Here is a 47,913-nt window from a genome sequence, read left to right as displayed (position 1 = left end):
TGGCGGCTACAATCTTGAGTCAACTCGAGTCAGTCCTCCGTCGACTTTTGGCGCTCATTTTGCTCATGACTTTAGCCTATTGGTTAGCAACTCGTTCGGGTCAGCGTCTCCTTGAATCTCACGTCCAATCCTATTTAGGTCGTTCAGACCCTGACCCCTCAAGGTTTTCCTCATCATTAGTGTTTTTTCCCTCGGATTATCCGGTTATGCTTGGAGTCAATCCCTGCTGCTCTGGAGAGATTGGATGTTGGCGCTCATGGCGTTGAAGCCTCACAAATCTCTCCATTTTCAACGAGGGCTAGAGGCTCTATCCCTTGTGAGGCAGGGGGTCTAGCTATGTTGTCACCCTCTCAGGGTTTCCGTTCACGGTTAGGGTTCCGGCATCGGAGAGTCCCCCTAACTCGATGCGACCCCCAGGAGCGCTCAAAATCGCTCCATCTAAGTTGAGGTGGCCGCCGACTAAGGCCAAAGTTCTGCCCGGTGCCACCGCTAGGATGGGGGCTTGCACTTGCACGGGAGCAGGATCGGCGCCGAGTTGTAGTCCAACCGGAACGTTGACCGCGAGCAACGGCTGCGCTTCGGGAGAGGTGGCGCTGAATTCTAGTCCGTTTTCAAACACGAGACGGTCGGCTGTCGTGCCGAAAAACGAGCCGCCAATGTCTAATCGGGCGTTCGGCCCGAAAATCAAGCCGTTGGGATTGAGCAAAAACAGGTTGGCGGTTCCGTTGGCGCGAATGGGTCTTCGGAGTTTGTGGTTATAAATGTATAGCATGATACAAAAAATTGAAGATTCGAGAGCCAAAACCCTTGAAATCTCGTGAAGTTAGTTTTTCTGTCACCCTAAACTCCGAAGAGCCGCGCGAATTAAGCCGTCGATGCGAGAGAGATTCCCTCCAGTGACTCGCGTCAGAATATTTTCGATGTTTGTCGCGTTGTTAAAAAAAGCTTCGCGTCCCGTGGGAACGGAAAACTCTTCAAACGAATGAAAGAGGTTGCCTCCAGCTGCTGTTCCTCCTTCAATGGTGTAAGTATTTCCTCCTACGTTAACCTGGGAAGGAATGCTGAGAGTATTGTCAGGAGCGATTTGTGAAAATGCTGAGGTAGAACTGATGAGTTCTAATCCTAAAATCTGGCTAATTGCTACGAATGAAGCCGTAGCAAGTCGTTTTGAGATGCTTTGGCGATCGATGTAAATCGCAAGCCATCTATTTTTCTGGGTCGTCATTACGAAATTTCGCACTCAAATAAATAGCCTTTCCTTTTCAAGATGACACAAATAATCTGGAATTGTCGAGCGCCAATCATATTATTGAATTAAATTTAAAAAGTTTTACAAAGTATCTGTGAAACTACGGATACGAACTAAATAAATATACAATCACGTACGAATGATTTACAATAAAATTATTTTGTATTCGAGCGATCGACGATCGACCCCTTGATTGTTAGAAGAATCGCCGTCGCAAAAGCGATCAGTCATGACAAAATAGATAACGTCGTGTTGTTCGATCGCAGCCATAAAATCCTCCTGTGAAGTTTCAGAAAAATACGATTTTGAAGTCAAACAACGCACTAACTTTTAAGAGACATTTGAAATTTTGTCTCTATATTGCCGTGTGAAATAACCCGCTCGAATACTGTTCGCGATCGCGCGTTAACGCCTCAGTACCTGAAACACCTGAAACTCTCAAAACTTGTCACAGTGCGATCGCTCTCTCCTGCTTATAACCACGCTTTTCCAACAGTGGCAATACCCTCCAGCCTAAAAATAAATTGTCACTGCATAAAGCACCGAGAAAGCGATCGCTTAAAATAAAATCTATAAAATCGCGATTTTCTGTCCAAAATGCTCGTTTTAACACAACTGGTACGTCCCGAAGGGGCGATCGCTCCCAACTTTACCCTTTCCCTCACCGCTGAAGAACGCACCCGTAGCCGACACCGCTTCACCACAAATTCCGGTGACACTGTCTTCTTGCGATTAACTCGGGGAACCGTCCTCCACGACGGCGACTGGCTGCAACCCGACACCCGAGACTGCTGGGTGCGCGTCGTCGCCAAACCCGAACCCGTTCTCACCGTCACAGCCGCCACACCACTCGACTTACTTCGCGCCGCCTATCATCTAGGAAACCGCCACGTTTCCCTCGAAATCGCCTCAGATTACCTGCGCCTCTCTCCCGATCCCGTATTGAAAGGAATGTTAGAACACCTCGACGTCAACGTTCGCGAAGAAATCGCCCCGTTTCAGCCAGAATCCGGGGCGTACAAACATCATCATTGACAGTCGTAGGGTACGTGACTTGAAAAATAGGGTGTCGATCGTGAGACCCATAAATTGTCACGCACCGCCCCCACCGACAACATACAAGGGGGGTGCATCTCAAAAATGTAAATTTATACGAGAGAATAAGGATTTCAGCCTCCAATTCTCATATTTTTGCAAAACTGAGATGCACCCTACAAGGGTGCGTGATGCGGCCGAAAAACGTGGCCGAAATCCGGTCAACATTGTGTTACCGCGTCACGCAGCCACTCATCATCACATCATCCGGTCATCCCATCATTAAACGCTGGCTTTCGTCCAAGCGGCTTTGGCTTGCACGTACTCCTCTAACTCCAGCTTGACGGGAGCGACGTTCCAAATGTCGCGACAGTACTCTTGAATCGCGCGATCGCTCGAAAACTTACCCATGCGAGCCGTATTCAAAATCGACATCCGCGTCCAATTTTCGCGATCGCGATACGCTTTGGCCGCACGATCCTGACAGTCGATGTACGATTGATAGTCCGCCAACAGTAAGTATTCATCCTGGTACAGCAACGAATCTACCAGCGGTTTAAACAAGTTCGGATCGCCGTGAGAGAAGTATCCCGACGCAAGCTGTTCGATCGCTTCCCGAAGCGCCGCGTTTCCGTTGACGTAATCCCAAGGATTGTAACCGCGCGATTTGAGATCGGCCACCTCCGGCGCAGTCAACCCGAACAAAAAGAAATTCTCCTCGCCCACTTCCTCTCGGATTTCAATGTTCGCCCCGTCTAACGTCCCGATCGTCAACGCCCCGTTGAGCGAGAATTTCATATTTCCCGTTCCCGAGGCTTCCTTCCCAGCCAGGGAAATTTGCTCCGACAAATCCGCCGCCGGATAAATTCGTTGGCTGTTCGTGACGTTGTAATCGGGCATAAACACCACTTTCAACCGTCCGCCCACATCAGGATCGTTATTCACCACCTCTCCCACAGAAGTAATCAACTTAATCACGAGCTTCGCCATGAAATAAGCTGGAGCCGCTTTTCCGCCGAAAATAAACGTGCGCGGCGTCATCTCGATGTGGGGCGAATGCTTGATGCGGTTGTACAGCGTGATGATGTGTAAGACGTTGAGGTGTTGGCGTTTGTACTCGTGAATTCGCTTGCACTGAATATCGAACAGAGATTCGGGATTGACCAACACGCCACATTCTTTGTGAATGCGAGCCGCCAGATCTCGCTTGACGTCCTGTTTCACCTGTCGCCACGCCCAACGAAACTCGGTGTCGTCCGCACAGGGTTCGAGTTGGCGCAAGTCGTCGAGGTTCGTGACCCAATTTTTCCCGATTTTCAGCGTAATCAAGTTCGCCAAACGGGGATTACTCAACAACAGCCAGCGACGGGGCGTGACGCCGTTAGTTTTGTTGGTGAATTTTTCGGGCCAAAGGTCGTAAAAATCTTTGAGAACGTCCTGTTTGAGGAGTTCCGTGTGCAGTGCAGCCACACCGTTAATGGCGTGAGACCCCACACAAGCCAAATGTGCCATCCGCACGAACTTCTCGCCACTATCGTCAATCAGAGACATCCGCGAGAGGTGCGACGGATCGCCCATGTACTTCATCCGCACCGTGTCGAGGAAGCGCTGGTTAATTTCGTAGATAATTTCGAGGTGACGCGGTAGCAGACTTCCGAACAGTTCCACCGACCATTTTTCCAAGGCTTCAGGAAGTAGCGTGTGGTTGGTAAACGCAAAGGTTTTTTGCGTGATTTCCCAGGCTCGTTCCCAGGGAAGGTGATGTTCGTCCACCAACAGGTGCATCAGTTCGGCGACGCCGATGGCGGGGTGCGTGTCGTTGAGTTGGACGGTGAATTTTTTATCGAAGCTGTCGAGGCTGCGCCCCGTAGCTAGATGTAGTCTCAACATATCTTGCAGGGCGCAAGAGACGAAGAAATACTGCTGTTCGAGCCGTAATTGTTTGCCTTGGAGGGGTTCGTCGTTGGGATAGAGAACTTTGGTGAGGTTTTCCGAGACAATTTTGGTATCGACAGCACCGTAATAGTTACCCAGGTTAAAGGCTTGGAAATCGAAGGATTCGGGGGCTTCGGCTTTCCACAGACGCAGGGTGTTGGCAGTGTTGACGCGATAGCCGAGGATCGGGGTGTCGTAGGGAATGCCTTTGACGACGTGATGAGGAACCCAACGGACGTGGTAGTTTCCGGCGTCGTCGGTGTAGCCTTCAGTATGGCCGCCGAATTTTACGACCACAGAAGATTCAGGACGGGAAATTTCCCAGGGGTTGCCGAATTGCAGCCATTTGTCCGTGATTTCGACTTGCCACCCGTCGCGGATAATTTGGTCGAAGATGCCGAATTCGTAGCGGATACCGTAGCCGATCGCGGGAATTTCTAGGGTGGCTAGGGAATCCATGTAACAGGCCGCCAGACGACCGAGTCCGCCGTTTCCGAGTCCCGGTTCTTCTTCTTGCTCGACGAGGGTTTGTAAGTCGAGGCCGAGTTCTTCGACGGCTTGGTGAACTTGTCGGTAAATGCCCAGGTTGAGGAGGTTGTTCGCTAGGTGGGGACCGAGCAGAAATTCCGCCGAGAGATAACACACGATGCGAACGTCGGCTTTGAGGTAATTCTGAACGGTGTTGAGCCAACGACGCAGGAGGCGATCGCGCACCGTGTAGGACAACGCCATGTAAAAGTCGTTGGTGGTAGCGATTTCGGGAAATTTGCCTTGGATGTAAAACAGGTTGTCAGCAAAGGCTCGTTTGAGGGTTTCGACGTTGAGTCCAGTGCGATCGTCTTCGATTTGAATTTGCGTTTGAAAATTCTCAGTCATGGTGGTTAACCCGAGAAACAACGGCAGGGAAATTGACGAGACGGGTCACAAAAATTCGTTAAAAAAGCCCAAAAAATTAGGGTGGGCATTGCCCACCCTACAGAATTCGGTTAGGTTTCAGAGGGGGCTTCTTCGAGCGAAATGCCTCGGTTGGATAAGACCTCTTGAAGTTGAGCTTCTTTGTCTTTACTCAAGGAGGTTCGGAGTACTTTTCCGCCGTACTGAGCCACGTCGTCGAGAACTTTATCTGGCGTGACTTTTCGCACCAGCAGGAATAAAGCCGAACTTCCAGGGGTCATCGACTCGCCCAGGTCTTTCATGAAGTCGTCATCGACGCCAATGTCGCTGAGAGCGCCCCCAATAGCCCCCCCAGCCGCACCGACAGCCGCACCGAAAATCGGACTGAGGAACAGAGTGCCGATGAGCAGTCCCCAGAATCCCCCGCTGGCAGCTCCGGCTGCGGTGAGGTTGATGGCTTGATTGAGCTTGACTTTACCTTTTTGGTCTTTAATGACGACAGCGGCGTCTTCGAGTTCGATGAGATGCTCTTTTTGTAACTTCATCAGTGCTAGGCGCACTTCTTCAGCTTTATATTCGTCGTCGTAAGCAACTGCAATGAGATCGCTCATATTTTCTCCTGGTTACAACATCAATTCTGGAAAAGTGTAGGGTGGGCAATGCCCACCAACCTCTACATTTAGTGGTTAACGTTGAAGTAAGTCCTACATCAATTCGGGAAAAGGATAAGGAGTCGGTGCGTGACGAGTTGGCCGGTCAGGGCGGATACTTTTCTTGTCTTTAGGTAACACACCCTACGACTGGTGACTAAAACACTCTTCCCTTTTCCTTCTACCCTCTTCACTGATTTAGTACGGCCATTTCCAGTTGGTGATTTCGGGTTTGTCCATCCCGTGTTCGAGGACGTAGTGCAAGTTGCTGATGATTTCGTTCTTCATCCGTTCTTTGACGTAAGCCCCCGCAGACCCCAGTTTAGGCACGCGATCGATGACATCGATAACGAGATTGAAGCGATCGATTTGGTTGCGAATCGCCAACTCCAACGGCGTGTTGATATTCCCCTGTTCTTTATAGCCGCGAACGTGAATCCGTTCTTGATTGCTGCGGCGATAGGTGAGTTTGTGAATCAACCAGGGATAGCCGTGGAAGTTGAACATGACCGGTTTGTCCGGGGTGAACAAACTATCGAAGTCTCGGTTCGAGAGTCCGTGGGGGTGTTCGCCTTCCGATTGCAAGCGGAACAAGTCCACCACGTTGATAAACCGGACTTTAATGTGGGGAAACTCTTCCCGCAGGATGGCCGTCGCCGCTAACGCTTCCATCGTGGGAATGTCGCCGCAGCAGGCCATAATCACGTCCGGTTCGTCGGGTTCTTTGCCGCAGTCGTCGTTGCTGGCCCATTCCCAAATTCCGATACCTTTGGTGCAGTGGGCGATCGCATCCTCCATCGTCAGATACTGGAGGTGCTTTTGCTTGTCGGCAACGATGACGTTGACGTAGTTCTTACTCCGCAAGCAGTGATTGGTGACGGATAACAAACAGTTGGCGTCCGGCGGAAGATAAATCCGCGTCACCTCGGCGCTTTTGTTCGTCACTAAGTCGATAAAACCGGGGTCTTGGTGGCTGAAGCCGTTATGGTCTTGACGCCATACCACCGAGGACAGCAGGATGTTCAACGACGATACCGGCGCGCGCCAAGGCACTTCGTGCTTACAGATATCCAGCCATTTAGCGTGTTGGTTGAACATCGAATCGATGACATGGGCGAAGGCTTCGTAAGTGTGGAACAAGCCGTGTCGTCCGGTGAGCAGATAACCTTCCAACCACCCTTCTAGGGTATGTTCGCTGAGCATTTCCATCACCCGCCCGTCGGGAGATAAAAGGCTTCCGTCGGCGTCTTCGGGCAGAATTTCCCCCATCCAGGCTTTTTGAGTGACTTCGTACAGCGCCCCGAGACGGTTAGAGGCGGTTTCGTCGGGACCGAACACCCGGAAATTGGTCATGTTGTTCCGCATCACGTCCCGCAGAAACTCGCCCATGATGCGGGTGTTTTCCACTTCGACCTGTCCGGGGGTCGTGACTTCGACGGCATAATCGCGAAAGTCGGGTAATTTCAGGTCTTTGCGGACTAAACCCCCGTTGGTGATGGGGTTGGCGCTCATGCGGCGATCGCCGGTCGGGGCGAGTTCCTTCAGTTCGGGGATCAGGGTTCCATTTTCGTCGAAGAGTTCTTCGGGCTTGTAACTCTTCATCCAGGCTTCGAGTTGTTTTAAGTTCTCGGGGTTTTTGTGAACGTCCGCCAGGGGAACTTGGTGCGCTCGCCAAAACCCTTCGACTTTATGACCGTTGACTTCCGCCGGTCCCGTCCAGCCTTTGGGGGTGCGGAAAATTATCATCGGCCAGCGGGGGCGCGTCGCCACGCCGCTTTGACGGGCTTCTTGTTGGACGCGTCGGATTTCACTGATGCACTGTTCGTACGTGGCCGCCATTTTCTGGTGCATCGTCTCGGGATCGCTTCCTTCAACGACGTAAGGGGTGTATCCGTAGCCTCGAAACAATGCTTCGAGTTCTTCGGAGGAAATTCGAGACAAGAGGGTGGGGTTGGCGATTTTATAGCCGTTCAGGTGCAGGATGGGGAGAACGGCGCCGTCGCGGATAGGATTGAGGTATTTATTAGAGTGCCACGCTGTCGCCAGCGGCCCGGTTTCGGCTTCGCCGTCGCCGATAACTGCTGCTACGAGGAGGTCTGGGTTGTCGTAGGCAGCACCGAAGGCGTGAGATAGGCTATAGCCGAGTTCGCCTCCTTCGTGAATGGAACCGGGGGTTTCTGGGGTGACGTGACTGCCGATATGTCCGGGGAAGGAAAACTGTTTGAAGAATTTTCGCATCCCCTCTTCGTCTTCGCTTTTGTCGGGGTAGATTTCTGAGTAGGTGCCTTCGAGGTAAACGGGGCCGAGGACGCCCGGTGCGCCGTGACCGGGACCGGCGATGTAGAGAGCGTTGAGGTCGTATTTTTTGATGAGACGGTTGAGGTGGATGTAGAGGAAGCTCAAGCCAGGACTCGATCCCCAGTGACCGAGAAGCCGTTTTTTGACCTGTTCGGGTTTGAGAGGTTCTTTGAGGAGCGGGTTGGTTTTGAGGTAAATCATGCCGACGGCCAGGTAGTTGGCGGCTCGCCAGTAAGCATGGATTTTTTGGAGTTCTTCGGAACTGAGGGGAGTTCGATCTTCGAGAGGTTTTGTAGGGGCTACAGTCATAATTGCAATGTCAATTCGTCAATTTTTTGTTAGGTTAGTTTCGATCTTTGAGGGGATCGAACGTTTGAAACCTTACTGAGGTCAAATCGTCCAGTGAAGTCTGTTTCAGGAAGAGATTTATTCTCGTCGAGAATTTACGGACGATTGTAGGCGATCGCGACTCGCAATAACTTTATGAAAATGTTAAAAATCCACGATGCTGTTTTCGACACGATCGCCTCTATTTGCTAGATCGAACGGACTCCAAGCTGCCTCACAATCGTCTGCAACTCACGGCTTACCTTCGATCTTTTTCAATTTTTAACGTATAAAACCTGTAAATTTCAAGCCAAAAGCTACCAAAAATTACAATTTCAACCAAATCTTAAATCTTAAAAAATGTTTAACCTGAAATTAATATAAGTCCTAGATTTGCAAGTGTAGACTTTGCTCGTATAATAGCGACATTTCAAGAAAAGAGCAACCTAGAATTCGATCGGACAAGTATAGAGGTCACGGAGGTGACTCGGCGTCCGTAAGATTCAATTTACATCAATGTGTTGAGAGAGGGAGCGATCGCTTCGAGTATGGGATTGAGAACAGTTTTAACCGGAGAGAGTTTTCCTCTCGGTGCCACAGTCAAGTCAAACGGTACGAACTTCGCGCTGTTTTCTAAATATGCTGAAGCCGTGACGTTGTTATTGTTCGATCGCCCCGACGACGCTCGACCGTCGCGGATGATTCCCCTCGACCCCCAACGTCATAAAACCTCCCACTACTGGCACGTGTTCGTCCCCGGTGTCGGGGCGGGACAACTTTACGGCTATCGGGTTCTCGGTCCCAACCATCCCGATCGCGGGTTGTGCTTCGACAGTGCCAAAGTCCTCCTCGACCCTTACGCAAAAGCGGTGGCGACGGATACTTACGATCGCGACGCAGCCATCCGACCCGGCGACAATTGTGCCTACGCTCTCAAAGGGGTCGTTGTCGATACCGAAGGCTACGATTGGGAAGGCGATCGCCACCCCAAAACTCCCTACGCCAGTACGGTGATCTACGAACTCCACGTGGGCGGCTTTACTCGCCATCCCAGTTCCGGCGTCGCCCCAGAAAAACGCGGAACCTTCGCCGGACTCGTCGAAAAAATTCCCTATCTCAAAGAATTGGGCGTGACGGCAGTAGAATTACTCCCGGTGCAGCAGTTCGACGAGGACGATGCCCCCGACGGATTCCCCAACTATTGGGGATACAGCCCCATCGCCTTTTTCGCCCCCCACAACCGTTACTGTTCCCGCAAAGATCCCCTCGGGGCGATCGACGAATTTCGCGACATGGTGAAAGCGTTACACCAAGCGGAAATTGAAGTCATTCTCGATGTGGTGTTCAACCATACCGCCGAGGGCAACGAATACGGTCCGACTCTCGCTTACCGAGGACTGGCCAACGAAACTTACTACATCCTCGACAAAGACCCTGCCCGATACAGCAACTACAGCGGTTGCGGCAATACATTTAGAAGCCATCACGCCGTCGTCGGTCGGTTGATTCTCGACTGTTTGCGATATTGGGTGTCTGAGATGCACGTCGATGGCTTTCGCTTCGACCTGGCGTCGGTACTTTCGCGAGACTACCACGGCAAACCCCAGGAAGACCCGCCGATTTTGTGGGCGATCGAATCCGATCCCGTGTTGGCGGGAACCAAACTCATCGCCGAAGCCTGGGACGCCGCCGGACTGTACCAGGTGGGGTCGTTCATTGGCGATCGCTTTGCAGAATGGAACGGGCCGTTTCGCGACGACGCACGCCGTTTCGTCAAGAGCGATCGCAACACGGTTTCCTGCCTAGCTGCCCGACTCATTGGTAGTCCCGACATTTACAAACAGCCCGATCGCGACCTCAACCGCAGCATTAATTTCATTACCTGTCACGACGGCTTCACCCTCAACGACCTCGTATCCTACAACCACAAACACAACCTCGCCAACGGCGAAGATAACTGCGACGGATCGAACGACAACCACAGTTGGAACTGCGGCGTCGAAGGAGACACCGACGATCCCCACGTCGAAGCCTTACGCCGCCAACAAATCAAAAACCTACTGACAGTGTTGTTGATGTCTCAGGGAACGCCGATGTTATTGATGGGGGACGAAGTGCGGCGATCTCAGCGAGGCAATAACAACGCGTACTGTCAGGATAACGAATTGAGCTGGTTCGATTGGACGCTGTGCGATCGCCACGCCGAAACCTTACGGTTTACACGAAAACTCGTCCACTTCATCCAAACCCACAAAATTTTTCAAGTCGAAGAATTTCTCACCATCGGTAGCCATCCCATCAGCCCGAGTTTGCGCTGGCACGGCGTTTGTCTGGGCGAACCCGATTGGAGTCGCGACTCTCACACCCTCGCTTGCAGCTTGCGCTATCCCCAAGCCGACGAATTTCTCTACATCGCCTTTAACGCCTATTGGGAACCCCTTGACTTCGAGTTACCCCACTTACCCGAATCCCAGCAGTGGCATCGCCTCGTCGATACCGCGTTACCCTCTCCCGAGGATATCTCGTCCCCCGAAACCGCGTCCCCTGTCAACCGTAACATTTACCGCCTGGCCGAGCGATCGAGCATCGTACTTTACAGTCGCCAGTCGTAGGGTGCGTGACCTAAAGACAAGAAAAGTATCCGGTCTTACCGGCCAACTCGTCACGCACCTTTTACAGTCAACAGCCAACAGTGAGCAGTGAACAGTGAAGACAGTCACCAGTCACCAGTCGCCAGTCACCAGTCACCAGTGAAAACAGGGAACAGGGAACAGGGAACAGTTAATTAATAGTTTTTCCCCCTCTCCCCCTCTCCCCCTCTTCCCCTCTCCCCCTCTCCCCCTCTCCCCTTCTCCCCTTTCCCAAAAGGTAATCACCCATGATGCATCGGACAAAAATCGTAGCGACACTCGGTCCGGCCAGTAGTTCTCCTGAAGTCATCAAACAAATGGTGGAAGCGGGAATGAGTGTCGCCCGCTTGAACTTCTCCCACGGGAATTACGACGATCACGCCAAAACCATTACGAATTTGAGGGCCATCTCTGCCGAACTCGACACGCCCATTACCATCTTGCAAGACTTGCAGGGGCCGAAAATCCGTATCGGACAACTCCCCGATGGTGAAATTCCCATCAACGAAGGGGAATCGCTGACGCTGGTTCCGGTGTCGGAATATCGGGAAGAACCCCAAACCGCCGGAATCGATTATCCGTATCTGGCTGAAGAAGCCAAACCGGGGGCGCAGATCCTTCTCGACGATGGCTTGCTGGAACTTGAAATCGAGGCGATCGCAGGAAACGCCGTGTGCTGTCGCGTCGTCGAAGGTGGCTGTCTCAAAAGTCGCAAAGGCGTCAACATCCCCAGTTTAGATTTACGATTGCCCTCGATGACGGAGAAAGACCAGCAGGATCTCCAATTCGGCTTGTCTCAAGGGGTCGATTGGGTGTCGTTGAGTTTCGTTCGTACTGCTGACGACATCCGCGAGTTGAAAGAATTTATCGCCAAACACGGCGAAAACCACGTTCCCGTCATCGCCAAAATCGAAAAACCCCAGGCGATCGCACATCTCGATGAAATTGTCGCCGAATGCGATGGCTTAATGGTCGCCCGAGGAGATCTCGGCGTGGAAGTCAGCCCGGAAAAAGTTCCGATGTTGCAAAAGCGCATCATTCGAGCGTGTAATATGCGGGGAATTCCAGCGATTACCGCCACGCAAATGCTCGACAGCATGATTCGCGAACCCCGTCCGACGCGGGCGGAAGCCAGCGATGTGGCCAACGCTATTCTCGACGGAACCGATGCGGTGATGCTGTCGGGAGAGTCGGCGGTTGGAAAATATCCGCTGAAGGCCGTTAAGATGATGGCCAAAATTGCCCGTCAGATCGAACCAGAGGCGGAATTCGAGAACCACCCGCCCCCGGAAACTGACGAAACCCACGCTCTGACTGAAGCCCTCAACACGATCGATCGCATTCTGGATTTACGCTGTATCGCGGCGTTCACCAGTTCCGGCTACACGGCGCGAATTGCCTCGAAAGAGCGTCCGAAAGCCTTGGTAGTGGCGTTTACCACCTCTCGCCGCGTGTACCACCGTTTGAATTTGATTTGGGGCGTCAAACCCATTCTCATCGACGACGACGGTGACAGCTTTGAGGAGTTGGTTGCCCATGCAGAAACGGATTTACAAGAACGGGAACTGGCGCAACCGGGCGATCGCATTTTAATCGTTGGCGGCATCCCCACGAAAATCTCCCGAGGCACGAATTTCATCAAACTCCACACGATTTCGGAGGCGAGGTGAGGAGTATTCTTTCAGTCACCAGCCTTTTACAGTGAACAGTGAACAGCGAGCAGTGAACAGTGAGAATAGTTAACAGGTAACAGTTTCTCCCCCTCTCCCTTGCTCCCCCTCTCCCTTGCTCCCCCTCTCCCTTGCTCCTCCTCTCCCTTGCTCCTCCTCTCCCCTTCTCCCCCTCTCCCCCTCTCCCCTTCTCCCCCTCTCCCTTGCTCCCCTTCTCCCCCTCTCCCCCTCTCCCCTTCTCCCCCTCTCCCTTCGCTCCCCCTCTCCCCTTCTCCCCCTCTCCCTTGCTCCCCCTCTCCCTTGCTCCCCCTCCTAAGAAACCATGAAACTCTTCTTCATCCGACACGGCGAAACCACTCACAGCAAAATCGGCGGATACTGCGGCGATCTCGACCCAGATTTAACGGAAGATGGGTCGAAAATGGCACACCAGTTCGCCGAGGCTTATGCCGATCTTCCGTGGGAAGCTGCTTATGTCAGTCCTATGAAACGGACGATGGCGACGGCGAAGTTTTTGTGCGATCGCACGGGCTTAACGCCCCAGATTCGCGAGGGAATTAAAGAACTCGCTTATGGAAAATGGGAAGGCAAAACCCCCGATGAGGTCAACCAGGAATTTCACGACGATTACATCCGTTGGTTGACCGATCCCGGTTGGAACGCCCCTACAGGTGGCGAAAAGGGCATCGAAGCGGCCAGGCGAGCGTCGGAAGTGATTCGCGAGATTCAAGAACGCCACGAGACGGGCAACGTGTTAGTCGTATCTCACAAAGCGACGATTCGCATTATGATTTGCAGTCTGTTAGGAATCGACCCAGGGCGGTTCCGCGATCGCATCGCCATGCCCGTCGGCGGTGTGAGTATTGTCGAATTTCGCGAACACGGGCCGTTAATGCACGCCTTAGCCGATCGATCCTATCTCGACGAAAGCCTCCGCACGCGACCGGGGACGTGATTAGGAGTTGAGGAAAAAACTGTTCCCCGTTCCCCGTTCCCTGTTCCCTCTCAACTATCAATTTTCAATTATGAAGATTCTCGTACTGAATGCTGGCTCGAGTTCTCAGAAAAGCTGTTTGTACGACGTTCCCGAGGCGGGGTTTCCCGATACGCCCCAAGAACCGATTTGGGAAGCGACCATCGATTGGGGCGTGGGAACGGAATACGGACTGTTAACTGTCGAAGCCAACGACACGAAGCAAAAAAGCGAACTCTCGATTTACGCTCGGGCCCACGGTTTGGGGGAAATGCTGGATACGCTGGTGCAGGGCGAAACGAAGGTTCTCGAGAAGTTGTCGGAAATCGCCATTGTCGGTCATCGGGTGGTTCACGGGGGAACGGAGTATTCGGACGCCACGCTTATTACGCCAGCGGTGAAACAAGCCATTGAAGATTTGATTCCCTTAGCCCCCAACCACAACCCCGCCCATTTAGAAGAAATCCTCGCTGTGGAGGAAGTGTTGGGAGACGTACCACAAGTGGCGGTGTTCGATACGGCGTTTCACAGTCAAATGCCGAAGTCGGTGTCGGCGTATCCGATTCCCTATCGCTGGTTTGAAAAGGGAGTCCGTCGGTATGGGTTCCACGGTATCAGCCATCGCTATTGTGCCGAACGTGCGGCGGAACTCCTAGAGGAACCGTTAGCGTCGTTGCGGGTTATAACTTGTCATTTGGGACATGGCTGTTCTCTGGCGGCGGTTCGCGACGGAATGAGTGTGAATACGACGATGGGTTTCACGCCGTTGGAAGGGTTGATGATGGGGAGTCGTAGCGGTTCGATCGATCCGGCAATTCCCATGTATTTGATGCGAGAGGAAGGGTTCGATTTTGAGGGCGTGGATAAGATGCTGAATAAGGAATCGGGACTCAAAGGCGTTTCTGGGGAGTCGGGGGATATGCGATCGATCCTCAAGGCGATGGAAAACGGGAGCGATCGCGCAGAGTTGGCTTTTGAGATGTACGTCTCTCGATTGCAGAGTGCGATCGCCTCGATGATTCCCCAGTTAGGGGGGTTAGATGTTTTGGCATTTACGGCAGGTGTGGGGGAAAATTCCGCCGACGTGCGGGCTGCAACTTGTGCGGGGTTAGATTTTTTGGGATTAAAACTCGATTCGCGCAAAAACGCTGCGTCTGTGAAGGATTCGGATATTGCGGCGATGAATTCGACGGTACGAGTGTTGATAATTCGCGCTCAGGAGGATTGGGCGATCGCGGGGGAATGTTGGAAGTTGGCGAAGGTAGGTTAGAAAAGAAAGCGATCGCCACTAGAGAGATTGCCAGTTTCAATCCCGTTTCCAGGATTTGGAAATTGGAAAGCTTATCGATTCGCCAAAACCCTGCGTGAGATGAAATCCGAATCTCAAACACTGGTTTTACCCAGCCGGACAAGCCCCTCTATCCCCCCAACCATCCCCCCAACCCCCTTTCAAGGGGGGCGAAGGGGGGATGTGGTGAAGACTTCTTAAAACCTAGCTTATCGGAAAAGGTGGAGTGTAACTATTCCCACCGAATCGCCTAACGGCTATGAGACGTTTACCTCACATCGTTCAACCTGACCCTTTCAGCTTCCCTAACCACTCCCTCAATTCCCGCCAACAACACCCAACCCAACAGATTAATCCGGGCGTCGAACAGTGTCACATCTAAGCCATGAAATACCGCTGTTGCGCCAAACGCCACCATCATCGCAAACAACATCAAACGCTCCTGAGATTCCAACCCAGAAAACTCCCGAACGCCGCGAAACAATACCCAACCCACCACCGCACATAACATCAACGTCGCCGGAAATCCCACTTCCGCCAACAACATCAATAGCAAATTATGGGGATGTCCCAACCACAGCCCCATCTGAGATTCGTACAACGCCGTAAAATTCCGCAACCCCCAGCCGAAAAACGGCCGATCGCCCGCCAACTCCCACGCAAACCGCCACTGCGTCACCCGCATTAACTCCACCGGGCGATCGGGGTGCAGCTTATCCGACAACCGCAACCAAAAATACGGCGGAACCAGGGTTCTCAGCCACCCTCCCCCGGAACCGTCGGGGAGAAACGCCGCCCCCAAAACCGACGCTGCGATCGCCCCCAACCCCAGCAAAATCCATCGCCATCCCAAATACACCGCATAAGCCACAAAACACAAAAACGCCACACCCCAAGCGTTGCGAGACGAGGTGAGAAGCAACACGAGGGCGTTTCCGAGTAAAATAACACTCCACAACAGCAATCGTTTCGGCTCGATGTTGCGATTTTGAAGTCCCGACGCCTCCACCATCAGCCCCAATCCCAACGCCCAGACGATCGCGGTATAGTTGGCTAAAACGTTGGTATACTCGAACACCGAGGACATTCGCCCCGAAGGTGCGCCGCCGGGTTCCAACGGCCAAGACAACACCAACCCCAGATCGATCGGACCTCGCCATCCCAAAAACATTTGTCCGATTCCGATCGCCACCACTGGAATCGACGAGATGACGATCGCTTCAGCCAGTTGTCGCAGTTGCGAGGGACGGCGAATCAGACAAGTCATCGCCCCAAAAACTACCACAAACGGGAGAAAATTAAACAATCCCAATAACGCCGAATGTCGATCGCCCGCCATCAGCGACGACACCACCGCCAACAATGCAAACGCTCCCAATCCCCACACCAGCGGACGGTTCAACAACGCTCGCCACTGACGCCACCACACCGCCAGCGTGACGCCAACCACTGCTAAACCGCCGAGAAACGGACTTAACGGGAACACCAACAGCCCTGCTTCTATCCAATTCCATTTTGTGAATCGTCGTAACATAAGGTTTGATATTGGAGGGCGATGCACGACTCGGTAATGTCACATTAACCTGAATTTCGATCGCATTTTCCGGCCGTGTCACGCATTCTATCGATTCTCTTCCTCTCTTCATCGGCCGGTTGGGGGCGGTGCGTGACGCAGTGCGTGACGCAGTAATTTAACATTGACTTGATTTCGGCGTAATTTGAAAGCCCGCGTCACGGCACCCTACGTTTATCATTTCGAGATGTCTCAACCCTTCGATCTTCTCATTCTCTCTAACGGCCCCGGCGAGATTGCGACGTGGGTGCGTCCGGTGGTTGAAGAGGTGCGGCGACAGTTCGAGAACGTGCGAATTTCCGTTATTTTATCGCCCTGTCCCCACGCCAGCGGACGGGAAGCCGACATCGTGGCGTCTTATCCCGAGGTCGATCGCGTTCAAGGTGCAGCGGCGTTTTGGGATTTTTTGTTGTGGGGAAAAACCGCCGAACATTGGGAGTGGCGCGATCGCGGTGTCGTGTTATTCCTCGGGGGCGATCGCCTGTTTCCCGTTATCGTTGGAAAACGCCTCGGCTACCGCATTGTAGTTTATGCCGAATGGGAAGCTCAATGGTATCGCTGGGTCGATCGCTTCGGCGTCGCGACGCAAAAGGCGATCGACAACGCCCCCAAACGCTACGCCCACAAACTCAGTATCGTGGGAAATCTCATGGCGGACGCGCAAGGCGACACCGACGCGAATCCAGATACCGCCAACACAACTCTCGGATTTCTTCCCGGTTCCAAACCCCTCAAACTCACCCTCGGCGTTCCCTTGAGTTTGGCGATCGCCGATCGCATCCACCCACTTCGCCCCGACGTACAGTTTATCGTCCCCGTCGCCCCCACCGTCGATCTCGAGACGTTGGCCAAATACGCCGATCCTCAATTCAATCGAGCGATTTCTGCCTTAAATTGGCCCGGAGGCGAACCGATCTTCGACGACGGAATCCCCTATCTCGTCACCTCGTCTGGAGTCAAACTGCGCCTGTGGACGCAAACCCCAGCCACCGAGGTTTTACAACAGTGCGCCCTCTGCATTACCACCGTCGGCGCAAATACCGCCGAACTCGCCGCCCTCGCCGTTCCCATGTTAGTCTTGCTTCCCACGCATCGCCTCGACATCATGCGGGCGTGGGATGGAATTCCGGGGTTGTTAGCCCACTTACCCGGCGTTGGAGACAGCTTTACCAAACTGTTTAGCTGGATAGCCTGGAAATGGCTCGATCGCCAGGCGGGAGGTTCCCGCTTAGCCTGGCCGAACATCTGGGCGAACGAACAAATCGTTCCTGAATTCGTCGGACAGTTTCCCCCCGAAGACATCGCCCGATACGCCGTTAATTTACTGGAGAATTCCGCCGAACTCGCTCGAATTCGCCAAAACCTCGCCTGCGTCCGAGGCGAACCCGGCGCAGCGGAAAAACTCGTGAAACTGTTAACAGGGAACGGGGAATAGGGAACGGGGAACAGTGTTTTCCGGGTCTCCCCCTCTCCCCTTCTCCCTTTCTCCCCCTCTCCCCTTCTCCCTTTTTCCCCCTCTCCCCCTCTCCCCCTCTCCCCCTCTTCTTCGACTGTGGTAAGCTAAGCGATGGCAATCAAAAACATTTTTAAGGAAACGTTATAATGACGGGTTCTCCCCAGATTCCCTATTTGTTGAGAGCCGCACGCGGTGAAGTGCTAGACCGTCCCCCGGTGTGGATGATGCGGCAAGCAGGGCGGTATATGAAAGCTTATCGAGACTTGCGCGAAAAGTATCCAAGCTTCCGCGAACGCTCTGAAATTCCGGAAGTGGCGATCGAGGTGTCGTTGCAGCCTTGGCGAGCGTTCAAACCCGACGGCGTGATTTTGTTTTCTGATATCGTGACGCCGTTACCGGGAATGGGGATCGATATGGACATCGCCGAGGGGAAAGGACCGATTATCGACCCGCCGATTCGATCGAAGGAACAGGTCGATCGCCTGCACCCCCTCGAACCCGAAGAATCGCTTCCGTTTATCAAACCGATTTTGAAGGCGTTGCGGGAAGAAGTCAAAAACGAAGCCGCCGTTCTTGGATTCGTCGGCGCACCTTGGACGTTAGCAGCTTACGCCGTGGAAGGAAAAGGATCGAAAACCTATTCCATTATTAAAGGAATGGCATTTTCCGAGCCGGCCATGCTACACAAACTGCTCGAAAAACTCTCCGATTCGATCGCCACTTACGTTCGCTATCAAATCGATTGTGGCGCCCAAGTGGTGCAAATGTTCGACTCCTGGGCCGGACAACTCAGCCCCCAAGATTACGAAACCTTTGCCCTTCCCTATCAAAAACGGGTTATTCAACAAGTCAAACAAACGCACCCCGACACGCCGTTAATTCTACTCGTCAGCGGAAGTGCGGGACTGTTGGAACGGATGGCGCAAGCCGGCCCCGATATTATTAATGTCGATTGGACGGTGGATATGGCCGACGCCCGCAAACGCCTCGGGCCGGATATGAAAGTTCAAGGAAATCTCGACCCTGGCGTGTTGTACGGTTCCCAAGACTTCATCCGCGATCGCATCCTCGACACCATCCGCAAAGCCGGAAACCGAGGCCACATTCTCAATCTCGGACATGGCGTGCTTCCCAACACCCCGGAAGAAAACGTGGCGTTCTTCTTTGAAACCGCCAAAAACGCCGACAAACTCTTGGCTACTGCCTAGTTCGGGACGATTAGATAGGGAGACGAGGCAAACTAAGGAAGAAACTATTCCCTCTCCCTTTCTCCCCCTCTCCCCCTCTCCCCCTCCGCTTCTCACCTTCGCGAATTGATGAAACGAGTTTTCCTGACGGGTGCGAGTGGGTGTATCGGTCATTACGTCGCCGAAACCCTCATTGCACGAACAGATTGCGAGTTGTATATGCTCGTTCGCGATCCGACCAAACTTCGGATCGACATCGACGCACGGCCGGGAATTCACGTCCTGCACGGGGATTTACGGGATATTCACCAATACGAGGAGTTGTTGTCTACCATACACTGTGCGATTTTGGCCGCGGCGGCGTGGGGCGGACAGCAGGAAACCTTCGATATTAACGTGACGAAAACCTGTATGTTGATGCACCTGCTCGATCGCCAGGTGTGCGAACAGGTGATTTATTTTTCGACTGCGAGTTTGCTCGATCGCGAGGGAAACGTTTTAAAAGCTGCCGCCCACATGGGAACGGACTATATTCGGTCGAAATACGACTGTCTCAGCCAACTGCATCGAATGCCCGTGGCCGATCGCATCACCACGCTGTTTCCCACCATCGTCCTCGGTGGCGACGAGACGAAACCCTATTCTCACGTGTCGGCGGGGCTTCCCGAGGTGAAGAAATGGGTCGAGTTGGCGCGGTTTGTCAGTCTCAGCGGGAGTTTTCACTTCGCCCACGCCCGCGATATCGCTGAAGTGGTCGGTTATTTGGTGGAAAATCCCCCTGGCGGCGATCGTCGCTACGTTCTCGGAACTCAGCCTTATACGGTCGATCGCGCGGTGAGCGAACTGTGTAAATATTTGGGCAAGCGGATTTACTTCCGCATTCCGCTACCTAAATGGGCGGTCGATATTGCGATCGCACTGTTTAACGTACAGATGTCCCCCTGGGATCGCTTTTGTTTGGAATACCGACACTTTACTTATCCCGATGCCGTCACGCCAGCGACGTTCGATCTCCCGGTTTATTGTGAGACGTTTTCAGATGCCCTTAAGGAACGGGGCGTGTTTCCCAATTCCAAAACGGACGATTGACTCGCTCGGTTCTTCTCTTTTCGGTTTTCCCGCGATCGCGCGCTTAAGCAATTTTTAACCGCGTTTTCACCGCCAACTGTCCTCTCCCTCGAGCTAACTGAGAAATATTTGTGTTAGCCTGACGAAAATATGTGAGGAACATTTATTTCATGCGAGTTTTACTTTTATATCCGCGATTTCCCAAAAGTTTTTGGTCTTTCGACAAAGCCATGGAACTGGTCGGTCGTAAAGCCGTCTTACCGCCCCTGGGCTTGATTACCGTTGCCGCCATTTTACCGGACACCTGGGAGCTAAAACTCGTCGATCTCAACGTGCGTCCCGTCGAAGAGTCTGAATGGGACTGGGCCGAACTGGTAATTCTCTCGGGCATGATCGTCCAAAAAGACGACATGATGGCGCAAATTCAGCACGCCCAACGTCGAGGTAAACCCGTGGCCGTGGGCGGTCCCTATCCGACCTCGCTTCCCGAGGAATTGGAAGAGGCTGGGGCGGATTTCCTGGTTCTCGACGAAGGGGAAATTACCCTTCCGATGTTTGTCGAAGCGATCGAACGGGGCGACACTCGCGGCGTCTTTCGCGCCACGGAAAAACCTGCTGTCACGGAAACCCCCATTCCTCGGTACGACTTGCTGGAACTGGACGCTTACGACAATATGTCCGTCCAGTTTTCCCGAGGCTGTCCCTTCCAGTGCGAGTTCTGCGACATCATCGTCCTGTACGGGCGCAAACCCCGCACCAAAAACCCCGAACAACTCCTTGCCGAACTCGATACCCTTTATGAGTTGGGATGGCGCGGGTCGGTGTTCCTAGTGGATGATAACTTCATCGGCAACAAGCGCAACGTCAAGCTACTGTTGCGGGCTATTAAACCCTGGATGAAAGAACACCAGTATCCCTTTCATCTCAGCACCGAAGCATCCGTCGATCTCGCTCAAGATGCAGAGCTAATGGATTTAATGGCGGACTGCAACTTCAACAGTGTTTTCTTGGGCATTGAAACCCCCGACGCTGACAGTCTCGCCCTTACAAAAAAGTTTCAAAATACGCGAGATCCTTTGACGGAGGCAGTGGGAGCCATTAACGCAGCGGGAATGCGCGTCATGGCGGGATTTATCATCGGCTTCGATGGCGAAAAACCAGGGGCGGGCGATCGAATTGTCGAGTTTGTCGAACAAACAGCTATCCCCCAAGCCATGGTGAGTATGCTGCAAGTTCTCCCCAATACGGCCTTGATGGAACGCTTAAAAAAAGAAGGCCGTCTTCTCGAACAAGTGAGTGGCGTGAACCAAACCACGCTGATGAACTTTATTCCAACTCGTCCGATTGAGGACATCGCCAACGAGTACGTCGATGCTTTTTATCAACTCTACGACCCTGTTCGCTACCAGAATCGGGTTTACCGTCACTATATTAGTATGAGCGAACCTCGTCATGCTGTCTCGAAACGCGGAAATGTGGCCTGGAAAGATATTCGGGCTTTGTTGACGATCGCCTGGCGCCAAGGTGTCCTTCGACCCACCCGTTGGACGTTCTGGCGCTATTTGGCGGACGTGTATTTCAAAAAACCCCGGTTGGTCATCAGTTATTTGGCCACCTGCGCCTTGAGCGAACACTTTATTGAATATCGGGAGATGGTTCGCCACAATATCGAAGCGCAGTTAGAAGCTTATTTGAAGGCGAAGTCCAATTTAGATGAGTCTTCTGAGAAACCCGTTCCGGTGAGTGCGGGAGTCAATAGTTAAGTTTTGTTTTAAAAACTTGACTATTTGACTTTTTTATGCGGTCAAACCCGCTTTAAATTGGGTGCATCTCACTTTTGCGATCGAAACCCCACCCATCCTCCCCTTACTAAGGGGAGGTGCCGGAGGCGGAGGGGTCATTCTACGAAATTGAGATGCGCCCTTTGAATTGGCATTGATTCGCCAGATCCCCGGCATCTTCAAGATGCCGGGGATTTCTACAGGGAAGAGGAAAGGTTGTATTGAATTTGGGGCGATCGTGCAACTTCCAAAACGGACGAGTAGGATAGGGGCATAAAAACGAGATTGCCCCGTTCCCGTCAGGAACTCCGTAGAAAACAACCCCATGTCTAAAGCCAGGGGCTTGAAATCTAAACGCCTGACCAGCCTAAGACCTTAGAGGTCTACGTTCGGAAAGCTATCTCACCCTAGGATGCGTCGCTAGTTCTAGGCTCTGAGGTTCAAAGTTAAACGGCTCTATCGGAGTTAAGGCAGTGCTTTAAACGCGACAAACTTTCCGAACCTTGGCGAAGCGAACATTACTGAAAAGTTAAGGACAAACACCATGTCCAATTACGTCCTAGTCATCGATACGAACCGAAAACCGCTAACCCCATGTTCCCCAGGAACCGCACGACGGTTGCTGAAGGCAGGTAAAGCGGCCGTGTTTCGTCGATATCCCTTCACCCTCGTCCTCAAGAAAGCGTTCGAGGGCGACCCCGAACCGTGCGAACTGAAGATTGACCCAGGATCTAAAACGACCGGGCTGGCCTTGCTGAAAGGGAATGCAGTCGTCTGGGCGGGCGAACTTTCCCACAGGGGACAAGCCATCAAGAAAGCTTTAGAGAAACGTCGCGCCGTGCGTCGTTCCCGACGCCACCGGAAAACCCGATACCGAAAGCCCCGCTTTCTCAACCGCACCCGAACCAAGGGTTGGTTGCCGCCGTCTCTGAACCATCGGGTCGAAACCACGATGACGTGGGTGAACCGCTTGCGAAAACTTTGCCCGATCGCGTCTATCTCTCAGGAACTCGTGCGGTTTGATACCCAGAAACTCCAGAACCCCGAAACTAGCGGGGTTGAGTACCAGCAGGGCGAGCTGTTTGGCTACGAAGTGCGCGAGTTCTTGTTGCAAAAGTGGGGTCGAAAGTGCGCCTATTGCGATGCCGAAAACGTGCCGTTAGAGGTCGAATCCCCCCAACCCCCCTTCCCAAGGGGGGCAACGGGGGGATGAAAGGAGGGAGCGACCGAGTTTCCAATCTCACCCTTGCGTGTCGTCCGTGCAACCAAGCTAAGGGCAACCGCGACGTTCGAGAGTTTCTGTCGGGGAAACCGTCCGTTCTCGACCGCATCTTGAGACAAGCAAAAACCCCATTAAAAGATGTGGCGGCGGTCAATGCAACTCGCTGGAAACTGTGCCAACAGTTGAAAGAAACGGGCTTGCCCATTGAAGTGGGAACGGGCGGACAGACGAAGTTTAACCGCACTCGTTTTGGACTTCCTAAAACCCACGGGTTAGATGCCGCTTGCGTGGGCAAGATGGAGTCAATTCAAGTTCGTACCGAGCAACCGTTGTTAATCAAAGCCACAGGACACGGTACGCGACAAATGTGCGGCACCAACAAGTTTGGTTTTCCCACTCGGCATCGTAGCCGAGCGAGGTTTGTCAAAGGTTTCCAAACTGGAGACCTCGTTAAAGCGGTTGTACCTAAAGGAAAGAAAGCTGGAACCCATGTTGGCCGTGTAGCCGTTCGCTCGACCGGTTGGTTCAACATTTCAACGGCTACCAAGATTCGTCGCAGCGCTCCAACCATAGCCAATAGGCTTGGTTGGTGGTGAAGCGGCGGTGAGTTTCGGTGCATCCCCCGAACAAGGCGATAGCGAGAGAAGGGGATAGCGCCGAAACGAACAAACTGGTAAAATTACCTGACCGGAAACGGTCTTTAAGCTCCTAAGGGTATGGTTCGCAACACCCGAAAAACCCGTGGTGGAGGTAAACCACAAAATCGCCAGTTGGTGTTGTCAAGAGAATTTGATTCTCGCTTATGTCTGCGGTGGGGCGCATCGTGGACGTTAAACAAACAGCCTGTGAAGGCGTTCTGACCGGGGGTATTCGGGCTTGCTCGTTTATCTAGGCATGAGCCAGTGAAACAGGAATCTCCGACCATACCCGCTAGGGTTGGGGGGAGAGCGTCAAGGGGTTAGTTCAGGGGATTAATGCCAAATATTGCAGCCATGTTCAGGGGAAGGACGGTTATGCCTACAGCTTCTAAGGAAGCCCTGTCGGGCTGCTGTTTATGTAAGGGGAAAAGCTCACCTCCCCATGTGTGAACGTCAGGGGCTTCCGCCCTTCCCCTTACCAACCCCGATTTTCTGGTGAAAACTCAAATTTTCTGTTGCCTCGGCTTGGGATTTCATCTCAGCCTGACTGTTCCCGCGATGGCGCAAATCGTTCCCGATGGCACGTTACCCAATCCTTCCCAGGTGGAAACGGACGGAAACACCATTCGCCTCGACGGGGGAACGACTCGCGATCGCAACCTCTTTCACAGCTTTGATTCCTTCTCCGTTCCCACGGGATTTCGCGCCGTCTTCGAGAACACTCCCGAGGTTCGTAACATCTTCAGTCGCGTCACGGGAACGCTGCCCTCGACGATCGACGGAACCCTGGCCGCCAACGGAACGGCGAACCTGTTTCTCCTCAATCCCAACGGTATCGTCTTCGGGGAAAACGCCCAACTCGATCTCGGCGGGTCGTTTTTCGCCAGTACCGCCAACCGCATCGAATTCGCCGACGGAACCGCCTTTAACACCACCACCGCTTCTAACGCCATTCTTTCTGTGAGCGTTCCCGTGGGCTTGGGTTTGGGGTCGCAACCGGGAGCGATCGTCAACCGTTCTCAGAGTCGCGACAGTCAGGGAAATTTCGTCGGATTGAGTGTCGATACTGGAGAAACCCTCGCTTTTGTCGGTGGCGCGATCGCGATCGATAACGGTATCGTACGCGCTCCTCAAGGAGAAGTCGATCTGATCTCCCTCGAAAACGGTACTTGGAACCTCGACACGAGAGATATCGAGGCGACAGAATTCGGCGCGATCGCCCTGAGTAACGGGTCTCGCGTCGAAGTCAGCGGGAACGGGGGCGGTTCTATTTTCGTTCGCGGCAACCTCCAATTGAGCGGTACGTCCTACCTGTTCGCCGACACCCTCGGCGACGGGGACGGACAGCGCATCGACATCGTCGGCGATACCCTACAGGTTTTCGACAATTCTCTAATTTCTGCGTCCACGTTCGGCAGCGGGCGATCGGGAAATTTGCGGGTCGCAGCCACGACGATTACCCTCGACGGGGCGGGAAAACTTCAAGACATTCTCGAACGACTGTTCGCCCTCGATGAGATCGACAATCCCGCCCAGGTGGGAAACGGACTGTACGCCACTACCTTTAGCGACGGCGATGCAGGCACGATCGACATTGACGCCGAAACGCTGACCCTGCGCCAAGGTGCGTTTGTCTCGACAGCAACGCGAGGTAACGGACGCGGTGGAACGCTCGACGTGCAGTTGAGTGGAACCCTATATCTGAGCGGCTCGCAAATCGTGGCCGAAACGGTAGGCAACGGCGACGCAGGAGAAGTCAACGTCTACGCCCGTAATATCGTCCTCGATGAAGGAGGCGGCTTGTTTGCCTCCACCTTTCGCGGCGGAGACGGTGGAATGGTAAACCTGGTCGCTTCCGATACGATTGAAATGTCAGGAACGACGCCCAACGGGGTATTTAACACGGGCATCGGGGCGAACGCCTTCCAAAATGCGAATACTCAAGCGGGAGTTCTCAACATTCGAGCCAGACATCTAATTCTACGAGACGGTGCGGGGGTTGGAGCGGTCACGTTCGGGGCGGCGCAAGGGGGAACGGTGGTGGTCAGAGCCTCCGAATCCGTTCTAATTTCGGGAACTCGTACCGATTCGGGGGTTGCCACGAATATCGCCACCCGTAGCGAAGGCAGCGGAGCAGCGGGGGATATTGAAATTACAACGGCGCGATTGGTGCTACGAGATGGGGGGGAAATCGTTACCTCGACGTCCAATCGGGGAGCGGCGGGGCGGTTGACCGTGCGGGCTTCTGAGTCGGTGGACATTGCGGGGACGGGTTCTGACGGTCAGTTGCGTAGTGGGTTGCGATCGAACGCGACGCTCGTGGCGATTCCGTCTCCCGTACCGCCGTCGGAAACGGCCGATGTCATCGGGGCGGCGGGAGATATTACCCTCATGACGGAAGAGCTGACGGTGCGCGAGGGGGGACAAATCGTTGTCAGTAGTATTGGGGAAGGAGAACGGGCGGGAAATTTAGCCATCGACGCACCTCGAGTCAATTTGGAAAGTGGGGCGAGGTTGGTGGCAGAAACGGCAACCGCCCGCGAAGGAAATATTGAGATTCGATCGCGGGATTTGTGGCTGTCTGGGGAAAGTTCGATTTCCACTAACGCTCGAGATACGGCCACGGGGGGCAATATCGAGATCGATACTGAAACGTTGGTGGCACTCGATAACAGCGATATTACCGCCAACGCTCAGACGGGATTCGGCGGCCGGGTGTTCGTCAACGCGCGAGGGATCTTTGGAACTCAGTTTCGCGATCGCACGACTCCCGAAAGCGATATTACTGCCAGTTCCGATCTCGGGGCGGAGTTTGGCGGTTTAGTCGAAATTGTCAATCCCGACGTTCGCCTCGATACGTCGTTAGTCGAACTGGCCAGCGATTTTATTCGAGTCGATCGCTTGGTCGCCGACAGTTGTTTGACTCGGCGTCACAGCGGCGGACAGTTTACGGTGACGGGAACGGGCGGTTTGCCGGAAAATCCTTACGATTTGTCGGTAGGACGGTACGGTACGGCTGAGGCGACGGGGATTCGGGACGGTAGCGCGTCGGAAGGGGCGATCGCGCCACAAATTGCGTTACCTATGCCTGAAGAATCCACCTGGAAACTCGGCGACGCGATCGTGGAAGCCCAGGGAACGACGCGAGCAAACGGTCGCCTCCTCCTTTCCCGTCGAGGGGCAGAGATTCCGCTGCGCTTTGAGACAAACTGTCGATAGTTGATGTTTACAGTCGCCAGTCGTAGGGTGCGTGACTTGAAAAATCGGGTGTCGATCCTGAGAGCGATCGCTCTGTCACGCACCGCCAATGTACACCGCCAACATACAAGGATGCGTGACCTAAAGACAAGAAAAGTATCCGGTCTTACCGGCCAACTCGTCACGCACCTTTTACAGTCAACAGCGAACAGTGAGCAGTGAAGACAGTCACCAGTCGCCAGTCACCAGTCGCCAGTCACCCGTGAAGACAGCAAACAGATAACTGTTTCTCCCCCTCTCCCCCTCTCCCTCTCCTGACAAGGCTATGATTGTAAGAGAGAGAGAAAGAGCCGACAAAGAGAAAGCCGTAGACTCGTTTAGGAGAAGCCATGAAATACAACTCAGCTTACCTCAAACAGTGGTCGCAAGAAGTCAGTCGTCATTTTCCGAATCTTTCCTTGCCACAAGTATCAGGGCTAGCCACCTGGAGCTTTGGCATGATGATGAGTCGCTCTTCAAGTCTGACTCAAGTGTCAGAGTGTATTGCCCAAGTCAACGGGGAAAAATTCACCAACGTACGTCAAAGACTACAACAGTGGTACAAAGAAAAACGCCAAGCTTACGGTCGTAAATATGCTGAGCTAGATGTAGCCAGTTGTTTCGCGCCGCTGCTGAAGTGGGTCTTAGAGCTATTAGGAGAGAGCGACGACCTGTTCCTGGCCTTAGATGCGACCCATATCGGTCAAAAATTTATCGTCTTGTCACTCAACGTACTCTATCGCGGCAGTGGCATTCCCGTGGCCTGGAAAATCGTGAAAGCTTCCCAGAAACACCCCTGGAAGCCCCTGTGGCAAGACTTGCTCCGTCGCTTGAGCGGAGTGGTTCCCGAGTCGGTCAGGGTTTGGGTTTTGGCCGATCGAGGACTCTATGCTTGTTGGCTGTATGAGGAAATTGTGGCTCTGGGATGGCATCCTTTGTTACGTATTAACTCACAAGGCTATTACCAAGTGCGCTCGGGGGAAACTCTCGCCGACTGGCAACCTCTCGAGCAAGTGGTTCGAGTTGGTGAGAGTTTTAGTCAACCGGTACGCTGCTTTCGCCAAAATCCTCTCGATTGTACCCTGTTAGCCCGATGGGACGAGGATTACAAAGACCCTTGGCTGTTGCTGAGTGACGCCTCACCTCAATCGGCTTCGGCTGCCTTTTATGGCTTTCGCTCTTGGACTGAAGCGGCTTATCGCGATCTCAAGAGCGATGGCTTTAATTGGCAACGCACCCGTTTGACTCATCCTCACCGGGCTGAGTGTCTTTGGCTGGCCATGTCTGTGGCTTTACTTTGGCTCATCACCGAAGGGGCTTGTCGGGAAGACTCCCAAAAGCCTTCGACTTCCCCTCGGACTGACTCTGACTCGACCGGTCTGGCCGCCGCGACCCTCAGACCGAGAACTCTTTCTTGTTGGCGCCTTGGCTGTATCTCTTTTGTCGTCCGCCTCTTTCAAGGACTTCCCTTGAGTTGGGGACGCCACCGTACTTCTCCCTATCCTGGGGCTTCTTTGGCTTTCGATACCTCCTAAGTAAAAGTCATAGCCTTATCAGCTCTCCCTCTCTCCCCCTCTCCCTCTCTCCCCCTCTCCCTTGCTCCTAATGCATTGCTCGTAACGCATAATTTCTTCTGTGCAAACTTAAATCTGGAGGCGCGACGGTGTTCTCTTTGGGGAGATTGCTGAATTTGCGATCGCAGGGGGAACTGTTGCGAAGAACGACTGTGAAATTGAGTGAGATTGTCGAACGACTCGGTGAGGATGCGATCGCCTCCTACATTCCGGAGGAAAAGTTAGATATCGTGAAGGCGGCGTCGATCGAAGAGGCCACGGCGGGAACGATCGCCTTTGTCGAAGGAGACAAGTTCGTCAAGTACATCGCGGAAACGAGCGCCAGTGCGTTGGTTTTGCCCGACGATGAAACCTTACAGGAACAGGTGAGGCAACGGGGGATCGCCTGGGTGAGTACCCGCCATCCTCGGGAAGTTTTCGCACGGACGATCGCGCTATTGTATCGGCCGTTTCGCCCCGAACCGGGAATTCACGATACAGCAGCGATCGCGCCGTCGGCGACCCTGGGAAAAAACGTCCATATCGGCGCAAACGTCGTCGTTCACGAGGGCGTCGTTCTCGGGGACGAGGTCTGCGTTCACGCCAACGTGGTGGTGTATCCCCAGGTGACGATCGGCGATCGCACGGTGTTACACGCCAACTGTACCGTTCACGAGCGCACGCAAATCGGTGCCGACTGTACGATTCAAAGCGGTGCCGTTCTCGGGGCGGAGGGGTTCGGTTTCGTTCCCACGCCTTCGGGTTTAATGCGGATGGAACAATCGGGTTGTGTGGTCTTAGAAGATGGGGTCGAAATTGGCTGTAATTCCACGGTCGATCGCCCGTCGGTGGGAGAAACTCGGATCGGTAAAAATACCAAACTCGACAACCTCGTGCAAATCGGTCACGGTTGCCGCATTGGAGCCAATTGTGCCATTTGCGCTCAAGTCGGCCTTGCCGGAGGTGTAACCTTGGGTAACAATATTACCCTTGCCGGACAGGTCGGTGTTGCCAACCGCGCCAAAATCGGAGATGGGGCGGTAGCTTCGGCGAAAACGGGGATTCATCAGGACGTAGAAGCCGGGGCTGTGGTGTCGGGATTTCCGGCGATCGCCAATCCGTTATGGCTTCGCAGTGCGGCTTTATACAAACGACTGCCGGAAATTTATCAAAGCCTACGACAAATTCAACGCCGTCTCAACAATCGCTCTTAACGGAAACTGTCTAATTTTTTCAGTGAGGAAGCCTCGCCGGGATCTCGAGGTAAGAGGGGACAGCCGACCAGCGAACAATTGATGCTAGGGCTGTCCTCGTCTTCACCGATCGCACGATAGGCGATCGGACGGGATATAGGTATGGTCTTTTACCTCTCGGTCTATTCTCTAGCTCGAGGAATTTTAACGGCTCGATCGCAGAAAGTTTTGTTTAAGAGCGACCAAACTGTGAGATTTGAGGCTATATTTTTATAGAGCCAGCAAATTCTTAGGGGATTTCGATCTAATATATCTAGAGTCTAGATGGAGAATTGAACAGACAATGAGCGAAACGTTACCCGAAAACCCAACGCCGCTGACGGGAAAGGCGCTACTTACAAAAGTTAAAGAACTCTCCCACTTACCGCGTCGAGAAACAGCGAAGCGCTGCGGATACTACACGGTCACAAAAAACAACCAAACCCGCGTCAACTTGACAGATTTTTACGATGCGGTGCTGGCAGCTAAAGGCGTTCCTCTCGATCCCGAAGGTGCTAAAGACGGACGCGGTCGCGAACCGACCTATCGCGTCAGCGTTCACAAAAACGGTCAGATCGTCATCGGATCTACCTACACGGGAGCGATGGGCTTGAAACCCGGCGATGAGTTTGAAATTAAACTGGGCTACAAGCACATTCACCTGATTCAGATCGATCGCGCAGACTCCGACAGAAACGGGTCTGCCAGCGACGAGGAATAGGCTTAATCCCCGTCGCGACGGGGGTTGACCCAAACGAGCGTCGGTAAAATTGTTACCGATCGAAGCAGTGGGAATTCCCCCGATTCGTCCGAGAAACAGACCGCGATCGTAAAAGTTTCAGTCGTCGGCGATCGCGGAGTCAGATGATTAGGAAGCGTTAATGCTGCATGGGTTCCTCGATCGCGGTTCGGAGGTCGGAGTCTGGGTTAAAATTAGCTGTTTTTTTGGAGTCTGGTTGGGGCTGTGGTTGCCGATCGCGATTCCCCTAGCTCGACGCTGGAATTGGTATCCAGGAAACTTCCTCGCTCCCCAAAAAAAGCTAATCTTGGTAGGATCGCTCTACCTTTTGTTTCCCGTAACGATCTCCGGAACGGCCGCGATCGAGAACTTACCATTTTCATATTATGGTTGGACGGGGCCGTTCGAGGGACTGAAATCACTGGCGATCGGATGGGGATTGGGGATATTTGGCATCGCGATTCTCGCGGCCGTCCAAAAAATCTTCGGCTGGATTCGCTGGGAATTTAAAATGCGATCGGGCGACGTCCTCGAAACTGTAATGTTCCCTCTCTTCCTCGCTGGGATTTTAGCGCTGTGGATAGCAGGGACAGAAGAATTTCTCTTTCGTGGATTCGTCCAAACTCAGTTGCAATCTCACCTGTCTGTCTGGACGGCCGCCGCGATAACCAGCACGATTTTTGCAGCTTCGCATTTGGTTTGGGGGTGGCGAGAAACCCTTCCAGAAATTCCCGGTTTGTGGTTGATGGGAATGGTTTTAACCCTCGCTCGCGTTGTCGATGGCGGAACTCTGAGTTTAGCATGGGGATTGCACGCCGGATGGGTTGGGACAGCAATTTTTCTCGACAGTACGGGGGCGATCGTCCCGACGGAAACCGCCCCGGCTTGGCTCTCCGGCATCGACGGACGCCCTTTAACGGGAATGTTGGGCTTGAGTCTCTTGGTGGCAACGGCCGGTTTTCTTCAATTGATAATTGAAAATTGAGAGGGAACAGGGAACAGGGAATAGGGAACAGGGAACAGGGAACAGGGAACAGGGAACAGGGAACAGGGAACAGAATCGTAGGGTGTTTGACGCGGCCGGCAAATGCTGGCGAAGTCAGGTGAATGGGGTATTACCGCGTCACGCACCGCTTTTACAGTGAACAGTCAACAGTGAACAGTCAACAGTGGAGACAGTTTAGAGTTGACAGTTTCTCCCCCTCTCCCTCTCTCCCCCTCTCCCTCTCTCCCCCTCTCCCTCTCTCCCCCTCTCCCTCTCTCCCCCTCTCCCTCTCTCCCCCCTCTCCCTCTCTCCCCCTCTCCCCCTCTCCCTTGCTCTTCACAAAAACAACAATGAACAGCGATCGAACTCCTCGCCGTCGCGTGGGTATTATTGGCGGCGGCCAACTGGCTTGGATGATGGCACGGGAAGCCCCGTCTCTGGGACTCGAGGTCGTCGTTCAAACCCCCAAACTCGACGATCCGGCGGTGGAATTGGCGGCGGAGACGGTGTTGGCGGAGGTGGCTGACGCTCGAGCGACGTTCCAATTGGCAGAACGCTGCGATGTCATCACCTTTGAAAACGAATTTGTCGAACTTGAGGAACTGGCGAAACTGGCCGAGAAGGGCGTTTGTTTCCGACCCCGGTTAGAGGCGTTAGAACCGCTACTCGATAAGTACCACCAACGTTGTTGCTTGCGAGAGTGGGGACTTCCCGTCCCGCGATTTGTCAATCTCGCTCCACAGGAAACGATTCCGATCGATCTCGGGTTTCCGCTCGTCATGAAAGCCAGACGCCACGGCTACGACGGTCAGGGAACGGTTATCGTCGAAACGGGAGACGCGTTAAACGCCGTGTGGCAGCGCTGGGGATATCCTTCGGTACTGCTCGAGGAGTTCGTTCGTTTCGATCGCGAACTGGCGGTCATTGCAGCCCGCAGTGCGACGGGGGATATCGCGATTTATCCGGTGGTGGAAACGCAACAGGAAAACCAAGTCTGTCGGCGCGTTTTGGCTCCGGCGATGGTGAGTCCGGCCGTTGTTTTTCAATGTGAGGCGATCGCTCGCCGGATTTTGGAAAAACTCGACGTGGTGGGATTGTTCGGCATCGAGCTGTTTCTGACGCCGGACGAGAAAGTGTTAGTCAATGAAATTGCGCCGAGAACTCACAATTCCGGCCATTTTTCTTTGGACGCCTGCGATACGTCTCAGTTTGCCCAGCTCCTTCGTGCTGTTTGCGATTTACCGCTGGGATCTACGGTGATGAAGTCCCCCGCAGCGGTGATGGTGAACTTGTTGGGCTACGAAACGGCTCGCCGCGATTATCGCGATAAACGGGAGGCGATCGCTGCCCTTCCTAATGCTTTCGTGTATTGGTATGGGAAAACGGAATCTCGACCGGGGCGAAAGCTCGGACACGCCACGGCCTTGGTCTCTGACCCCTCGCAGGGAAGGGCGATCGCTCGGGATATTGAAGCGATTTGGTACGGTCGTTAACTGAGCGATGTACGGCAAACGACTCGGTGAAGATTCGAGGCTGGGTTCGTTCAATAACTTTTGTAGTTGAATAAAAAATCAGGTATAAATACGAACAAACCCTTATAACCTATATTTTCATTATCTCCTCTGTTTTCCGAACTGTCAAGGGGGCGATCGCGCAAAAAAAGTTGTTTAAAAAAACAATTTCTCTAGATATCTCGGCGGCCGCTCAGCGATCGACCGCTAACTTCGCACTGAGGGGGTCGCGGAGGCTTTGTCGAGCGTGGCGGGTCAGGAATTGGAAGTACTGACGCCAGCGGTGGCGTTGTTCGGCGTTAGAGCGATACGTGCGATCGCCTTCACGGACGAAGGCGGGAATTTGGCGAAGTTTGGCGTATTGGGGAAAGTCTCGGGACTCGGCGGTCAACCAACGATCGCGGGGTGGGGTGGGAACGAGACCCGAGGGAAGTTCTCCCTCGAGAAACCGAGCGATGCGATCGCGGGTTTTGCGGGTATGAATCCCGCGTCGTTCGAGGTGACTCAACACCTCTTGCAACGAAAACGATCCCTCGGGACAGGCTTGGATCAGCTCGTGGAAGAGAAACAAATCGCCGTACTGATGGCGTTCTAAAAACTCTCCAGAGGCGTCGGCGGAGTCGAAGGTTTCCCCGTAGCGAGGAAACAGAGCCAAACCGGAGGCGATTTCGCTCACACCGGGGTGAACCGTTGGAGCATCGAGAAAAACGGCGTTGGGTAACTTGTAACGCAGCCAATCCGAGAGACTCGATCGCAGGAGCGGACGACCGGTGCAGAGGACGCGATCGATCCCTTCGACAGAGACGCCAGCCACGCTTGACAGACGGTTGAATTCCCGATTCAGCCGTTCGAGCCAAGGTCGGAGAATTTGGCGATCGAGGGTTTGGCGTTCGACGCGATGGCGACGACCGTTAAACTCGAATTCGACATAATCGCTTTCGGCCAGAGCTGTGTTGATGTCCGCTGCGAGGTCGAGGAGTTGGCGGCCGAACGGCGAACGGTTGAGGAACTGTCGAAACGCGATGCGGTTTTCGAGGTCGGGATCGCCGGGTTCGGGGACGCAATCGCCGTCAGCGACCCCGAATTGCTGTTGTAAGTCCGGGTCGTTTTCGAGAACCGACTGCACGACGAGATCTTCGTCGATGGCGCGATCGCCGTAGGGAAAACACCCAGAAACTAAGAGTTGGGAAACCGAACGCTCGGTTCCGTCGGTGAGGTTGGCTAAGGTCAGCGACAGTCCGTCCGTTCCCGTTACCGCGACGAATAGGGTTCCGCGACTGGGGGACGGGGATTCTCGAGCATCTGGGGACGCTTCAGAACCGTGTAAGTTAAAAAATAGAGCGGCGATCGCGCGATCGACGAAAAAGACGCGATCGGGACGAGGGGTGAGTCCGGCTTTCAACACCGCTTCTCGCAGGTTAAAGCGATACGCCTCCGAGGAGGTTGCGTTTTCCGAGAGGACGACGCCGCCGAGTTTGGGAAAGAGGGACGTGAGGTCGGGGACGTTTGCGGGGACGCGGTGAGAGGCGTCGTAAGGTCGAGCCGTCGCCACGCATTCTAAGAGCGATCGCCACGCGTCGCAGATTTCCGAAAGGGGAAGTTCGACGGTCTCAGACCACTGTACCGCTGGGCGATCGGTTCCGGTGTCGTCAGTCCAGGGTAAACCGACCTCGAGACAGGGATGAAACTGTTCTAAGCGAAGTTCGCCGTCCTCGCAGGGAGTTTCGATCGCCTCGAACCCGACCGTCCAACCCTCGCCACGGCGAACCGCCACTACCGGAAGCCGAAAGACTGGGGGTTGGTGGCTGTCGCGTTCCCACCCCAGCGGATAGAGGGACTGGGTTTGACGATCGAACAAAACCGCCGACAATCCCGTTTCGTCCCAATCGAGACCCAAATACCACGTTTGATGGTTGGCGTTTTCCAGCCAAATCGGTGGGGGAACGCTAACGCGGCGACGGGGAGGTGGGGGAAGTGGCGGACGCGGCGGAGAAACGGCGGCTTCCTCTAAGGATTCGTCCTGTAGAACGAAGGGATTGACGAACTCGTCGTCTTCATCGCCGTCGAAAAACGCCTCAGCCAGTTCGTCGAACACCTGTTCTAATTCCTCGATCGCCTTCTCGGACGTTCGTTGAGATGAAGGGGATTTTGAATCGAGGGCCCAGGCGATCGCGTCTTCGGAACGTTCGAGATCTTGAAGGTCGGCTTCGAGTTGATTTCGCGTCGTTTCGTCGAGATCGAATTGGCGGCGATCGCCCCCTGTGGCGAATTCCGAACCGGCGTCTTCAGGAAGTAAAATATCTTCGTCGGGGGCTAACGTTCGGGGGGAAACGTCTTCGTCGTCGAGGTTGTCTTCAGTTGCAACGAGGGGTTCGCCGATGAGATCGGTTAACGCTGAAATCGTATCGGAACCCTCGACGACCGTTGCGGGTTCTGCGTCGTTGGCGTCCTCGTCTTCAGACCAAAGGAAAGGAGCGATCGCCGCCTCAGCTACGTCGCGATCGGTTTCGGTGTCGGGTTCTGCGTCGTTGGCGTCCTCGTCTTCGATCGCTTCGAGGTTTGATGAGGATTCGGGTGAGAACTCAGAGGCGGTATCCGGTACGACGTCGGTTGAGTTTTCTTCGACATCGTCGGCGAAATCTTCTTCAAAAACATCTTCTCCAAAGGCCGCGAGAATTTCCTCTTCTTCGTCTTCTACGTCTTTGTTTTCTGTATCTTCGTCTTCTACAGACGCGGACGGTTCGAGGGGGTTTTCTTCTAATTCTTCTGCTAAAATCTCTCGTTCGAGCTGTTCTTCGTATGGAGTTTCGTCGTCGCTGAGGAGAGATGCAAACACCGCAAATTCGCGATCGCTTTCTGCTTCGGACGATTCGGATTCTGTCGTGGCTTCGACCTCGGAAACGGCTTCAGGTTCGGACAGCTCGCCTCGAGTGGTTTCGGTATCAAAGAGGTCGGACTCGTCTAAAACCTCTCGTTCGAGCTGTTCTTCGTATTGAGTTTCGTCGTCACTGAGGAGAGATTCAAATACCGCAAATTCGCGATCGAGTCGAGTTTCCCCCTCACTTGCTTCAACGGTGAGAGAGTCGGAGACCGTCTCGTCGAATTCTTCAGTATCCGAGAGGTCGGACTCGTCTAAAATCTCCCGTTCGGCTTGTTCTTCGGATTCCGTTTCCTCTTCTTCTACGGACGCGGACGGTTCGTCAGGGGAGGACGACTCGAGGGGGTTTTCTTCTAATTCTTCTTCTAAAATCTCTCGTTCGACTTGTTCTTCGTATTGAGTTTCGTCGTCGCTGAGGAGAGATTCAAACACCGCAAATTCGCGATCGAGTCGAGTTTCCCCCTCACTTGCTTCAACGGTGGGAGAGTCGGGGACCGTCTCGTCGAATTCTTCAGTATCAAAGAGGTCGGACTCGTCTAAAATCTCTCGTTCGACTTGTTCTTCGGATTCAGTGTCTTCAACGGTGGGAGAGTCGGAGACCGTCTCGTCGAATTCTTCAGTATCACAGAGGTCGGACTCGTCTAAAATCTCTCGTTCGACTTGTTCTTCATCGTCCGTTTCGTCGTCGCTGAAGAGAGCTTCAAATACATCGAACTCGCGATCGAGCCGGGTTTCCTCCGTCGAATCGGATTCAACCTCAGTTTCGATCGCTTCTGTTGGCGACGACGCCTCCGTTTCCTCTAAAGACGCCGCGAACGCAGCTAACTCGGCTTCAATTTCCTCGTCCGTTTTCGCCAGCTCTGACTGTATCGCCTCAGAAACCTCTCCCGCGTCTAACCGTGGAGTCGGGGACGAATCGAGTTGACGCCGTTGCGAGGGTGGGGTGGGAGTTGGATGGCCGCGACTCGAAATCTGGGGACTCGAATCTTCGTCGTCGTCCTCCGCTTCGCCATCCTCAGAAATCGAAGGAGCGGTTTCGGGGTTCGACTCGAACAAACTGTCATAGAAGCGATCGAGCTGGCGATCGAGCGTTTGCGACCTTAGCTGTGACTGTTCCATGGACTGCTGAGCCGATCGGCTCAATTCCCGTTCGAGTTCGGCGGCGGCGTCTTCCTCAGACCAACGTAGCGGTGTCTCCTCGAGGCTCAACCAATCATCGTTTTCCGAAGATGGCGACGGCGTCTCCGACTCCAGATCCTCTTCAAAACTTTGCAGCAAACTGTCCTCGGCGGATTCGGCCGATTGCGGTTCGGGAATTAACGATTCGGGATCGGGAACGGACGGCGAAGACATGGGAGTCACACTTTCGCTTAACGCTGCGGATAAATCGTCGTTAACTTCCTCGCTTTCTTCTAGAAGCGGCGATGGAGAAAACTCCTCTTCTAACAACTCTAGTGCCTTTTCATCCGATTGTACGATCTCTGGCGGGTGGATGTCCGCTGGGGAGACTTCATCCGATGGAAGTGAGGTTATTTCTTCCTCGGCTTCGATGTCGAGAGGAGTTGTTGGGGTCGTGGGTTCTTCCGATCCCTCCGTCGTGACGACCTCGAGAACAGACTTAAGCGGAGATTCGGGAGGCGATTCGGGAAAAGATTCGACGTCAGAGGAGATTTCGTTCTCGTCGTCCGGTTCGTCCCAAGGATCGCGGATTTCCACGGTTGACGTTTCGTTATCCCTGGTGGGAGAAGCTGCGGCGGCTGGGGGATGGGTGGCTAAAAAGCGATCGACTTCTGACTCGATGTCGGCTTCGCGATCGGTGGTTTCTTCGATGTCGTCCGTATCGAGAGACTCGAAGGTTTCGGGATCGACGTGAACGCTCGGACGATCTTCAGACTCGATCGCCGTTGAATATAATTCTTCTTGTTCTGTTTCTGGTGCGCGATCGTGTAGGAAGCGATCGACGTCCGACTCGAGATCGGTGTCGCCGTCCTCGTTCCAGGGTTCTAACTCAGCGATGTTTTCAGCGTCCGAACGCTCGGAGGCGTCTGCGTCAGATTCCCAGAAGGGTTCCAAGGTTTCGGAGTCCTCCTCCGGGTTTAAATCGTCGTCCAAATTTTCCCACTCTTTCTCTTCGTCGGAGGGGGCGATCGTAGAAGACTCAGCATCGGTCGTTCCGCGAAGTCCCGGCCAGTCGAAATCGCTGTCGCTGTCGTCGAGAACTTCGAGGTCTTCGGGAACCTTCGGTTCGACAATTTCCGGTTGTCGAGCGATCGCGTCCTCTTCTTCCTCAAATTCGAGGTCGTCGAGGGTTTCGTATTCGATGGATGCTTCGGCTGCGTCTTCAACTTCAACAGGCGATGTCGTCAGCGACGGGTCTTCAGAACTCTCGTCTTCCCACAGATCGCGAGTTAAGTCGTCGTCGGAATCGGAGGCCGAGGGTTCGGCGTAGTCTCGGATAAATTGCGGAACGGAGGAGGCGAAACTACTGTCGTCGTCAGAATCGGCCCAAACGTCGGGAAGTTCGGAGAACGCTGGCGACGGTTCGACTGACGGACGTTGAGGTTCGAGGTTCGGTTCGGGGGAAGGTTCAGGTGACATCGATGCGATCGGAGGGGGTTCGTCAGGGGATTCGGTGTTTTCAGCGGTCGCGAACGAGGAATCTGTCGGGATTTGGCGGGAATCTCCAACGATGTCGCTCTCGAGATCGTCTTCCTCGAGGGGAATTGTGACCGCTGTTGGAATATCGTCCTCGGGTTCTGAGGGTTCGGAACTGTCGGTTTGGCTGGGTTCGTTGGCGAGGCTCGACGGAAGAACGGGGGGTTCGGCGGCGGCGTGGAGTTCGGCGGCGGGATGCGATCCTTCCGGTAAACGGTGACTGAGTTCTTCCTCGAGGCGTTGGGTGAGGTGTCGAACTAAGGTCGCGACGATCGCTTCTCCCTGCTGGCTGATGTCGTAAATTTTCTCAACGCTGCGGGAGAGGGAATCTTGATAGCTTTGGAGGTTAGACAGAAGGCGATCGAACACCACTCGCATGGTCGAATCGAGGGTCAGTAACATTCGATCGGAGTCTGCTTGAATTCGTTGGAGGCGATCGAGCCGCTGTTGGGGGTGGAGTAGGGGAGCGACGGTGTCTGAAGGTTCGGGAGGAAGCGATGCGGCTTCAGCTCGAGAAAAAAATTGAGCTTCGGCCTGGGTTAGAGCGCGTGTCATCTGTCGTTCTAACGCTGCTTGGAGCTGTCTTTGGAACTCCGTCAAAACCTCTTGTACGGCCTGTTCTCGCTGAAGGCGTTCTTGTTGGAGAGATAACTGGCTGGTTTGCTGGCGTTCGAGCCGTTCGACGTTTTCAGCCAGGAGATCGCGCCGTTGTCGCAGGCGATCGAGTTCGAGTTGCAGTGGTTTGAGGAGAACGGCGTGCAGTCCCGACACTTGATTCGAGAGGTTGGACTCGACGGAGGCCGCCAACGATTGCGTTTGTTCCTGGGAGGTTGCGGCTTCGAGCAACTCGTCGCGGGTTCGTTCTAACGTTTGTCGCAGGCGATCGGTTATGTCTGAGGTGTTCTCCTGCGGTAGCGTTTCGAGTTCGAACAATCGTCGCTCGATTTCTGAAAGCAGTGTGTGGGGATCGAAACTCACGGTGAAACCTCTTTTACAGTGAACAGCGAGCAGTCAACAGTGAAGACAGTCACCTTTTACAGTGAGCAGTCAATAGTGAGCAGTGAGCAGTGAGAATAGTTAACAGGTAACAGTTTCTCCCCATCTCCCTCTCTCCCTCTCTCCCCCTCTCCCCCTCTCCCCCTCTCCCTCTCTGAGAGAGACTCTCTATAAAAGTAAGAGTGCCATAGCTCGAGGCGACTCAAGTGTTAAGATTTCCGCAGTCCCAGAAACAGAGTAGAATTAAATTTACTGACTGGCGCGTTCTTACGCGACGGAGTTGGTAGGCTAAGGCAATCGAGGTGCGAAAACGCACGATAACCGCCAGTTTAAGGGAGCAACGATCGATACGCCGACCCGAGCTGCCCTAGAAGACACGATCTCAGATACAAAGATACATGACGACCTCATGGAAGACCGGTATCATCCTCGCGACGCGCATCAAAATCCCGAACTCGAACAAAAGCTCCGCTCGGCGCCGTTCTTCGCTGGTCTGCCCGAACGAGTCTTAGACGAGGCACTCGCCCACGTCGTCACCCGAACGCACCCGCCCAACCAAGTGATCCTGCTCGAAAACGATTGGGGGAGTTCGGTATATTTCATTCTCGAAGGATGGGCGAAAATTCGGACGTACAATTTAGACGGAAAAGAGGTCACGCTCAATATTTTGGGGACTGGGGAACTGTTCGGGGAAATGGCGGCGTTAGACGAAGTTCCTCGCTCGACGGACGTGATTACGCTCGCCCCGACCACCATTGGAAATATGCCCGCTCAAGATTTCGTTCATTTGGTCAAGACAGAACCGTTGGCGGGAATTCGTTTGGCGCAACTGATGGGTCGCCGTTTGCGCCAGGTCAATCGACGGTTGCGCCTGCGAGAGTCCGATAGTACCTCGCGCGTGGCCGATATTTTGTTGTTTTTGGCTGAAGGTCAAGGAACCCCCGACGAAACGGGCGGAATGGAAATTCCCAACCTCCCCCACCGAGAGTTAAGCAGTTTGAGCGGTTTGGCTCGGGAAACGGTGACGCGGGTGTTGAGTAAATTGGAGAAAAAGGGATTGATCGAGCGCGATCGCGAAACGATCGGCATTCCCGACGTGTACGCTTTAGAGCGGATGCTGACCTGACGGTTTTTGGTTGATGAGTAAGCCCGCACGTTCGCCGCTGGTGATGGTCGAAACGGCATTTCTCGCCAGTACGGCCAGTTTAATTTGGTTGATTAACTACTATTTTCCCCTCGGACCGCTGCTGCGGATCTTTTTTCCGGTGCCGATGGCGTTGGTATATTTGCGGTGGGGCGCTCGTGCGTCGTGGATGTCGGCGACGGTATCGGGACTGTTGCTTACGGTGTTGATGGGGCCGACGCGCAGTATTTTGTTTGTGGTTCCTTACGCTCTGCAAGGGGTGTTGTTGGGGGTCTTGTGGCGGCGTCGCGCCAGTTGGGGATTGGCAATTTTTCTCGGAATGCTGATCGGAACGTTTGGCGTATTTTTTAAGGTGTGGTTGCTTTCGATTTTATTGGGAGAAGACCTCTGGGTTTATTTTACGGTTCAGGTTACGGAATTTCTCAATTGGGTTTTCGATAAACTCGGCTGGTTAGTGCAGCCAGACTTATCGGTCGTTCAAGCGATCGCCGTGGTGATGATTCTTATCAACAGTGCGGTTTATATGCTCGTGGTTCATTTGGGGGCGTTGCTGCTCCTCGATCGCCTGGGGAACCCCATTCCTCGCCCACCGCACTGGATTCAGGTGATTTTAGATGTTGAAGATTGATAGGCGATCGCGTAAAATCTAGATAGAATGTCGAGCGATTGCTCGTCCCGAAACTCGCACGATAAATTGTTTTTAACACGAAAAAATCAAGCGATCGACATGACAATCAAATGAGGTTTAAAGTTATCAAAATTAGATTGCGATCGCTGATTTAGTAGATCGAACTATCGTCAAAAAACAGATAAAAATATATATAAAATTCAAAAATGAGTTATAGTAAATCGAAGCAAAAATTTTTTTGAACCCTTTGTTTCTATTCCCTGTTCCCTGTTCCCTATTCCCTATTCCCTATTCCCTATTCCCTTAAAATTGCTATCAATTATCAATTATTAACGTGGTTCGAGTTTATACCCAACAGGAACGAGGACGAAGGTGGTTGGAGTGTTATCGCGGTGCGAAACCGGCTTTCGCTTGCGTGTTTGGCTTTACGGAAACAGGACTGCTACCGGATATTTCGGCGGCCGGAAAAACCCCCGCAGACCGGCGTAAAACAGCTCTAGCAGACGCGGAATACCTCCTCGATGGCGGCGAAAAAATCGATCCTCGCTTTCCACTGCCTCCCTTGGCGGCGGGAGCCTCTCCTGCGGTGATTTCTCGGGCGGTGGTGCGGGGATTGCAGATGCCAACGTACCTGTTCGATGCGGGATTGCCCGAACCGCTACCCGTTTCGACGAACCCCTCACAGAACGGGCGATCGCTCGATTTGGGGGGACGCGTCGCACGATGTCTGACGACGGGAAACGCCCTCGATCGCTCGGCGATCGAACATCTGTTCGAGGAAGGATTGAAATGGGGCGATCGCCTTTCAAACGTGGCGGACTATCTCGTTATCGGCGAGTGCGTGGTGGGGGGAACGACCACGGCGTTGTCAGTGTTGTTGGGGTTGGGACTCGACGCCGACGGCCTCGTCAACAGCAGTTATCCTCACTGTAACCACACTCTCAAACGAGCGGTGGTGCGAGAGGGGTTGCGACGCTGGCGAGAACGAACGGCGGGAGATGAAAGGCGCGACTCAGCATTTTCGGCGGTGGCGGCGGTGGGCGATCCCATGCAAATCGTCGTGGCGGGAATGGCGATCGCCGCGAGTCGTAGCTGTGGCGTGTTACTGGCCGGGGGAACGCAGATGTTAGCAGTTTACGCCCTAGCGAGGGGATTGGTTCGGGAGACGGGGATGGCGTGGAACGGCGATCGCGTGGTGGTGGGGACGACGCGGTGGGTGGCCGAAGATCCGACGGGTTCGACGGTGGAGTTAGCGCAACTCGTCGGGGACGTACCGCTTCTGGCGACGCCGCTGAATTTGTCTGCGTCGGCGTATCCGCAGTTGCAAGCTTACGAACGGGGATTTGTCAAAGAAGGGGTTGGGGCGGGCGGTTGTGCGATCGCCGCGTCTTTGGCAGGATGGCCGCACGATCGCTTAGTCAGAGACATCGACGCCACGTTTGCGCGACTCGAGCGATCGCAACAGTTGGCGAAAACACAATTGTCGTGAAATTCAGAAAGCTCAAAGGACTCCACCGACGTTAAAAACCCCAGTGTGTGAGGCACACTGGGATCGTGAAAATTTGAGGTACTCGAGAAACACATCGCACGATTCGCACTTTAACGTTACGACAGTTCATCTAGTCGCGCGATCGCACTCGCTCGATTTGTGCGTTGTGATATGTCGCTTCCTGACGCGATAAAAGTTGTTCTTCCAAAGCTGCAATGCGATTGTAGGCAGCAGTCAGTTGAGCGGTCAGACGTTGAATTTGCACTTCTGGCGTCAACAGCGTTTCGGAACTGGAATTTCCGATTTCCAAATGGGAGCCATCTACAAGGACATCTTTATGTTCCATTAAGATTTCTAAGCCATCGGAATGACGATGGGTGAAATCCGAATCCGGCACGATCGCATGATGGTTTTCTTCACTTTTGGCCGTTTTCAAGGAATTTTCCGAGATAACTGAGGAGAGCGTGTGACTGAGGTGGTCGATAATCTCGTAGAGTCCGTCTATTTTGCGATCGAGCGTCAGGATATGGGTGTGTAGGGCGTCCATAAAATAATTCCTTGTTGTCTTTCTTCCATGTCGTTTTCGATTTTAAAGACAAATATACGAAAAAGTAATTTATCTCTAGATTATTTAACTTTTGCTAAAAAACTCTATGTAAAGACACTTTCAGCGTTTCTTCGTTATTTTTGTAAACTTTACTTAACACTTCTTTCGATCGGTGCAAGTATCTGCACTCAAGCACTTCTGGCCGGGAATCGCAGAAGGCGCTAAGCTAAAAAATGCTGTGAAGTGGTTGGGATGTTCGACCTTGTCCTGTTCTCGTCGTTCGGTTCTCGCGGGGGCGATCGCCCTGAGCCTCAGTCAACTCGTCGCCGGATGTCAAAGTTCAAACGGCGGCAAATTGACGGTTAAATTCCTCAAAGATGCCGTTCCCGCTCCCATGTTGGGAGAATTTCGCCGCCGTCTCGAAGCGGGAGTGAGGATCGAGCTGTCTTCGGTTTCTCGACTGTCAGAACTGTTCGAGTTACTCGTTCGTGCCAAGGCTGTTTCACAAGAAGAGACTGCCGAAGAACCGTCGCGATCGCTGCCGTTTTTCCAAAGACGAACGACGCCCGATGTTCCCGATCTCGCCCTAATCGGCGATTACTGGCTTCCTAAAGCCATTTCCTCGGAATTAATTCGTCCGTTAACCCCTCAAGCGTGGACGCACTGGGACGAACTTCCTCAATCTCCCATTGCTTGGCAATCCCTCGTGACTCGCAGCGAAACGACAGGCGATCGCGTTTGGGCTGCCCCTTATCGTTGGGGCAGTACAGTTATCGCTTACAACGTCGAAAAATTCGACGCCTTGGGATGGACGCCTACCGATTGGAGTGACTTGTGGCGTTCCGAACTCCAAGGACGGATCGCCCTTCTCGACAGTCCTCGCCAAACCATCGGTTTGGTCTTAAAAAAACTCGGTCGATCCTACAATCTCGTCGATTTAGCCAGCGTCACCGATCTCGAACCCGAACTGCGATCGCTTCACGCCCAAACCCGATTGTATTCCTCGACGGCATACCAACAACCGCTACAAATGGGGGATGTTTGGGCGGCGGTGGGATCGTCGCGAGACATTTTAGCCATGCCCCAGTACGGCAAACAGATCGCGGCAGTGGTACCGAAGTCGGGAACCTCTCTCTGGGCAGATTTATGGGTACGTCCAGCGAACGCCGAAACGTCAAACGCGCAAATTACCAAAGCGGTCGATCGCTGGATTGATTTTTGCTGGGACGTTCGTATTGCCCGTCAACTCTCGCTGTTAACCTTTGCCGCCTCACCCGCATTATTTGCCGAAAAGCGCACCGACTTACCGCAATCCCTGCAAGACAACGACGTTCTCTTCCCCGATACCGAGATTTTACAGCGCAGCGAATTCATCGAACCCTTCACCGACGAGGGAGCGATCGAACAATACCGAACTTTATGGGTACGACTGCGATCGGGGGGATGATGACAGTCACCAGTCACCAGTGAAGAGAGGGAACAGGGAACAGGGAACAGGGAACAGGGAACAGGGAACAGTCACCAGTGAAGACAGCAAACAGATGACTGTTTCTCCCCCTCTCCCCCTCTCCCCCTCTCCCCCTCTCCCCTTCTCCCCCTCTCCCCTTCTCCCCCTCTTTTGCTCGACTCTACAGGGTTTCGAGGTATTCCAACAAATCCGCCATCGTCTCGGGGCTGGGTTGGAACTGGGGCATCGGGGGGGTTTGACCGCCAATGACTTGACGAATGAGACTGGCGCGGGTTTTATGAGCGGAAATGCTGTGGAGACTGGGGCCGACTAAACCGTCGCCGCTATCGCCGTGACAGCCAGCACAGTTCATCTGAAAAATGGCGCGACCGTGGGACACATCGCCCTCGATCTCGAGAACGGCGCGCACGTAGGGATCGGACATCTGCCAGTGGTGGAAGCCCAACACGGACAGTCCGATCGTCAGCAACCCTGCCAGGGCGAACAGGGCAATGCGCTGGATCAGGCGATCGACATCGAGGTGGATTACGGGCGTCTTCAAAAGTCGTCGGTCGAGCAACGTCGGACGGGATTATATAAACTTCTTATTCATCTTTAATATAAATTGACACTCCTTAGTTTGAAAACCTGTGACGCATATCACTCTAGAGACAGTTGCATAACGGCCACAAGCGATCGCTGTTTCTCGACAGTTTTACCGCTTGCGTTAAAGTAGCGATCGCTGTAGCGTTTGCGATCGTCCCGATCGAGAGAGCGATCGCCTGAAAGAAAACGTCACACCAGCCTAACCGAAGATTCGAGCGGAGAACTCTGTATGCGATCCTTGCGACAAAGCCTGAGCCTATTTTCCTTCAGGATATCAACAGACGCGAATGGAAGCCTTGGTTCCCCGTCCGGCGACGGTAGTACGGGACGATCGCGATCGCATCACCGCCATCGACTACGGCGACGGCTACCGTCTCGAAACCGAATACGACGATGAAGTTGGGGCGATTCCCGTTCCCGGCGAACCGGAGATGCAAATTTATCAATTTAGCGCTGTGCGGTTGGTGAGTCCCGAGAACACTGTCGAAGTGCGCGATCGCGGTTGGACGTTCGTGGGAACTCCCACCACTGGAAACGCCCGATTTTCTGAATTGTCTTACGTTGAAACCGCTTCGACCAAGAACGACTTGGCGCAACGCAACCGCATCGACGTACAGGAAGCCAACCAACGCTATCAAGACGCCAAAGCCAAAGCCGAGAAAGTCGAAACCACCCTCGAACGTCTTGACGAACCGACGCGAGAAGAAGGCGAACAAATCCTCGATCGCGATCGCTACCAAGACGGTGTCGAAGCCGTGGCCGAAAACGACCCAGAAGCCAAAGGGGAATGGTTGGGAGAACATTTCCAACGCGCCCAACAAGCCTGGGCTTACGCCATCTGCAAAATTTCCAACCTCGGCACCTCTCGCTCTTGCGGCGAACCGGAACCCGAAGATCCCGATCCCAATCCTCCCGGCGAACCCGTCGAACCCGGTGGAGACGGCGCAATCCCTGGAAATACCAGCCGCCAGCGTCTCGGCATTTCCGGCCGGTTGTTTTAAAGGTGATGAGTTGAGGAGATGATGATGAGATGAGGTGTATCTTCTCTTGTCTCCTCGTCTCACCTCCCATCAACCGCTGCTAGGATAGTGTATTAGCGAATTAAGATTTCAAATTTAAGGAGCGCAATCATGGTAGAACCTCTGCTGTCTGGCATCGTGTTGGGACTGATCCCCATAACGTTGGCGGGTCTGTTCGTGGCGGCTTATATGCAATACCGTCGCGGCAACCAACTCGGCGGCTAGTCGTGAGGGCTGGTGGTGGAAGGTTCGGGGACGTTTCCCCATCACCCTTCCGCCGATGCCCAGCGGTAAAAGCGAACGGCTGTGTTTCCGTAAACTTTCTCGCGAATTAGTTCCAGTTCGGGTGGTTCTGCCACCATCTCGCGTTTCGGATCGCGTTCGACGGCGAACTCTCCATCCGGTGCCAGAAGGCGATCGCGCGCGACAATTTGTAAAACCGGTTCGTATAAATCGCTGGCATAGGGAGGATCGAAATAGATGCGATCGAACTGCTGCCCTTTCAACGCCAACAACCGCTTCACCACGTCGCCCCGCAACACCTGAAACTGCTGTTCCGGCTTTGCCACCTGTTGCCAGTTTTGCCGAACCGTCGCACAAGCTTTTCCCAACTGTTCGATTCCCACGACCACCGACGCGCCGCGACACAACGCTTCAGCCCCCATCGCGCCGCTACCGGAACATAAATCCAGCCACCGACAGCCGCGAATATCTCCCTGCCAAATATTAAACACCGCCTCGCGCACTCGTGCGGGTGTCGGGCGCGTATTTTGTCCCGGCAAAGTTTTGAGTTGGCGATTTCCGTAAATTCGTAAAGACAATTTTTTTACAGTCGTAGGGTGCGTGACTTGAAAAATAGGGTGTAAATCCTGAGACCGATAAATCGTCACGCACCTTTGACAATTGGGGGGCGGTGCTACCGATTCAACTCCTCTCTTCATCTTTCGGTTGGGGGCGGTGCGTGACGCGGCAATACCATATTGACCTGCTGAGAGGGTGACAAGGTAGACGGAAGCCAGACGGGACAATTGTTTGAGAGAATAGAGGAGTCCCAAAAAAGAGGGTGGCGTTTGCGGCCACCCCAACAAAAAAATGCTACCGACATTCTACCGGTACTTAAACAAATTTCAAGCCCAAACCAAGCCAAAACGCGCTTTGTGAGCGGCAAACAGGTCTCGATTCTCGTTCAGCCATGCCACAAAACGAAAAGACATGGCTGTCCGAAAAGCCTCTAAAGCATCTACAAAAGTTTCCAAAGGTTGGTTCGCCCACTTCCTTCGTAAACCGCCCGTCAACTTATGCCAAAGGATAAAAGTGTAGGCACAAAATACCAAAATTAAATGCCGACTGTAAACTCTTCAAACCTCTCGCCT

Annotated in this window: 31 protein-coding genes and 4 pseudogenes; 23 read left to right on the top strand and 12 right to left on the bottom strand. The window is 53.6% G+C overall.

Annotated features, from left to right (window positions below):
- A pseudogene (locus tag GEI7105_RS40050) lies at window positions 1–334 on the top strand (IS4 family transposase); the annotation flags it as partial.
- Between the two features lie 30 nt (window positions 335–364).
- Here the strand turns inward: GEI7105_RS40050 and GEI7105_RS40045 are convergent.
- Window positions 365–1,225 (bottom strand): annotated as a pseudogene (locus GEI7105_RS40045) (filamentous hemagglutinin N-terminal domain-containing protein); the annotation flags it as partial.
- A gap of 168 nt (window positions 1,226–1,393) precedes the next feature.
- Entirely contained in the window at window positions 1,394–1,519 is a 126-nt protein-coding gene (locus GEI7105_RS40565) for a hypothetical protein (protein ID WP_017662321.1), read from the bottom strand.
- A gap of 327 nt (window positions 1,520–1,846) precedes the next feature.
- On the opposite strand from GEI7105_RS40565, the gene ureE reads away from it, so the two are divergent.
- Window positions 1,847–2,284 (top strand): urease accessory protein UreE, encoded by a 438-nt coding sequence (gene ureE / locus GEI7105_RS0120655; protein ID WP_017662320.1) that lies wholly within the window; start codon window positions 1,847–1,849, stop codon window positions 2,282–2,284.
- Window positions 2,285–2,566: 282 nt separating this feature from the next.
- Here ureE and GEI7105_RS31665 read toward each other — a convergent pair whose 3' ends face one another.
- The 3 genes from GEI7105_RS31665 to GEI7105_RS0120640 all read right to left on the bottom strand — a co-directional run bounded on the left by GEI7105_RS31665 (window position 2,567) and on the right by GEI7105_RS0120640 (window position 8,370).
- Window positions 2,567–5,095: a glycogen/starch/alpha-glucan phosphorylase gene (locus tag GEI7105_RS31665; protein WP_035493648.1), complete on the bottom strand. Its 2,529-nt coding sequence runs from the start codon at window positions 5,093–5,095 to the stop codon at window positions 2,567–2,569.
- A gap of 110 nt (window positions 5,096–5,205) precedes the next feature.
- Complete coding sequence (locus tag GEI7105_RS0120645; RefSeq protein WP_017662318.1) at window positions 5,206–5,724, bottom strand: DUF1269 domain-containing protein; 519 nt, start codon at window positions 5,722–5,724, stop codon at window positions 5,206–5,208.
- Window positions 5,725–5,961: 237 nt separating this feature from the next.
- Window positions 5,962–8,370 carry a phosphoketolase family protein gene (locus tag GEI7105_RS0120640; protein WP_017662317.1) on the bottom strand — a complete coding sequence of 803 codons (2,409 nt, stop codon included), beginning with the start codon at window positions 8,368–8,370 and terminating at the stop codon, window positions 5,962–5,964.
- Between the two features lie 536 nt (window positions 8,371–8,906).
- Between GEI7105_RS0120640 and glgX the strand changes: the two genes are divergently transcribed.
- On the top strand, window positions 8,907–11,000 hold the full coding sequence (gene glgX, locus GEI7105_RS0120635) for a glycogen debranching protein GlgX (protein WP_245555471.1): 2,094 nt from the start codon (window positions 8,907–8,909) through the stop codon (window positions 10,998–11,000).
- Between the two features lie 266 nt (window positions 11,001–11,266).
- A complete protein-coding gene (gene pyk / locus GEI7105_RS0120625; protein ID WP_017662314.1) occupies window positions 11,267–12,688 on the top strand; it encodes a pyruvate kinase in 1,422 nt (473 codons plus the stop codon).
- On the opposite strand, the gene GEI7105_RS37665 is transcribed toward pyk, so the two are convergent.
- Entirely contained in the window at window positions 12,657–13,034 is a 378-nt protein-coding gene (locus tag GEI7105_RS37665; protein ID WP_144053967.1) for a hypothetical protein, read from the bottom strand. The genes pyk and GEI7105_RS37665 overlap by 32 nt on opposite strands.
- Between GEI7105_RS37665 and GEI7105_RS0120615 the strand changes: the two genes are divergently transcribed.
- Both GEI7105_RS0120615 and GEI7105_RS0120610 read left to right on the top strand, forming a co-directional pair.
- The gene (locus tag GEI7105_RS0120615; RefSeq protein WP_026097827.1) at window positions 13,011–13,643 is read left to right on the top strand and encodes a histidine phosphatase family protein; all 633 of its coding nucleotides are present in this window, start codon (window positions 13,011–13,013) and stop codon (window positions 13,641–13,643) included. The genes GEI7105_RS37665 and GEI7105_RS0120615 overlap by 24 nt on opposite strands.
- Window positions 13,644–13,713: 70 nt before the next feature.
- Window positions 13,714–14,931 (top strand): acetate kinase, encoded by a 1,218-nt coding sequence (locus GEI7105_RS0120610; RefSeq protein ID WP_017662311.1) that lies wholly within the window; start codon window positions 13,714–13,716, stop codon window positions 14,929–14,931.
- 286 nt (window positions 14,932–15,217) lie between these two features.
- Here the strand turns inward: GEI7105_RS0120610 and GEI7105_RS31655 are convergent, their stop codons facing one another.
- Entirely contained in the window at window positions 15,218–16,483 is a 1,266-nt protein-coding gene (locus GEI7105_RS31655; RefSeq protein WP_035493646.1) for an O-antigen ligase family protein, read from the bottom strand.
- Between the two features lie 184 nt (window positions 16,484–16,667).
- Between GEI7105_RS31655 and GEI7105_RS0120600 the strand changes: the two genes are divergently transcribed.
- From GEI7105_RS0120600 to GEI7105_RS0120545, 11 genes and pseudogenes are all read left to right on the top strand, one after another.
- The gene (locus GEI7105_RS0120600) at window positions 16,668–17,957 is read left to right on the top strand and encodes a glycosyltransferase family protein (protein ID WP_017662309.1); all 1,290 of its coding nucleotides are present in this window, start codon (window positions 16,668–16,670) and stop codon (window positions 17,955–17,957) included.
- A 167-nt stretch (window positions 17,958–18,124) separates the two neighbouring features.
- Window positions 18,125–19,186 (top strand): uroporphyrinogen decarboxylase, encoded by a 1,062-nt coding sequence (hemE, locus tag GEI7105_RS0120595; RefSeq protein ID WP_017662308.1) that lies wholly within the window; start codon window positions 18,125–18,127, stop codon window positions 19,184–19,186.
- Window positions 19,187–19,294: 108 nt separating this feature from the next.
- Entirely contained in the window at window positions 19,295–20,254 is a 960-nt protein-coding gene (locus GEI7105_RS0120590; protein WP_017662307.1) for an NAD-dependent epimerase/dehydratase family protein, read from the top strand.
- A 149-nt stretch (window positions 20,255–20,403) separates the two neighbouring features.
- Complete coding sequence (locus GEI7105_RS0120585; protein ID WP_017662306.1) at window positions 20,404–21,996, top strand: B12-binding domain-containing radical SAM protein; 1,593 nt, start codon at window positions 20,404–20,406, stop codon at window positions 21,994–21,996.
- A gap of 562 nt (window positions 21,997–22,558) precedes the next feature.
- Window positions 22,559–23,781: pseudogene (gene iscB, locus GEI7105_RS36240) on the top strand (RNA-guided endonuclease IscB); the annotation flags it as partial.
- 588 nt (window positions 23,782–24,369) lie between these two features.
- Window positions 24,370–27,093 carry a two-partner secretion domain-containing protein gene (locus GEI7105_RS31645; protein ID WP_017662305.1) on the top strand — a complete coding sequence of 908 codons (2,724 nt, stop codon included), beginning with the start codon at window positions 24,370–24,372 and terminating at the stop codon, window positions 27,091–27,093.
- Window positions 27,094–27,461: 368 nt separating this feature from the next.
- Complete coding sequence (locus GEI7105_RS0120570) at window positions 27,462–28,646, top strand: transposase (protein WP_071591958.1); 1,185 nt, start codon at window positions 27,462–27,464, stop codon at window positions 28,644–28,646.
- A 191-nt stretch (window positions 28,647–28,837) separates the two neighbouring features.
- Window positions 28,838–29,878 carry a UDP-3-O-(3-hydroxymyristoyl)glucosamine N-acyltransferase gene (gene lpxD / locus GEI7105_RS0120565; RefSeq protein ID WP_017662304.1) on the top strand — a complete coding sequence of 347 codons (1,041 nt, stop codon included), beginning with the start codon at window positions 28,838–28,840 and terminating at the stop codon, window positions 29,876–29,878.
- A gap of 322 nt (window positions 29,879–30,200) precedes the next feature.
- The gene (locus GEI7105_RS0120560) at window positions 30,201–30,617 is read left to right on the top strand and encodes an AbrB/MazE/SpoVT family DNA-binding domain-containing protein (RefSeq protein ID WP_017662303.1); all 417 of its coding nucleotides are present in this window, start codon (window positions 30,201–30,203) and stop codon (window positions 30,615–30,617) included.
- Window positions 30,618–30,777: 160 nt separating this feature from the next.
- Window positions 30,778–31,620 carry a CPBP family intramembrane glutamic endopeptidase gene (locus GEI7105_RS31640; RefSeq protein WP_017662302.1) on the top strand — a complete coding sequence of 281 codons (843 nt, stop codon included), beginning with the start codon at window positions 30,778–30,780 and terminating at the stop codon, window positions 31,618–31,620.
- 350 nt (window positions 31,621–31,970) lie between these two features.
- Window positions 31,971–33,113, top strand: coding sequence for a 5-(carboxyamino)imidazole ribonucleotide synthase (locus GEI7105_RS0120545; protein WP_026097825.1), 1,143 nt, complete (start codon window positions 31,971–31,973; stop codon window positions 33,111–33,113).
- A 211-nt stretch (window positions 33,114–33,324) separates the two neighbouring features.
- Here the strand turns inward: GEI7105_RS0120545 and GEI7105_RS0120540 are convergent, their stop codons facing one another.
- On the bottom strand, window positions 33,325–39,642 hold the full coding sequence (locus tag GEI7105_RS0120540) for a hypothetical protein (protein WP_144053966.1): 6,318 nt from the start codon (window positions 39,640–39,642) through the stop codon (window positions 33,325–33,327).
- Between the two features lie 427 nt (window positions 39,643–40,069).
- Between GEI7105_RS0120540 and GEI7105_RS0120535 the strand changes: the two genes are divergently transcribed.
- From GEI7105_RS0120535 to cobT, 3 genes are all read left to right on the top strand, one after another.
- Complete coding sequence (locus GEI7105_RS0120535; RefSeq protein WP_017662298.1) at window positions 40,070–40,786, top strand: Crp/Fnr family transcriptional regulator; 717 nt, start codon at window positions 40,070–40,072, stop codon at window positions 40,784–40,786.
- Window positions 40,787–40,799: 13 nt separating this feature from the next.
- Entirely contained in the window at window positions 40,800–41,432 is a 633-nt protein-coding gene (locus tag GEI7105_RS31635) for a DUF2232 domain-containing protein (RefSeq protein WP_051044215.1), read from the top strand.
- 334 nt (window positions 41,433–41,766) lie between these two features.
- On the top strand, window positions 41,767–42,921 hold the full coding sequence (gene cobT / locus GEI7105_RS0120520) for a nicotinate mononucleotide-dependent phosphoribosyltransferase CobT (RefSeq protein ID WP_017662296.1): 1,155 nt from the start codon (window positions 41,767–41,769) through the stop codon (window positions 42,919–42,921).
- Window positions 42,922–43,051: 130 nt separating this feature from the next.
- Here cobT and GEI7105_RS31630 read toward each other — a convergent pair whose 3' ends face one another.
- Window positions 43,052–43,468 (bottom strand): hypothetical protein, encoded by a 417-nt coding sequence (locus tag GEI7105_RS31630; protein ID WP_017662295.1) that lies wholly within the window; start codon window positions 43,466–43,468, stop codon window positions 43,052–43,054.
- 172 nt (window positions 43,469–43,640) lie between these two features.
- Here GEI7105_RS31630 and GEI7105_RS0120510 point away from each other — a divergent pair, with 172 nt between their 5' ends.
- Complete coding sequence (locus GEI7105_RS0120510) at window positions 43,641–44,915, top strand: extracellular solute-binding protein (protein ID WP_245555470.1); 1,275 nt, start codon at window positions 43,641–43,643, stop codon at window positions 44,913–44,915.
- Window positions 44,916–45,096: 181 nt separating this feature from the next.
- Here GEI7105_RS0120510 and GEI7105_RS0120505 read toward each other — a convergent pair whose 3' ends face one another.
- Window positions 45,097–45,477: a c-type cytochrome gene (locus GEI7105_RS0120505; RefSeq protein WP_051044214.1), complete on the bottom strand. Its 381-nt coding sequence runs from the start codon at window positions 45,475–45,477 to the stop codon at window positions 45,097–45,099.
- 331 nt (window positions 45,478–45,808) lie between these two features.
- On the opposite strand from GEI7105_RS0120505, the gene GEI7105_RS0120500 reads away from it, so the two are divergent.
- Both GEI7105_RS0120500 and petG read left to right on the top strand, forming a co-directional pair.
- Window positions 45,809–46,522: a hypothetical protein gene (locus GEI7105_RS0120500; protein ID WP_017662291.1), complete on the top strand. Its 714-nt coding sequence runs from the start codon at window positions 45,809–45,811 to the stop codon at window positions 46,520–46,522.
- 129 nt (window positions 46,523–46,651) lie between these two features.
- A complete protein-coding gene (gene petG / locus GEI7105_RS0120495) occupies window positions 46,652–46,765 on the top strand; it encodes a cytochrome b6-f complex subunit V (protein WP_017662290.1) in 114 nt (37 codons plus the stop codon).
- Between the two features lie 41 nt (window positions 46,766–46,806).
- On the opposite strand, the gene rsmD is transcribed toward petG, so the two are convergent.
- Together rsmD and GEI7105_RS37655 are read right to left on the bottom strand one after the other, a co-directional pair.
- Window positions 46,807–47,361, bottom strand: coding sequence for a 16S rRNA (guanine(966)-N(2))-methyltransferase RsmD (rsmD, locus tag GEI7105_RS0120490; protein ID WP_026097822.1), 555 nt, complete (start codon window positions 47,359–47,361; stop codon window positions 46,807–46,809).
- Between the two features lie 306 nt (window positions 47,362–47,667).
- A pseudogene (locus GEI7105_RS37655) lies at window positions 47,668–47,913 on the bottom strand (IS701 family transposase); the annotation flags it as partial.

The sequence above is a fragment of the Baaleninema simplex PCC 7105 genome (genome assembly GCF_000332355.1).
GTDB lineage: Bacteria > Cyanobacteriota > Cyanobacteriia > Cyanobacteriales > Geitlerinemataceae > Baaleninema > Baaleninema simplex.
Note: the sequence above shows the minus strand (reverse complement) of the source record. Positions and strands in the feature narration are given on the sequence as shown.

What these genes read in the sequence shown, in the direction of transcription:
- GEI7105_RS0120585 (WP_017662306.1), top strand. Translation starts at nt 20,404, where the DNA reads ATGCGAGTTTTACTTTTATATCCGCGATTTCCCAAAAGTTTTTGGTCT.
- GEI7105_RS31635 (WP_051044215.1), top strand. Translation starts at nt 40,800, where the DNA reads ATGAGTAAGCCCGCACGTTCGCCGCTGGTGATGGTCGAAACGGCATTT.
- GEI7105_RS0120590 (WP_017662307.1), top strand. Translation starts at nt 19,295, where the DNA reads ATGAAACGAGTTTTCCTGACGGGTGCGAGTGGGTGTATCGGTCATTAC.
- GEI7105_RS0120545 (WP_026097825.1), top strand. Translation starts at nt 31,971, where the DNA reads ATGAACAGCGATCGAACTCCTCGCCGTCGCGTGGGTATTATTGGCGGC.
- GEI7105_RS31640 (WP_017662302.1), top strand. Translation starts at nt 30,778, where the DNA reads ATGCTGCATGGGTTCCTCGATCGCGGTTCGGAGGTCGGAGTCTGGGTT.
- GEI7105_RS0120535 (WP_017662298.1), top strand. Translation starts at nt 40,070, where the DNA reads ATGGAAGACCGGTATCATCCTCGCGACGCGCATCAAAATCCCGAACTC.
- GEI7105_RS31655 (WP_035493646.1), bottom strand. Translation starts at nt 16,483, where the DNA reads ATGTTACGACGATTCACAAAATGGAATTGGATAGAAGCAGGGCTGTTG.
- GEI7105_RS0120640 (WP_017662317.1), bottom strand. Translation starts at nt 8,370, where the DNA reads ATGACTGTAGCCCCTACAAAACCTCTCGAAGATCGAACTCCCCTCAGT.
- GEI7105_RS0120560 (WP_017662303.1), top strand. Translation starts at nt 30,201, where the DNA reads ATGAGCGAAACGTTACCCGAAAACCCAACGCCGCTGACGGGAAAGGCG.
- GEI7105_RS0120645 (WP_017662318.1), bottom strand. Translation starts at nt 5,724, where the DNA reads ATGAGCGATCTCATTGCAGTTGCTTACGACGACGAATATAAAGCTGAA.
- GEI7105_RS0120570 (WP_071591958.1), top strand. Translation starts at nt 27,462, where the DNA reads ATGAAATACAACTCAGCTTACCTCAAACAGTGGTCGCAAGAAGTCAGT.
- ureE (WP_017662320.1), top strand. Translation starts at nt 1,847, where the DNA reads ATGCTCGTTTTAACACAACTGGTACGTCCCGAAGGGGCGATCGCTCCC.
- GEI7105_RS0120615 (WP_026097827.1), top strand. Translation starts at nt 13,011, where the DNA reads ATGAAACTCTTCTTCATCCGACACGGCGAAACCACTCACAGCAAAATC.
- GEI7105_RS40565 (WP_017662321.1), bottom strand. Translation starts at nt 1,519, where the DNA reads ATGGCTGCGATCGAACAACACGACGTTATCTATTTTGTCATGACTGAT.
- GEI7105_RS0120500 (WP_017662291.1), top strand. Translation starts at nt 45,809, where the DNA reads ATGGAAGCCTTGGTTCCCCGTCCGGCGACGGTAGTACGGGACGATCGC.
- GEI7105_RS0120610 (WP_017662311.1), top strand. Translation starts at nt 13,714, where the DNA reads ATGAAGATTCTCGTACTGAATGCTGGCTCGAGTTCTCAGAAAAGCTGT.
- hemE (WP_017662308.1), top strand. Translation starts at nt 18,125, where the DNA reads ATGACGGGTTCTCCCCAGATTCCCTATTTGTTGAGAGCCGCACGCGGT.
- petG (WP_017662290.1), top strand. Translation starts at nt 46,652, where the DNA reads ATGGTAGAACCTCTGCTGTCTGGCATCGTGTTGGGACTGATCCCCATA.
- GEI7105_RS31665 (WP_035493648.1), bottom strand. Translation starts at nt 5,095, where the DNA reads ATGACTGAGAATTTTCAAACGCAAATTCAAATCGAAGACGATCGCACT.
- GEI7105_RS31630 (WP_017662295.1), bottom strand. Translation starts at nt 43,468, where the DNA reads ATGGACGCCCTACACACCCATATCCTGACGCTCGATCGCAAAATAGAC.
- pyk (WP_017662314.1), top strand. Translation starts at nt 11,267, where the DNA reads ATGATGCATCGGACAAAAATCGTAGCGACACTCGGTCCGGCCAGTAGT.